This window comes from Actinomadura sp. 3N508 (assembly GCF_044326375.1).
Taxonomy (GTDB): Bacteria; Actinomycetota; Actinomycetes; order Streptosporangiales; family Streptosporangiaceae; genus Spirillospora.
On sequence record NZ_JBIRAX010000020.1, the window covers coordinates 1 to 56,763 of the forward strand.

Below are 56,763 nucleotides of genomic sequence, written 5' to 3' on the forward strand. Positions count from 1 at the left end.
CTTGCGTAGCCCGCCGGCCTTGCGTAGCCCGCCGGCCTTGCGTAGCCCGCCGGCCTTGCGTAGCCCGCCGGCCTTGCGTAGCCCGCCGGCCTTGCGTAGCCCGCCGGCCTTGCGTAGCCCGCCGGCCTTGCGCAGCCCGCTTGTCTTCTGAGGCCCGATAGGCCTGCGCGCCCCGCCTGACCTGCGTGCCCCGACCAGCATGCGCAGCGCAACCGGAATGCGGAACCCGCTCGCTTTCCAAAGCCCGTTCGGCCTGCGTGCCCCGACCGGCTTGCATGGCCCGTCAGACCTCCGTAGCGCGACCGGGCAGTGGAGGCCCGGCGGCCTGCGGAGCCCGTCCAGCCAATGGAGTCTGAGCGGACTGCGCGACCCCGCCCTGCCAGTGCAGCTCGTTCGACCGGGAGAGGCCGATCGGTCTGCGACACCCCCGTGGGCTGTGGAGCCCGTTCGGTGTGTGGAGATCCATTGGCCTGCGAAGTTGGTCCGACCGGCGTTGTCCTTCCGGCCCGTGGGGTCGTTCGGGCGGAGGGAGAAATACCGGTGCACCCGTGGGGAGTGCACCGGTATCTCATCGCGTCTCAGACATCGCTGAAGGACTTGCGTTCCGGCCTGCCGTTCGTGCTGGCGGCGAGGCGGGAGGTCTTCGCGATGGGCGGTCGTGCCGGGGTCGGGTCCGCGGCGTAGTCGGTATCGGGCACCGGGGCGGTCGGCCGTTCATCGTGCGCGGGCGGGCGCGGGTCCTCGTGGGGACGGTCTCGCAGCCGCTGCGCCGCCTGCCGGAGGGCGCGCTCGCCGACCAGCCGGGTCAGCTCCAGGCCCCAGCAGTCGAGCTTGTCTGCGTCGGTGAGGTCGTCGCGGTGGCTGAGGTCGGCGGCGAGGCCGCCGAGCCGCTGGGCCTCGGACAGGTCGAACTCGCGCATCAGGTGGCAGCACAGCTCGGTGAGGGCGGCGTGGTCGCGTTCGAACGAGAGGCCCGCCAGGTCGTTGTGGGACAGCCTGCTGAGCGCCCGCTTGCGTTCCAGCTCGCCGTCCGCGATCCGGAGGATGCCGTTGAGGAGCGCGATGGGTCCGGTGCCCGCGGTCCGGCCCTGGGCGGGGGCGAACGACATGCGCAGCACGGCCGCGGAGCCGATCCCGGCGGCGATCACCTGGACGACCAGCAGGCTCGCCGGGGGCATCGTCGCGGGCAGCCCGAACGTCAGGCCGGACGCGGTCACCGCGGTCAGCGCGACGATCGACGCGCTGGCGTTGACGAAGACGAACAGCAGCCCGCCCGGCGACAGGCACGCGGTGATCGGCCTGTCGCGGTACCGCGCGATCAGTTCGGCGAGGCCGATCGCGCCGCCGATCAGTGCGGCGAGGAACATCTCGAGGGTCATGACCTTCCTCTACGCGCTGCGGGCGGCGGGCCGGGCACCCCGGCGCTCGAACGGGAACTCCTCGGACCTGCCGCGCCGCGCCGGCACCGCCGCGGGACGCTGCCGCGCCGCGAGCTCGCCGCGTTCGACCTCCAGGAAGGCGAGCAGCCACTCCACGGGGCCTGACGCCAGTCCGGTGCGGGTGCGCAGCGCCCGCTCGCGCGCGCCGAGAAAGGCCAGCAGCCATCCGGTGGGTCCGGACGCCCTGGCCGCCTGAATTCGTGAATGCATGGGGGAGACCATTCCGCAGCCACGTCCGGAAGTCGACGTCCGCCGGGTCAAATTTTCGCGACCTGCCCCGTTCGCCGCGTCCATTTCTGATGAGCCTGCCGTTACGCCGGAAACGTCGGACGGTGTGGGTTGATCTTCTTTCCATTGCCCGCACGGTCGATGGTGTTTCAACGGACGCGGGAATTCCTTGACGAAGAATTCCGGTTCGGGTGGGCGGCGGAGATCACCGTCCACGGGCCGCTGAACGTCCAGGAGACCATTCGGGTCCGGCGCCCCCCGGGCCGGGAACGCCCGCGCGCGGCGGCTCGCGGCTCGCGGGGCGGGCGGCAGGGTCCCGGATCTGCCCGCTTGAGGAGACGCTCGGGGAATGTCAGGCGGTGGGGCAGGTGCCCCGAATTCGGGTCTGGGTTCGAGTTCGGGGGTTGTACGTCGTGCGGCGGTCGGTCGGGCTTTGAGCGCGCGCGTCCAGGCGATGAGGGTGTTGTCATTCGCGGCCGTGCGGATTTGCGGCCGGTTGAATTGTGACGGCCGGACGTTCGAGAGCGAGGGGGGTGACGCTACGGGCGGGGATTTGTGCGGCGCCCCGATCGGGCAAACGGACGGAGGGGCCACTCCCCCGAAGTGACCCCTCTCCCCCCGTTCCGCTGAGCTGGCCCGGGCGCTTACACAGGACCGGCCGCTCCCCCCGAAGCGGCTCGCACCGGCCGTTCAGCGGATGCGTCGAACGTAGCGAGCCGTGGGCTGTGCCATGGCCGCTTCGGCCTCCTCTGTCGGTGAGCGGGCGGCTGCGTGCGACGAGCGGAACACGCTCCGCGTCCGGGCAGTGGCGCTGCGCGACAGGCGATGCCCGACATGTGGCGGTCACCCTGGGTAGCCTGTTTCGCGCGGCGTGCGAAGTACGTCCGGACGTGAGGAGCGCAGGCGATGGCGGGACAGGTGCGGCCGATCACGCTGGTGGGGACACCGGTCCTGCACCAGCCGTGCAAGACCGTAGAGGGCTTCGACGGGGCCCTGAAAGACCTCGTGGACGACATGCTCGCGAGCATGTACGAGGCGGACGGGGTCGGTCTGGCCGCGAACCAGATCGGCGTGGATCTGCGCGTCTTCGTCTACGACTGTCCAGACGACGACGGCGAGCGGCATAGGGGAGCGGTCGTGAATCCCGTCCTGGAGCTGCCGGCGCTGGAGAACCGGCGTCTGGACGATGGTGACGAGGGCTGCCTTTCCGTGCCGGGTCCGCATGCGCGTCTGGCCCGTCCAGACCATGCGACCGTCCACGGCTATGACGTCACGGGCGCGGCTATCACGGTCGAAGGGACGGGCCTGCTCGCACGCTGCCTCCAGCACGAAACCGACCATCTCGAAGGCCGCCTCTACATCGACCGGCTTTCAGCACGCGCGCGGAAGAAGGTCCTCAAGGAGTACGAGTCCCTCCGCGCCGAGGCCGCAGCCGCGGCTGAGAACGCGGCCGAGACCGACTCGCTTCCCGGCTAGCTTCAGAGCACCCTCTAGGCGTCCCAGACGGGCAGGTGGACGGCCGACGGACGGGCCGCGTCGCGGAAGACCTCGACGTGGACGCGCCGGGACGCGACGGCCTGTGCGGCGGGTTCGCCGGTGCCGTGGTTGCGCGCGAAGCGGGGGAAAGCGCCGCCGGCCAGCATCACGCGGAGGCGGTGACCGCGCAGGAAGCGGTACGCGGTCGGATGCATCTCGATCTCGGCTCGCACGACACCGGGCGTCCTGATGCGCAGGATGCCGTCGGTGACGTTGCGGGAGACGCCGTCGGGGCCGACGTCGCAGAGCCGGACGAACAGGTCGCCGTGGCCGGTGCTCATCTGGACGAAGACCGTCGCCGAAACCGGCCCGATCAGATCTAGATTCCTGGTCAAGGGCGCGGAGCTGAGGACGACCACATCGGAACGACGCTCGATGCGCGTATTGTCGCGCTGCCCGCCCCTCCCAGGCGAGAGGAGGGGCCCGCCGACCGTCGGGGTGGGGTCGAGAGGGTCGTAGGTGAAGGTGGCGGGTTCGACGTCGCCGAGAGCGCCGGGGTCGCCGATGTCGCTGGGGGCGTCCCAGCTGAGTGTTCGCCCGAGGAAGAGGGGCGTTGGGCGGGTTTCGGGCGGGGGCCACTGGTCGAAGTCCAGCCAGCGGCCAGCCTTTTGCAGGTGGAGCCTTACCGGCGCCTGGCGTAGTTGGGCTTTGTCGCCGTTCAAGTGGGCGTCGAGCCACGAGATCTGGTCGTGGAGTGTGGCTCGGAGGGCTTTCGCGTCGTGTCCCCATGGGCCGATGGTGATGCGGACCTGGCGTCCGGCCGCGTGAAGGGCCGCGAAGTCGCGGAGCTGGCGGCGGAGGAAGAGGTCCCACCAGCCCGTAACCATCGTGGTGGGCGTGGTGGTCTCGGGGACGGCGGCGCTGTGGTCGGTGGCCTTCCAGAAGTCGTCGCCGGCCTCCGCATGGGCCGTGACCTCGCGGAGGAACGGTTCGGCGCGTCCAATGGCCGCCTCGTCGGCCTCGCCCACCGGCAGATGGCGCATCGCCCGACGGACGCGCCGGTCGTGGAAGGTCAGCTTTGTCCCATCCCGAGTCCCCATCGACGACGACCACACGAGCGTGTTGTGCAGGGCAAGGGCCCCGCCCGGATAGAAGGAGCTCACGAATTCGGACGCGGTGATGCCGACACCCATCGCCGCCAAGGGCGGGTCTGCATAAGGCGCGACCGCCCACTCGGTGAATCCCAGATAGCTGGCCCCGACCATGGCGACCCTGCCGTCGCACCACGGTTGGGCACGAAGCCACTTGAGCGTCGCTAGGCCGTCGTCCTTCTCGTGGTGGAAAGCGCGGAACTCGCCACCCGATCCATGGACGCCGCGCACATTCTGCACAACGACCTGGAAGCCGCGCCGTGCGAGCAGTACGGCGAACAACCGGATGACGGCCTGCTGCTTCCCGTAGGGAGTCCGCATCAGCACAACCGGCAGCGCCGGACCCGGGACCGCCCCCGTGCCGCGCGGACGGTACACGTCGGCGGTGAGCACGACGCCGTCCGGCATGGGCGCCCGCAGGTCGCGGACGACGCCGAAGGGCACCGCGGGCGTCGCGGGTAGGCGGAGGAGGCGCTCCGCGATCCGCCCGATGAGCGTCGCCCCTCCGTCAGAGGGCGGCTGTCCGGACGCGGTCATCGGACGCTCCTTCACCGTGTTCTAGATTGCAAGAATGATCGCAGTGCTCGATGCCCCGTCCAACCTCGGGCTTCGCCCGCCGCGCGCGGAGCACGAGCCCGGGGTGCGCCGCCTCGCTCGCGCGCTGCGCGGGCACGGCATCCTCGGCCGCCTGGACGCCGAGGACGCCGGCCGGGTGGACCCGCCGCCCTACGTGTTCGGCCCGGACGAGGAGACGGGCTACCTGAACGGTCCGGGCATGTCCGACTATTCGGGACGGCTCGCGTCACGCGTCGGCGAACTGCTCGACACCGGACGTTTCCCCGTCGTGCTGGGCGGCGACTGCAGCATCCTGCTCGGTCCGATGCTCGCGCTGCGCCGCCGCGGCGTGTTCGGCCTGGCGTACCTGGACGGGCACGACGACTACTCGCCGCGCCGCGATCCGCTTGCCTGGGCGGGCCGGCTGACGGCGGGCGGGATGGCGCTCGGCCTGGTCACGGGGCACGGCCCCGACGCGCTCACCGATCTCGGCGGGCTGCGTCCCTACGTCGCCGAGGAGCATGTCGCGCACATCGGCGTCCAGCGGGAGCCCGAGGACCACGAGATCGCCGACCTCGCCGCGTTCGACAATTCGCGCATACGCCGCTATCCGATCGAGTACGTCCGCGAGCACGGCGCAGGCGCCGCCGCTGAAGGGGCGCGAGCGCACCTGGAGGCCGCGCCCATCGAGGGTTTCTGGATTCACTTGGACGCCGACATCCTCGATCAGAGCGTCATGCCGGCGGTCGATTCACCCAACCCGAATGGCCTGTCGTTCGAGGAACTCACGTCCGTCCTGACGACGCTGGTGACGAGCCCGCGCGCGCTTGGCTTCCACGTAGGGATCTACGACCCCGAGCTAGACCCGGACGGCATGGCAGGCGCCGCCCTGACGGACACGATCGTCACCGCGTTCTCCGCGCGCGACGACACGCGCGACGACACCTAACCACCCAGCAGCCGCTCGTACTCATAGAGAACACTGGCGAATTCGCCTGTCGGCACCTCGCACGCATGCCCGGGAAGCCACAGATGCTCCAGCCGGACGGTCTGGACGTCCACCCGCAGATGACAGGCGTTCCCCGTGTGCTCCCAGCCAGGACGCGCACCACGGACGACTTCCAGATGGTGCCGATGACTCTGGACGTCGTGCAGCAGAAACGCCATCAGAACATGCCGCTGCCCATCCACCGACCGCGCGAACTCACTCGCACCTGACGCCGCCGCCTCCAGGTCGACACCGGAGTCACCCAGCTCTGGGAAGAACACCCGCACGTGTTGGACGACGCCACCGACCTCGATCGGCTCGCAGGGCAGACGCAGAACCGCCTCCGGGTCGACGTAGCCGTGCACCGGAACACCGGCGACGACCCCCGACCACGCTCCTGGCACGGCACTAACGAAAAGAGCCTGCGTGAGGGTCTGCCCCAGTTCGGCCATGAGCCGCTCCAGGTCGATGCCACGCGGCATGAACGTCTTGGTGCCGCCGCGTAGGCGCGTTTCTGTCTCGTCCCAGACGGCGAGGTCGGCCCAGCACGCACCGGACCCGGTCTCCAGCACGCCATGCGGGACGCAGGCGTCCGGGTGCGGGGTGAGCCCGGCCACGTCCTCCAGCACGGCGCGCGGCGTCTGGACCAGGCCCCACCCCTGCGTGCGGCGCGACACGGACCCGAGGGCCAGCGACATCGCCATCGCCGCCCCGGACGACGACGGCGGCTCGCTCAGCGCGCGTTCGAGGCTCCGGCGGCTGTGCAGCGCACCGACCTCCTGGAGGTACTCGTCGAGGCATTTGCGCAGCACGGCCGGGTCAAGGTCGCAGGACGCCCACCCGGCGACGTCCCGCACGTGGACGAACGTCCCGTCGAAGTCGAGCCGGTGGTAGCGATACAGCTCCTGCCAAGGCGCATTCGGACCGCCGGCGTGGTCGGGGCGGCCGGAATCGCTCAGCCGTCCCCGGGCGCGGGTGATCGCCGACACGTCCTCGCCCAGGTCGTTGATGAGGAAGTCGCGCAGCGGGGCGTGCAGCGGATCGGTCTCCACGGAGACCCGCACGCCGTCGCTGCGGAACCGCACCGGTAGCGATATCGCCATTCGGGTGATTATGCCGATAAGCGAAGATCATCACTTGTGTGGCGGAATGTTGGGCCCGATCAGGCCGTGCGCCCCCCTACAGCGGCTCGTCGGCCAGGTAGGGCGGGGCGGGCTCGTACTGGATGTAGCGACGAACCGTCCTCGCATGGTCGCGCCCATGGATGCGTCCGATGAGCCAGAGGGCCATGTCGATGCCCGCCGAGACCCCCTGGCTGGTGACGAGATTGCCGTCCACGACGTAGCGAGCGTCGCGCACAACAGTCACATCACCACGCGCCTCCAAGGCGTCCTCCCACGACCAGTGGGTCGCGACCCGACGCCCCTTGGCCGGACCAGCCGCATGCAACAACACGGCCCCCGTGCACACGGAGGTCACCCAATCGACCTGTTCGGCGACCTTCGCTATCCAGCCCGTGACGGCCGGGTTCTCCACCTGAGTTTCCCGTGCCCCACGCCCACCCGGCACTAGGAGAACGTCCAGCTTCGGGTGGTCGTCCAGGACGCAGTCAGGCACGACCCTCATCCCCTTGTTGCAGCGCACAGGCTCGGACCCCTCAGCGATGAGCACCGCCTTGTCGTCCAGCCCACGCACCATGGCGGACGCAGTGAACACCTCCCACGGCCCCACGAAGTCCAGTTCCTCTGCATCCTCAAAGACCAGCAGCCCATAAGTGGTCATGACCGAACTCCCTTCAAAACCCCGGTTCCTCGGAACCGCTCCCTGTAGTCGGACGGCGCGACGCCCACATGCCGATGGAACGCCCTGCGCAGCGTCTCGCCCGTCCCGAACCCGAGCCGCCGCGCCACCGTCTCGACCGGCTCGTCCCCTTCCGCCAGCGCCCGCCGCGCCGCCTCGACCCGCACCCGCTCGACGTACGCGGCCGGCGGCACGCCCAGCTCCGCGGTGAACCTGCGCTGCAGATGCCGCTCGCTGAGCCCGGACCGTCCCGCCAGGTCGGCGATCGTGTGCCGGGCCCCCGGATCGGCCTGGACGGACGACACCGCCGCACGAATCGGATCCGACGCGGGCTGCGCCGACCACAGCGGGACGCTGAACTGCGACTGGCTCCCCGGCCGCCGCAGGAACATCACCAGCTCCCGCGCCACCTCGTGCGCGAGCTCCCGCCCGTGATCGTCCTCGACGAGCGCCAGCGCCAGGTCCATCCCGGCCGTGACCCCGGCGGACGTCCACACGCGCCCGTCCCGGACGAAGATCGGATCGCAGTCGACGTCGAGGCGCGGATACTCCCTCCGCAACTGCTCCTCGCGCCCCCAGTGCGTCGTGACGCGGCGCCCGTCCAGCACCCCCGCCTCGGCGAGCAGCAACGCCCCGCTGCACACGGACGCGACCCGCCGCGCCCCAGCCGCCGCCTCCGCGACCCACCCGACCAGCGCCGCATCCTCCCGCGCCCGGTCGGCCCCCGTCCCACCGGCCACCACGAGCGTGTCGACACCACCCGGCTCAAGATCCCCAACACCGGCCCCGGCATGGACGGGCAGCCCACCAGAAGACGCGACCGCCCCCGCCTCGGGCCCCACGACCAGGCACTCGTACCGCCCGGTGATCCGGAAGACCTCATGCGGCCCGGCCAGGTCGAGCACCTGGAACCCGTCGTAGATCACGAACACAACGCGCATGCCCCCACGCTGTCGCGCCCACCCCCATGGCGTCAACGACACCCACCCCACACATCACGCCACCCGCCAGAATGAGGCCCCCGTCACAGAATTACCGGGTTGACACATTTAGGACGGATATGGCTAACTCTTAGGCATGGAGCTGTGATTCTTCCTCCGGTTGAGCCGCCCGCCTGATGAGCGGGCCCGCTCCCGCCCATCCATCGGCGCCACCACCGCACTCAAACACTGCGACCAGTCGCGCCGCCATTCCGCAAGACCCCCTTTATCGGCCCGGCGTTCTGCGCTGCCTTATGGCCGAATTCAAACGTGCCCGGAGGTGTCCTTTCCATGCGTGCCACCGCCAACCCCGAATCGAACCCGTTCGCCAAGTCCAAGAAGAAGGGCAAGCGACGGAACCCCGACATCAGGTCGGCGAATTTCGCGAACAACCGCCGCAACGCCCGGCAGATGCCCACCCGGCAGCTCAACCGGGGCCGCTGAGCGGCTCCCGGCCCCGGTCCTCGGCGACCGGGGCCGGGAACTCCGCCCACGTGACCCCGCGCCCCTCGTCCAGCCGGAACCCCCAGCCGGACGCGAGCGCCTCCACGATCCGCATCCCCCGCCCGGTCTCCGCCCCCACCTCGGCCTTGACGTGCGGTGCCCCGCCCGCGTCCCCGTCATCGACGACCTCCAGCCGGTAGACCCCGCCCCCCGCCGCCAGCACGATCGACACCCGACCCCCCTCCCGCCCCGACGCCGTGTGCCTGACCGCGTTGGCGACCGCCTCGCTCACCACCGTGATCATGTCGTCCACCCCGGGAAAGTCGGGCACCGTCTCCCGGACGAAGCTCCGCGCGAACCCCACCGACCGCCCCACCCCCGGCAGGGTGATCTCGCCGATCACCACCCGGTCCCGCGCGTCCCCCACAGCACCGCCTCCCCGACACCGGGCATGGTCGGCTCCAAGGCCCGCTTCGCCTAGGCCGGCAGCTCGCAACGCGTCCACGACGACTCCCTTCGCCTCCGGAAAGTCGCCCCCGTCACCCTCGCTGTACGCGCAGGAACCCGTCTCCCGTTCACGTCCGGCACGAACGTTTTCCCTGGCCGCGCCCGCCGTCCCCCAAGCAGGATGGCATGATCACGCTAGGAGGACGCCTCATGAACCTGCCCGACGACCTCAACCAGTTGGCACGTGCCATCATCGACAAGAACCACTACATGACCCTAGGCACGACCGAACCGGACAACCGCCCGCGCCTTTCCCCGGTCTATTTCACCCACACCGCCTACCGCACCTTCTATTGGGTCTCATCCCCCTCCGCCCAGCATTCCCGCAACATCGAAGCCAGCCCATCCGTCGCCATGGCCATCTACGACTCAACCGCAGAAATCGGCGCCGGCCGCTGCGCCTACATAGAAGCGACCGCCTCCATCGTCCCGGACGAAGAACTACCGCAACGCTGCGCCGAAGCCTTCACCCGCGTAGCCCCAGGCGCCAAAGCATTCCGCCCCGAAGAACTGACCGGTGACTCCCGCCTACGCCTCTACGTGGCCCACGCGACGAAACACGAAGTACACGTCCCGGGCCGCGACCCGTCGAACGAATCCGGCATAGACACCCGCCGCCAAGTCAACCCGTAACCCACCGAGCGAAAGCCGAACGCATCGAGGCTGGACGCGGCCACACGCTCACGTTCGCAGGCGTCGCTTGAAGACCGCTGGTGGGTAGCCTGCCGAGGTGGCCGTGACCCGGGACGAGCAGCAGCTGATCGCGGACGGTTTCGAGCCGGTGTACGTCGAGCTGGAGTGGTACGACGGGCCGCAGAAAGGGCTCGCGGTCATCAGTGGTGCCCCGCACTACTTCGAGGCTCGCGACCATCACCTCGCCGACGATGCCGACGAGTACGTCGTGTGGCCCGCGAGCGAGGCGGCGGTGGCGATGGAGCGCGAGCAGTGGGCGATCTTCGCCAGGTGGAACGAGCGGTATGAAGCCGGGCTGGTCGAGCCGGACAGCCATCCGGGGAACGGTGGGATCGACGCCCGCTACGACGAACTGGCTTCGCTCCTCGCGCCCTACCGTCGAGTGCCGGACGGCGCTCGACGACTGAGGGGTGAGGTGCGGTTCGATGCAGGTACCCGCTACCGCGTCGACGGCGTCGACTACTGGTTCCGGTGGCGCACGCACAGGTGAGGCAGCCGTCAATCAAGAGGTGTTGCGGAACGCCGACCGGACCGCCCCCGCCCCCGCATACCGCGACGTCCGGGTACCCGGAGGAGCTTTCACCTGATGGGTTGCTTGCTTTCTGACGGTGTGGGCGATCGGCCCCCTCTACGGTGATCACGTAGCTGATCCCGGAGTGTCGCGGTTTGGTGTTGGGCGGAGATGAACGTGTGATGCGGCGTGGGCGGAGCCTGGTGTTCCTGGCCGGGGGCGCGGCGCTGGTCCTTGTCGGCCTGGTCGGCGATGAGTACGGCTGGGGGTATGGCCTGGCCCCGGAATCGGGAGCGGTGGCCCTTGTGTTCATCGCCGCCTGCCACGCACTGACCGTTCGCCTGGAGGACGGGCTCGGGCGGTGGGCGGCCGCTGTCCGTCCGGGCGCGCTGGGTTGTGCCGCGGTGGCCACCGGAGTGCTGCTGTGGGTGGAGTACGGCTGGTGGTTCGCCATGGAATCGCATGTCAGGGCGACGGAGGACGTCCAGCTCTACGAGGAGGACATCGCGCAGGCCGCGACCATGGTGTTCCTGGTCTCCTACTTCACGGCCACCGCGCTGATCCCGGGGCTGTCGGCGGCGATCGGCGGGGGACAGCGGGCCGTAGTGACCGGGCTGGGTGCCGTCATCGCAGCCGCCCTGCTGCTGAAGGTCGTGGTGGCCTGGATGACCGCCATTCCGGTGCTGGGCGAGCACCAAGATCACCACCATGAGGCGTTCTTCGATGCCGTACTGCGGTCCCTTGGCTTGCAGGTCCCGCGGATGGCCGACCTGCTGCTGACGTTGGTGATCGCGGCCTTGGCGGTGGGCGTGCTGCTACAAGCGCGACGCTCGAACGAAACGGCACCGGACGGGCCGAACTCGCGGATAATGGCGGTGGATCTGCTGGTGGTGGGCGCCTGGGTGCTGGCGCCACTGTCCCTGAACGAGGTCGACTTCGACCCCGGAGCCGGGGCCGCGGGCGCCGTGGCCGTCCTCGCCGCAGCACTGGCCGCACTAGGGCGTGTCTCGAAGTAGGCGGAGCCCTTCGTTGATGGCCATCAACAACCCGCCAGGCGTGCCGGTCCGCCTCGCCAGCGGACCCCATGGATGAGCTGCCCTTTGATCCGCTCCTACGGGTCGCCCACTGCTTGTCGGTCAGGTCGAATCGCCTCGTCATCAGTGGTGCGGCCGGGAGGCATCCGGAGTCAGGGGCTTCTCGGTCATGACCCCGGCACTGCGGCCTGAGTCCCTCAGCGCTGCACATGTCGCTCAGCCACTTGAGACACCACCTCGTCAAGCACATCCGCTGGGCCTTGGCCCTGGTCGACGCCGCGTCATCCGCTCGCCGGCTTCGCGCGAACTACTGCCGTCGGTGGCGTTGCCGCCGCTCGCCCCGCACGCGTCCAGCGGAAGGAAATCCCATGAGCCGAAGAACTGTCCTCGCACCCACGACCCTCTTGGCGGCGGTGGTCCTGGCGCTCGTCGCGATGCTCGGGGCCTATGCTCCCCGGTCGGACGCGTCGGGGCCGACCGCGCGCATCGCGCAGACCACCACGGCGCAAGAAGCGACGAACCAAGCTGCGGCCGCCCCCAACTTCGACATCGAGTTCCTGAGGTGTTCGGCGAATCGCACGCAGGGCGGTGCGTGAAGATGTATCGGCCGGAGGTCGTCCCGGTCCGGACGCCGCTGCTGCGGGTCTACGGCGCCGGCCGGGCCGCGGCCACGTTCACCGTCGTGGCCGTGCCTGGTGGCGGGTGGGCGTTCCATGAGGCTCACCGTGGGCGGGGCGGGTTCCTGTGCCAGTGCGGCGGCGACATCGAGGTTGCCGCGCGGGTCATCGACCGGTTCCTGCGGGAGCGGTCGCTGTGAACGAGCGCGTCACGCTGCTGCTTCTCCTTCACCTGTTCCCAGAGTGGACGATCATGCGGGACGGCGCGGGCATCTGGCGGGGCATCGGCCGCATTCTGATCTGGGCGTCCGACCTGGACGGGCTGCTGGAGTCGCTTGCCGCCGCCGATCCCGATGCCACGCGCCGCGCCGTCTCGCTGTTGGCGGAGAGCAGGTGACTCAGGACGGGGTCAGGTGTTTCTCGGTGGGTTGTGGGGTGGGTGGAGTGGTGCGGGTTTTCAGGTGTAGGTACGTCAAGGCCGCTGCCGTTAGTGCGGCGGGCCAGATCAGGTAGCGGCCTGTCATTAGGAGTAGGGCCGCTACCGCGAATAGTGCGGCGAATGCTGAGGTGCGGGCGAGGGTGCCGCGGGGGAGAAGGCGGATGGCGGCCGCTACTCCTATTGCGTAGACGGTGACGAAAGAGCCTGTGGTCAGAAGTACCAAGGGTTCTGGGCCCACGTCGATGGCGGCTACTACTGCCAGGGCCGCGAAGGACATCGCGGACGCTACGGCCAGGCTTCGTCTGGGGACCTGGCCTGCGACGCTGCCGCGTGCCAGCCAGGACGGCAGCGCACCGTCCCGGCCTAGGGCGGCGCCTAGGTTGGCCGCGCCCGCGTAGTAGGCGTTCATCGTCCCCATGGTCAGGAGGACGGCGGCTGCGGCGGCGGGCCAGCGGACGTTGCCGCCCAGGCCCTGGGCCATCAGGGCGCCGAGCGGGGCGTCCGACGTGGAGGCGGCGGAGCCCAGGACGGCGATGATCGCGAACGCCACCAGTAGGTAGAGGACGCCGACCACGCAGACAGCGGCGGCGGTGGCGCGGGGTAGGTCGCGGGACGGGTGCCGGAACTCGGCGGCCAGGTGCGTGATCGCCTCCCAGCCCGCGAAGCTCCACACGAGCAGGGCCGCCGCTGATCCGATGGCCGTCCAGCCGTGGGGGGCGAAGGGGGTCAGGTTGTCCCAGCGGGCGTCAGGGAGGGAGAGGGCGACCGAGACCAGGAGAAGGGACACCAGGAGGGCGGCCAGGACCAACTGGAACCTTCCGGATATGCGGAGGCCCGCCATGTTGGTGGCCGTCACTATTGCCAGTAGTGCGGCGGCCGTGATGAACGTTGTCGCCTTGCCGCCGCCGGTGGCGGCTGCTACGTAGGCACCGCCGAAGAGGGCGGCGGCGGGGCCGCCCGGCGGGATCGCGAAGTAGAAGCACCAGCCGACCATGGCGGCGGCGCGGTCGCCGAATGCCAGGCGCGCGTAGGTGGAGACGCCGCCGGAGTCGGGATGGCGGGCGCCCAGGGCCGCGAAGGTGGCCGCCAGCGGGGCTGAGATGACCACCAGGGCCAGCCAGGCGAGCAGGGAGGCCGGGCCCGCGGCTTCGGCCGCCAGGGCGGGGAGGGCGATCACGCCCGTGCCCAGGACGGCGCCCACGTACATCGCGGTGCCCTGGCCGAGGGTGAGGTGGCCCTTGGAGTTCGTCACGGGATTCAGCGTCGGCGGTGCCGGAACCGATCACTAGTGGCAGAAAGGTCGAGGTCCGTAGAATTCCTGCCATGAGCGGACATGTCATCGGCCTGGCGGTGACTCCCGGCGCGCCGGTGTTCGAGCTGGCCATCCCGTGTGAGGTCTTCGGTACCGACCGGAGCGACATCGTCGACCCTTGGTACGAGTTCTGGTTGTATGCCGGGGAGCCTGGGGCGTTGCCGTCCAGTTCGGGGGTGAGCCTGCATGCGTCCCGCCGGTATGAGGATCTGCTGGACGCGGACACCGTGATCGTGGGCGGGCTGGCCCGTTATGCGCAGCTTGCGCCGCCGCCCGAGCTGGTCGCGGTCCTGCGGGAGGCGGCCCGGCGTGGCAAGCGGATCGTGTCGCTGTGCACGGGGGCATACGTGCTTGCGGCGGCCGGTCTCCTGGACGGGCGCCGCGCCACCACGCACTGGATGAACGCGACTGATTTCGCGCACCGGTTTCCGCGGGTGCGGCTCGATCCCGCTCCGCTCTATATCGACGACGGCGACATCATCACTACGGCCGGGTCCGGTGCGGCCATCGACGTCTGTCTCCATCTCGTGCGCGGTGACCATGGGGCCGCCGTGGCCAACGAGATCGCGCGGCGGATGGTCGTGCCGCCGCATCGGGACGGCGGGCAGGCGCAGTACACCAAGCCCGTCGTCACCGCAGAGAAGAGCGACGACCTGGCGACGGTGCTGGAGTGGGCGCGGGAGCGGCTGCATCGGCCGATCACCGTTCCGGAGCTGGCCCGGGTCGCGCATCTGAGTGAGCGGACGTTCGCCCGCCGGTTCCGGGACACGCTCGGCATCACGCCGCTCCAGTGGCTGCTCCAGCAGCGGGTTCGGCTGGCCCAGGAACTGCTTGAGACGACCGACAGCCCGATCGAGGAGATCGCCCGGAGTGCGGGCTTCGGGAACAGCGTGAATCTCCGGTATCACTTCGGGCGGGTCGCCGGGGTTTCTCCGCAGTCCTACCGGCACGTGTTCCGGTTCCGGGCCGCCCGGCAGCCGGTTCAGCCCGCGGGGATGTCCAGGGTCTTCGGGCGGGCGTCGGGGTAGTCGGAGAGCCAGCTGAGCATGGTCGTGTTGCGCTCGACGACCGGCTTGTACAGCTCGTGGAACGTCCGGTGCAGGATGTCGATCTCGCTCGTCAGCATCGTGGCGGTGCGCCAGCGCAGCACGCGGTAGGCGTCCGTGGCGCGGCCGGCCAGCGCGACGACGGTGATCCCGTCGCTCGGGACCCAGGTCGGCGACGCGAGCGTGATGGCGAAACCGGCCGAGACGAAACCGACCATGCTGTTGAAGTCGACCCCGGCGTAGCGGAACCGAGGGGTGAAACCGGCGGCCTCGCAGGCGGCGCGGAGCATCGCGGTGCCGCCGTCGTCGCCGCCCTGCGGCGGGATCCATGTCTCCCCGGCCAGGTCCGTCAGGCTGACGCGGCCCCGCGACGCGAGGGGGTGCGCGGACGCCAGCGCTATCCCGCACGGCTCGATGGTGATGACGCGTTCGGTGACGCCGGGCGGGCACGGCGGGGCGTGGTGGTCGGCGACGCGTCCCATGAACACCACGTCGACCTGGTCGTTGGCGAGGAGCTGGGTCAGGACGGCGCCGGAGTAGTCGAGGCTGGTGCTGACGGTGCGGTGCGGCATCTCCGCTTCGAGCTTGCGGAGCCACTCGCCCAGCAGGACGTGCGGGTGCGTGCCGAGCCGGATGCCGGTGCGGGGGCCGCCGGCGGGGACGGTCGCGAGCAGGTCGTCCATGTCGGCGAGGACGCCGCGGGCGCGGGCCAGGACGTGCCGTCCGAGCGGGGTGGGCGTGATGCCCTGCGCGTCGCGGTCGAACAGCGGACCGCCGAAGGCCTTCTCTATGCGCCGCAGCTGGTTGCTGAGCGTCGGCTGGGAGACACCGAGGCTCGCCGCGGCGCGCGTGATGCTACCTGTCTCCGCTAGCTGGCAGAGCACCCTTAAATGCCGCAGTTCCACCTGCATAGCCGCGAAGCTATGCCTAAGTGGCAGGGCCCGCAAGCGTTCCGCAGATGTCACTCTCATTTTCGCAAGGCACGACAAACCGTCCACCAGCTCCTGGCGCCCCCGCCCTCCGCAATCACCTGCCCCCTGCCCGATCTCCCCCTCTCTGCCCCCAATCCGAGTGCCGAGCAGGTAGCAGGCGTGCCCCCGCTGGCGGTGGACGGCATCGCCGTGCCTGCGGCCGCCCGTCCCCCCGCGGTGCGGTCTCCCCCCTCAGTGGAGGCATGCGGAAAGTGAAACGCAGACACGTTGTGGCGGCCTTTACGGCCGCCGCTCTCGGGATCAGCGGCCTCGTGCCGCTGGCCCTGAGAACCACCCCCAGCGCGGAAGGATCGACCCCCGATCCGAAGACCGCGGCCGTCGTATCGGCGGAACGCCTGATCAACGGACGCGTCGCCGAACTGCACCCCAGCAAGGGCGACAAGTACGTCCGGTCGCAGGTCGTCGCCACCCCGTGGAACCTCACCTACGTCGCCTACGAGCGCACCTACCGCGACCTTCCGGTCGTCGGCGGTGACTTCGTCGTCGCGACGGACGGGAAGGGCCACGTGCGCAACCTGTCGGTGGCGCAGAAGAGCTCGATCGCCATCGGCCTCACACCCAAGGTCGGCAAGGCGGCGGCAGCGCGGACGTCGAGCAAGGCGCTCACCAAGCCGGACGGCAAGACGCTCGCGCCGCGCCTGGTGGTGCACGCGCTCGCGAAGCCCCGGCTCGCGTGGGAGACGCTGGTCTCCGGCCGCGACGGCGACCACCCGAGCCAGAAGAAGGTCTACGTCGACGCCCTGACCGGCAAGCGGTTCGCCGAGCAGGAGCTCATCGTCGCGGGCACCGGCACGGGCATCTGGAGCGGGTCGAACCTGCAGATCGGAACGACCCAATCCGGCGGCCAGTACACGATGCGGGACCCGCAGCGGCCCGGTCTCAGCTGCGCCGACTACAGCAGCAAGGCCGTCTTCTCCGGTCCTGACGACGTGTGGGGCAGCACGTCCAAGACCAGCAAGGAAGCCGGCTGCGTCGACGTCATGTACGCGGGCGCCGGCATGTGGGACCTGCTGAAGCAGTTCGGCCGCACCGGCCTGAACAGCAGCGGCCAGTGGGCCCCGGCGTTCGTCGGGCTGAACGCCGTCAACGCCTACTGGCAGAACGGCCAGGCCCAGTTCGGCTACAACAACCAGAACCAGTGGATCACCGCGACGGACGTCGTGGCCCACGAGTTCGGGCACGGGCTCGACAGCTACACGCCCGGCGGCATCTCCGGCGGCAACACGCAGGAGTTCGTCGGCGACGTGTGGGGCGCGGCCGTCGAGGCGCTCCTCAACAACCCCGAGGACGTCCCCGACTACACGGTCGGCGAGGAGATCAACCTCACCGGCTCGGGCCCGATCCGCAACATGTACGAGCCGTCGCGGGTCAACAACGACCCGAACTGCTACTCCAGCTCCGTGCCGAGCATGGAGGTGCACAAGGCGGCCGGACCGGGCAACCACTGGTTCTACCTGCTCGCCGAGGGCAACAACCCGGGCGGCGGCAAGCCGACCAGCCCGACCTGCAACGGCAGCAGCATGACCGGCATCGGCATCATGAACGCGACGAAGATCTTCTACAACGCGATGATGCTGAAGACGTCCGGCACCAACTACGGCCGCTACCGGGTCCTGACGCTGCAGGCCGCGAAGAACCTCGACTCGACCTGCACCTGGTACGACAAGGTCAAGGCCGCGTGGACCGCGGTCTCGATGCCGGCGCAGTCCGGCGAGCCGACCTGCCAGCCGACCGGTGGCAACGACTTCTCGCTGTCGGTGTCGCCCGGCTCGGGCTCGGTCAAGCAGGGCTCCTCGGTGCAGGCGACGGTCGCCACGACCGTCACCCAGGGCGCCTCGGAGGCGGTCGACCTGACCGCGACCGTGTCGCCGGCCAACAGCGGCATCACCGCGAGCTTCAGCCCGGCGCGGGTCCAGTCCGGCAACACCTCGACGCTCACCCTCACGGCGAGCGCCGCGGCGCAGACCGGGCCGTTCACGGTCACCGTGACCGGCAGGGGCGGGACGAAGACCCAGACCGCGACCTACTCGCTCAACGTCCAGGACGACGGCGGGCCCGGCGGAAGCGAACCGCCGAACATCAGCCTCACGAACGTCCAGGGGCACCTGCAGCAGTTCCAGAACTTCGCCACGCAGAACGGCGGGAACCGGTACGCGGCAGGCGCCGGCTACACCGCTTCCGCCAACTACGTGACGCAGAAGCTGCAGGCCGCAGGGTTCACCGTGACCCAGCAGGCGTGCACCTCCGGCTGCACGGCGGGCTCCGGCCCCAACGTGATCGCCGAGTGGCCGGGCGGTGACGCCAACAGCGTCTACATGTTCGGCGCGCACCTCGACGGTGTCCGGGGCGGACCCGGCATCAACGACAACGCCACCGGCTCCGCCGCGCTCCTGGAGACGGCGCTGACGCTGGCGCAGACCAAGCCGACGATGCTGAACAAGGCCCGGCTCGGCTGGTGGACGGACGAGGAGCAGGGCCTCAACGGCTCCGAGTTCTACGTCGGCCGCCTCGCCCAGACCGAGCGGTCGAAGATCAAGGGTTACTTCAACTTCGACATGGTCGGCAGCCCGAACGCCGGCTACTTCATCGACAACCTCAACTCGCAGCTGTCGTCCAACCTGAAGGGGTACTTCGACTCCATCAGCGTCGGCACCGAAGAGATGGGCGAGTGCTGCAGCGACGACGGCCCGTTCCGCAACGCCGGAATCGCGACGACGTTCCTGTCCACCGGGGCGTCGGCGACGAAGTCGTCCGCCCAGGCGCAGAAGTGGGGCGGCCAGGCCGGTGTGGCCTTCGACCGCTGCTACCACGCGTCCTGCGACAGCTACCCGAGCAACATCAACACGACCGCGCTCGACCGGAGCGCGGACGCCATGGCGTGGGCGCTGTGGAAGACGTCCGTGGGTCAGTCGAACCCCTCGGACGACTTCTCAATGGCGGCGAACCCCACGTCCGCAAGCGTCCAACCAGGACAGTCGGCCACGGCCACCATCACCACCGCGGTGACCGAAGGCGCCGCCCAGCCGATCAACCTGACGGCTGCGGTGTCGCCGGGCGGGCCTAGCGTCAGCTTCAGCCCCGCCACCATCCAGGCCGGCGGAGCGTCCACGATGACCGTCGCCACCACGTCGGCAACCCCGGCGGGCGACTACGTCGTGACGGTCACCGGCACCGGGGAGTCCGCCACGCGCACCGCGAGCTTCACGCTCCGGGTGCAAGGCAGTGGAACCGACGACTTCTCGGTGTCGGTGGACCCGTCCAACGGGACCGTCCAGGCGGGCAACTCCACGCAGGCCACCGTCCGCACCGCCCTCACCCAGGGGACGGCGCAGCAGGTGGCGCTGTCGGCGACGGTGTCGCCCGGCGGCGTGACGGCCACCATCAACCCGGGTGAGGTCAAGGCGGGCGGTACCGCGACCCTGTCGCTGGCCACCACCAGTAGCACGCCTGAGGGCAGCTACACGGTGACGGTCACCGGACGGGGCTCGGTCACCCGCACGGCCACCTACACCCTGACGGTGACCAAGCCGTCCGGTGGTGACCGCACGTTCACCAGCGAGACCGACTACCCGATCCGCGACTACACCTGGACGTCCAGCCCGATCCAGGTCGCGATCGAGGGGCAGGCCGCGCCGACGGTGAGCCTGTCGATCGACGCGACGCACACCTGCTCCGAGGACCTGGGTGTGTGGCTGATCGCGCCGAGCGGCCAGCAGTTCGTGGTGAAGCGGCAGGGCACCGGTCAGTACCAGTGCACGCCGTGGAACGGCGAGCGGACCTTCCAGGTTCCGGGCGTCTCCTCGCAGGCGGCCGGTAACTGGCAGGTGTACTTCTACGACTACGGGCCCCAGGACATCGGGACCCTTAGGGGCTGGAGCATCACGCTCTAGTCGCCGGTGGTGTTAAGTGTCCGGTCCGGTCTCCTCCCCGAAAGGGGCGGAGGCCGGGCCGGACATCCACATATTCGCCCATCCCCGCCAACCCCTAACCGCCAACCCCCAACCCCCAACCCACGGATCCCGACCCCGCCGATCCCCCCAACCCGCCAAGCGCAGCTCGGCCCCCAGAGGAGGTGCGCACATGTCCAGAAAGTCACGCTTCCTGGCAGCGGCGATTCCGCTTGCCGTGACCCTGATCCTGCCCGCCGCCACGGCGTCGGCCGCTCCCGTCCGGAGCGACGACGCCGCCGCGCAGGCCCAATCCCGCCAACCCGCCACCCTCGCCCCCAAGCCGGACGCGGCCGGAGAGAAGGCGGCCGCGAACGCCGCCGTCCGGTACTCGCCTGACAGCCGGTCCACTCAGGTGACGCTCCGCTCGCCCGGCTCCAGCTACCTCAAGGTGCATTTCGCGTCCGTGCGGCTGCTCCCCGGCGACCGGATCACGGTCGCCTCGCCGTCCGGCCGCGAGGTGCACACCTACCGCGGCGACCCGACCGTCCGGAAGCAGCGCGGCGACTCCCCGTTCACCGTCCACGGCGGGACGGGTTTCGCCGCGATGTCCATCGACGGGGACACCGCCGTCGTCACCCTGCACTCCGCCAAGAAGCGCGGCAACGCCGCCGCGCTGACCAGGCAGGGTTTCGGTGCCCGGATCGACTCCTACTTCCGCGGCTTCACCCAGGCCGAGTACGCGTCGGCCAACCCCCGCACGTTCAGCGTCTGCGGCGCCGAGGACCGCCGCGACACGACGTGCTACAAGACGAGCCATCCGACCGAGTACGCCAAGTCCCGCGCGGTCGCCCGCCAGCTCCTGAACGGACTCGGGCACTGCACGTCGTGGCGCGTCGGCGACACCAACACGATGCTCACCAACCAGCACTGCATGGAGAGCGCGGCCGACCTGCGGGGCAGCGAGTTCCAGTTCGACTACGAGTGCGCCACGTGCGGCGGCCGCAACCCGGGTGCCGGCGTCAAGGTCAGCGGAGCCGAACTGCTCAAGCTGAGCCCGCTCAGCGCTCTCGACTACGCCCTGTTCTCGGTGAACAACTTCGAGAGCATCCAGCAGTTCGGGACGCTCTACCTGGAGACCCGCGAACCCACCGCCGGTGAGCGGATCTACATCCCCGGCCACGGCGACACGCTGCCGAAGCGGCTGACGATCGTCGAGGACGGCGGCGGGAACTGCGTGATCCGCACGCCGTCGTCCGGGGTCAACACCGGATACATGTGCGACACCTCGGGCGGGAACTCCGGCTCGCCGGTCCTCGCCGGGTCCTCCCACAAGGTGATCGCGCTGCACCACCTCGGCGGCTGCCCGAACTGGGGCACCCGCATCAGCCTCGTCTACAAGGAGATCTCCGCCCTGATCGACAACGAACCCGGAACCGCCGATTCCCGCGTCCTGAGCGGCTGACCCGCTCAGCGCGGCGCTGACCTCTCGTCCGGGACGTTTCTCCTCCCGTGGGTCCCGGCCGGGAGCGCTGTCCGGCGATCCCTTGGCGGGGAGGACACCGGACGCCCGCCGGTACCGCACCGGCCGTGACCTGGCCCATGAGCCGGTGCGGTACCGCGACGGGATTTTTTTGTGCCTTTGGACGGGCCTCTCTTCCCGGCCTCTCTTCCCGCCTCCCTTTCCGGTCATCGGGTCTTTCCGGTCATCGGGACAGTGCTTGGCCGCCTGCCCCCGGGCCCTCTACGATCGCCGCAGCTCAGGTCGCCCTCGCGGCGGCGCCGAACGGGCCAGGCGCGGGCCCTCACGAGTGGTCGCCCGGCCATGCCCAGCCGGTTATGGGCCCCGGCCGGCCGCGTCCGCTGGGAGGAACACATGGAGCGGACCGCTGACTACGTCGTCGTGGGCGCCGGCAGCGCGGGCTGCGTGCTGGCGCGGCGCCTGGCCGAGTCGGGCGCGGACGTCGTCCTGGTCGAGGCCGGCGGCCCGGACCGGACGCCGCTGGTGCGCAAGCCCGGCCTGATCGCCGTCTTCCACAACGTCCCGCAGCTGAAGAAGAAGCTGGACTGGGGCTTCTACAGCACCCCGCAGAAGAGCGCCCTCGACAGGAAGATCCCGCAGACGAAGGGCCGCGTGCTCGGCGGCTCCGGGTCGATCAACGGGATGCTGTTCGTGCGCGGCAACCGGAAGAACTTCGACGACTGGGCGGCCGGCGGCTGCACCGGCTGGAGCCACGACGACGTCCTTGCCAGCTTCAAGCGGATGGAGAACTGGGAGGACGGCGCGAGCGCCCTGCGCGGCGCAGGCGGCCCGATCCAGGTCACGCGGCAGCGGGACCTCACCCCCGCGTCGGAGGCGTTCATCGAGGCGCTGATCGAGACGGCGGGCGTGAAGCGCAACGACGACTACAACGGCGAGGTCCAGGACGGCGCGGGGATCTTCCAGCAGAGCGTCCACGAGGGGCTGCGGTACAGCTCGTCCGTCGGATATCTCGACGATCACGGCCTGCCGAACCTGACGGTCGTGACCGGGGCGATGGTGGAGCGGGTCGTCGTACGGGACGGGCGGGCCACCGGGATCGAGGTCGTCACGAAGAAGGTCCGCGGGACGGTGCGCGCGTCCCGCGAGGTGATCCTGGCGGCGGGAACGTTCGGCTCGCCGCAGCTGCTCCTGCTGTCGGGCGTCGGCCCGGCCGCGCACCTGCGGGAACACGGCATCGACGTGCACGCGGACCTGCCCGTCGGGGACAACCTGCACGACCACATGTTCGTCCCGATGACCTACGTCATGGACACGGCCCGCCACCGGGGCACGGCGCCGTACTTCGCGTCCGGCGTCGCCAAGGAGTGGACGAGGGGCGGGACGTGGGTCGCGCGCAGCGTGTTCGAGGCGGTCGGCTTCGTCCGCACCGGCCGGGCCGCCGGCATCCCCGACCTCCAGCTGCACGCGCTGCCGTGGTCGTACCCGTTCCCGAACCAGGACGCGCCCGTCCGGCACAAGGTGGACAAGCGCTCCGCCCTCACGATCATGCCGACGCTGATCTACCCGAAGAGCCGCGGGACGCTACGGCTGGCGTCCACGGACCCGTCCGCCGCGCCCCTCATCGACCCGGCCTACCTGACCGATCCCGACGACGCGCGCCTCCTGCTGGACGGCATCGAGCTGGTCAGAGATGTGATGGCGAACAAGACGATCGCCCGCGACGTGAAGGAAGAACTCTCCCCGGGCCCCGGCTTCCCGGACAGAGACGCACTGGCCAAGGAGCTGCCGAACCGGGCGACGACCGTCTACCACCCGGTCGGCACGTGCCGGATGGGCGCGGACGAGCGGGCCGTGGTCGACCCGGAGCTGCGCGTGCGCGGCATCGAGGGCCTGCGGGTCGCGGACGCGTCGATCATGCCGTCGATCACGGGCGGGAACACCAACGCGCCGAGCATGATGATCGGCGAGCACGCCGCGAAACTGATCCTCAGCGACTAGCGGGGAACCCGGCCACCCACCGTCGCTGCCACGGCGTCTCGACGGCCCGCGGATGGTGGTGTTCGCGCGCCCAGGCGACGGCTTCGGACGGCTCCACCCCCGACAGGACGGCCAAGCACGCGATGACCGTTCCGGTGCGTCCGACACCGCCGCCGCAGGCGACCTCGACGGCCGCACCGGAACGGGCCCGCTCGTGCAGGGCACGGATGTCCCGGACGGCCGCGTCCCGGTCACGCGGCAGGAGGAAGTCGGGCCACTCGATCCAGGCGGACGGCCAGCGGATGTCCGCTTCATGACGCCGGCGAAGCCGCCCCGACCCCAGATAGAGCCCGAAGTCGGGTGCGGGGCCGTCCGGCAGCGGGTTGCGCAGCCCGCGCCCCCGGACATAGGTCCCGTCCGGGAGCTGGATCGCAGAAGTCAGCAGCGTGGTCACGAGGTCATCTCCCGTCGGCGGGCGCGGTGGTTGGCGACGTTGAGGCGGTTCCCGCACAGGTCGGGCATGCAGTAGCGGCGCCGCCCGGCCCGGCTGACGTCGGCGAACACGCCGCGGCAGCCGGGGGCGGCGCAGGCTCGGAAACGGTCGTGCCCGAGCGCCCGCACGACACCGAGCAGTCCGACAGCAATGAAGGCGGCCAGCTCGTCCGCGAGCGGCGCGCCCGTCGCGGTCGGGACGAACCACTGCCACGGCCCGTCGGGCTCACGCCGCAGGACGGGCGGGAGCCCGGCACGCCCGAGCAGCACGCCCGCCCCCGCGACGGCCTGCTCGGCCGTCTCGGTCTCCATGATCCCGCGCACCTCCCGGCGGAGGAGCTGGACCTGGAAGACGTCCTCCTGGACCGGCGCCCGCAGCTCATGCCCCGCGATCAGCGCGGACAGCGCCCCGAGATCGGGCAGCGCCTCCGCGCCCCGGACGGTCGGCGACGTGCTGACCAGCAAGTTGGCCAGCTCGATACCGCCCGCATAGGCACCGATCGGGATGTGCAAGGGGGGAACCCTCCTGTAAGAGCTACAGAAGGAATATACCCCTTACGACAAAGGTTCGGTGGCGGTGATGTGGAACTCGAGCCCGTTGCCGCCCGCGGCGGAGACCTCCACATGGCTGCCATGCCGCAGATCGCCGGCCAGCAGCAGATCGGAGAGCCGGTCGTCCACCTGCCGCTGGATCGTGCGGCGCAGCGGCCGGGCTCCGAACTCGGGCTGGTAGCCGCGCCGCGCCAGCCAGTCCACGGCCTCGGTGGTGAAGGACACGTCGACGTCCTGCGCGTGGAGGCGGCGGCGCGTCTCGTCCAGCAGCAGATCCGTGATCTGCCGGAGCTGCCCCTCCTCCAGCCGCTGGAACACGATGATCTCGTCGATCCGGTTCAGGAACTCCGGCCGGAACGAATCGCGGAGCCGCCGCATGATCCGGTCGCTGAGGGCGGAACTCGGCCCGTCGCCGTCGCCCGGCGTGCCGAACCCGATCTCCGTCCGCCCCGTGATCAGCTCGGACCCGAGATTGCTGGTCATGATCACCACGGTGTTGCGGAAGTCGACCGTACGGCCCTGCGCGTCCGTGAGCCGCCCGTCGTCCAGCAGCTGCAACAGGACGTTGAAGACGTCCTGGTGCGCCTTCTCGATCTCGTCCAGGAGGATCACCGAGTATGGCTGCCGCCGCACCGCGTCGGTCAGCTGCCCCGCCTCCTCGTAGCCGACGTAACCGGGCGGCGCGCCCATCAGCCGGCTCACCGTGTGCCGCTCCTGGAACTCGCTCATGTCGAACCGGACCAGCCGGTCGCGGCTCCCGAACAGCGCCTCCGCCAGCGCCTTCGCCAGCTCCGTCTTCCCGACGCCGGTCGGCCCGAGGAACAGGAACCCGCCGATCGGACGGTCCGGATCGCCCATCCCCGCCCGGGACCGCCGGACGGCCCGCGCCACCGCCGCCACCGCGTCCTCCTGCCCGATCACCCGCTCGTGCAGGTGCTCTTCGAGCCGGGTCAGCCGCTCCCGCTCCGCCTGCGTGAGCTGCGTGACGGGCACGCCGGAGATCCGCGACACGACCTCCGCGATGTCCTCGGTCGTCACGCACGGGACGGCGGCCGGCGCGTCCTCGTCCCGCGTCTCCGCGAGATCCTTCTCCAGCCGCCCGATCTCGTCGCGCAGCTCGGACGCCTTCTCGTAGTCCTCGTCCGCGACGGCCTGGTCCTTCTCCCGCCGCCGCCGGTCGAGCCGCTGCTCCAGCTCGCGCCGCCCGCCGTCCCGCGTCCCCGCCCGCAGCCGGACCCGGGCCCCCGCCTGGTCGATCAGATCGATCGCCTTGTCGGGCAGGAACCGGTCGGTCAGATACCGGCTCGACAGATCAACGGCCGCAAGCAGCGCCTCATCGGTGAACCGCACCTGATGATGGGCCTCATACCGATCGCGCAGCCCCCGCAGGATCTCGATGCTGTCATCGAGGCTCGGCTCCGGCACCAGGATCGGCTGGAACCGCCGCTCCAGCGCCGCGTCCTTCTCGATGTTCCGCCGGTACTCGTCGATGGTCGTCGCCCCGACGACGTGCAGCTCCCCCCGCGACAGCGGCGGCTTCAGCATGTTCCCTGCGGACATGGCGCCCTCCGCGCCGCCCGCGCCCACGATCGTGTGGATCTCGTCGATGAACACCACCAGATCGTCGGAGTGCTCGCCGATCTCGTCCACGACCTTCTTCAGCCGCTCCTCGAAGTCGCCCCGGTACCGCGTCCCCGCGACGATCCCGCCGAGATCCAGCTGCACGATCCGCTTCCCGCGCAGCGTCTCGGGCACCGCGTCGTCCACGATCCGCTGCGCGAGCCCTTCGGCGATCGCGGTCTTCCCGACGCCCGGATCACCGATCAGCACCGGATTGTTCTTGGTCCGCCGCGACAGGACCTCGACGGTCTCCTCGATCACATCCTCGCGCCCGATCACCGGATCGATGCGCCCCTCCCGGGCCAGGGCGGTCAGATCGCGCCCGAACTCGTCCAGCGTCGGCGTCCCGGACGCCTGCCCGCCGCCGCCCGCCCCGCTGGGCGGCTGCTGCCCACCGGTAGCCGCCTGCTGCAACGAGTCAGGCGTCACATGCTCATGATCAAGAATCCGCCCCGCACTGGACCCGCGATCCAGCGCAAGCGCGAAAAGCAAATGCTCAGGCCCGATATAGGACGACCCCAGCGCCCGCGAAACCTGATGCGAATCCAGCAGCGCCCGCTTCGCCGACGGCGTCAACTCCGGCGGAACGTCCCGCGGCTCACCCCGCCGCGCATGCTCCTCGATCTCCCCTTTGATCTTGTCCGGATCGGCCCCGGCCCGCGCCATCCACTGCCGCGTCCCCTGCTGCCGCGTCGCCGCCCACAGCAGATGATCGGTGTCCAGATCGACGCTGCCCCACTCCGCCGCCTGCGCGGCCGCGTCCCGCACCAGCTCCCGCGCGGGCTCGCTCATCAGCCGCGCGAGACTGATCCGCTCCACCGGCCTGCGCTGCGCCCGCGCACCGAAGAACCGGGCGAGCATCTCCTCGAACGGGTCCATGCCGCCGGAACCGGATCCGTACCACCCCGAGGTCATCTCCGAAACCCTCCTGCCCCCGTTGAAGACGCGTTATGGCAACGGTCGGGACGTGCCCATGGCACGCTCCGGAAAACCCCAGCTCCGCGGCCCAGGCCCGAGGCTACGCACGTTCGGGCCGGCCCGCCCGGCCGTTACAAAGCCGATCTCAGCGACAGGCAGAACTCGTTCCCTTCGGGATCGGCCAAAACGACGTTGTCCGGGTACCGAGCCTGAACCGTCGCCCCAAGCGCGGTCAGGCGCCGTATCTCCGCTTCCGTGTCCGCGTCCGGCTCCGCAGCGACCAGATCCAGGTGCACGCGGTTCTTCACACGCTTGCCCTCCGGGACGAGCTGGAAGAACAGCCGAGGCCCACCGCCCACCGCCTCGACGAGCACGGTCGGATCGTCCTCGACGCTAGTGATCCCCATGGAACGCAGCCGCGCCAGCTCCGCATCGTCGTAGGGCGCGACGGCATAGCCGTCCAGAGCCGCAGCCCAGAACCGGGCCGTCGCGGCGGGCCGAGCGCAGTCGAAGACGATGTCGCGAAGCAACGCCATCCCCCCATAATCCACAGCCCCACCGACCGACGTCACACGCTTTCCGCACCCTCTATCCGCCGTCAGGAAGGGGAAGCCGACCAGTCCCGGTCGTTCGCTTCGACGTGTTCAGCCGGAATGATTCGCGGCATCGGCGTCCCGATGGAAAGCGATGCCCAGGGTCGTCTCGATCTCCATGGCGGACATAGGGGAGAAGGCCGCTCGGCTGCTCGTCCCAAACCGCTGCGTGGCGCAGCCCTCCTTCGACACCCACCAGGCCTCCCGGGGGCTGACCGTGTCAGAGCCGGCCCAATCGACCAAGGGCTGAGTCAGCACGTCCGTGCCGGCCGGACAGGTGCTCTCCGAGATCAACGGGCGGGGTCAGCGCGGACGGTCATCGGCGCCGCGTGCCCGGCGCTCCACACCACGGCGCATCGCCTCGACGAGCACCTTCGCGACGAGACCGAGAATGACGAGATCGCCGACCATCTGCACCATCGTCAGCGCCCGCGCCCCCTGGGAGAGCGGCACGATGTCACCGAAGCCGACCGACGAGAACACGGTCATGGTGAAGTACAGGGCGTCGACGTGCGTCAAGGGCTCGGAGAAGGCGCGTCCGGTCCCATTGCTCATGAGGCAGTAGCACGCGGCGAACACCAGCAGGAACAGCGGAACCAACGTCGCCAGCGCCTCGACGGCACGAAGCCTCGGCGAAGATGACCGCACAATCGCCCGGGTCTGCCGGACGACGAGCAGCCCCAGAGCCGCCAGCGCCCCAACCAGCGCCATAGCGGTCACCGGCGTGAACGACCTGTTCAGCGGCGTCGCGAAGTACACGGCCAGCAGGCACGCCGTGGTCAGTGCCGTGCGCAGCAGCAACGCGAGCATGAGGCGGCGGCCGGTACGGCGCGAGCGGATGTCCACATCCCATCCATGCCCCGAACCCGTCGCCGAGCACGCGCCCCGGCCCGGCCCGGCGCACCCCGGAGGATGGACGAGGTCACACGGTTCTGGCTTTGGCAGCGGCACCCGCACGAGCAACACCATCGACCGCCACACAGATCCCGAAGACCCGATCGTGGCTGGTCCAGCCATTGATGCGTCCCCGGTTGTTACTGATCTGCACGCGCTTCTTGGCGGCGTCCACAGCCGACACCAGATGCAGGTAAACCGTCCCGGCGACGCGGGCGAGGACGATATCCCCAACCTCCACCTTGGACGGATCGACCGGAGCGACGACCACCCGCTGCCGACTCCGAATCAACGGGACCATCGAAGAACCACTGGGCCGGAACTCCACGGTCGCCCCACCGGCGACCCGACCCGCAACCGCGTCCAACGGACCCATCTAATGATCGTCGCAGATCAGCCGGAGGCCACTCCACCGATTTACAATGCGCATTCCCATCACCACGTTCCGCCACCCGCCATGTAGCTCCTCGAACACGTCACGTAGACCTAAGCTGATGTCCGATGAATCAGAGCTGAGAGTCCTGGTGGGGATCACATAGAACCGGCGGGGAGAAGAGCGTTTCTGGCGAGTTGGCGGGCGGGCCGCTTGCGATCAGTCTCCTGCGCGGTGGCGAGCATCGGCTGGCAAGACTCTTTAGGCTTTCTGCTGCTCGGCGGAGGAGCGCTCGCTTCCGGTGCATCGCTCCTCCGCCGAGCAATTTCGCGACGAGGGCGCCAATGAACGCGTCCATGAGAACGTCGCGCTTTCGGCTACAGGTTGGGCTGCCGCCAGCCGTTGACCGAGCACCATCCGGCTTCGGCCAGAGGGGTATTGGGGCGCGGCCTTCAACATCGTTGGGGAGTTGCGGCAGTCTGACCACCAGCGAACCGGTTCCGAGAGCGACGATGGCGTCGATTCCGTTGGCTGCGAGAACGGGACGGGTACGCCGACAGCGGAATGATCGGGGTGTCGTCGTCCGGGACGATTTCTTCAAACCGTTCCAGGATCTGCGGGGGCGGGCCTGCACTCGCAGGTAGTCGAGCAGCTGGCCGACCAGTGCCACCAGTCCGGCGGATTCGAGGGCCCGGACTTGTTATGGGAGCTTGTTTCTGGTGTCGCGTTCGGCTGCGGCGTGCCACCAGCCGGGAGGGGACGGGCCGGTGATCTTTGAGGTGGGTTGATCGGGGTGAAGTCCGAGCCGTCGAAGCGCGTCAGCTCTGATCGAGACGGTGAACCAGCCTCGCCTGTGGCCACCGTCGGGATCGCGTCCGCAAGCCAGATCTATCCGGACTTCATCGCCCTGGAACGGCATCCAGTCGATGCCGCGCTCACGCAGTCAAGCTCGCGTCGCTGCCAAGGGTGTCGGGCATCCGGCGAGGTTCTCGTACGCCACGATGGCGATCCACTCGGAGCTTGCTGTCATGGCACCTATGGTGCCCTAGTCCTCGACCGAGAGCATGCCCGATGCGTTTGAGCCGGTTGACGCTGCATTCGGGGGCGTGGTGGGCACGGCAGTCGTCAGGGTCGAAGCGCACTAGATCGGGTGGATGTTTGCGAGCTGCGGACCTGAACCTGCTTGCGTCCGGCCGTGGTGATGAGATCGAGAAAGCGGCTTGTAGCGCTTATAGATCCCCGCCTAGCGCGCGTGGGCGACGGGGAGCTCCTCGGTGCGCGTGGTCATGGGTCGGCCATGCCCTTCGAGGGGCATGCGCCGCCATGGCGGGGTGGGTAAAGCCGGGCGGCCTGGTTGGCGGCGTGGGTGGAAGGCGGACGCGCCTCAGACGGCGGTCCAGCCGATCCTGCCGGTTGGCGGCGCGGCGCCTGGATACCAACCGCACTCGTTTCCGGCCGGCGGGAAGGCCCGGTGGACGTGCCGCGACCAGTCGCCCCAGAGACGGTCTGAAGTCCTGTCAGGTGGCCCACCCATTCCCGCCGGTTGGCGGTGCGGCACCTGGATACCAACCGCACACGTATTCGGCCAGTGGAAAGGCTCGGTAGACGTGCCGGGACCAATCGCCTCAGACCTGGTCTGAAGTCCCGTCAGGCGGCCCAGCCGATCCGCCGGTTGGCGGTGCCGCGCGTGGCTATCGACCGCACACGTATTCGGCCAGTGGAAAGGCTCGGAAGACGTGCCGCGATCCATCGCCCCAGGCCTGGTCTGACGTCCCGTCAGGCGGCCTGCCCAGCCGATCCCGCTGGTTGGCGGCGCGGTGCTTGGTTATCGACCGTGCGCGTTTCGGGTACCGGGAGGGGCCCGGAGAGGCGTGCCGTGACCGGCGTCCCTTAGGCCAGGCCGGATGTCCTGTCACGCGGCCCCCGCCCGAGCGCGTTGGTCGGGGGCCCGTGTGGAATCGGCTGCGTGTATCGGGTGGCGGAGAGGGGTCGGTTGGCGTGCTCCGCCTGGTCGTTCGGGACGCTGGTTTGGTGGTTGGTCAGGCGGCCCACTCGATCGGTTCGGTTGGTGGTGGTGGTGCGTGGATGTCGATCGGGTGGGTGTTGGGTGGTGGGAGGACGCGGTAGATGTGGCGTCCGGTGGTGTGGTGGGCGATGTGGATCTGGTCGGGGTTGGTGTGTTTGAAGCGGTTGTGCCATCCGCAGCACAGGGCGAGCCGGTCGATGTCGGTGGGGGTGCCGAGGGCCCAGCCGGTGACGTGGTCGACCTCGCAGAGGGTGCCGGGCACCTCACACCCCTGTACCGCGCACGTCGGGTACAGGGTTTCGAGGACTTGGCGTTGGCCGGGGGTGGCGAACCGGGCCCGCTGGCCCAGATACAGCGGCACATGGCCGCGCCCGAGGATCAGCGGTGAGACGCCCGCGCTGAGGGCGATGCGGCGGACGTGTGCGGCGGGGATGGGGGTGCCGTCGGTGAGGCGGCCGGGGGCGGCGCCGCCGGTGAGGGTGTCCAGATCGCAGATCACGGTGATTTTGGTGGCGCGGTGCCCGCCCGCCAGCACGGCGGTCAGCGCGGCGGCCATCCGCTCGGACAGATCACGCCGATCATCGGTCCCGGCCGGTTTGGCCAGCGGCCCGAGCGTGCCGTCCCAGACGGCGGCGTCCTCGGCGTTCAGCCAGCCCTTCACATAACGGCCACCGTCCAGAGAGCGGGTGGAGGTGACCCAGGACCGCGCATACCCGCGCCGCGACTCGGCATCGGGTTTGTCGGTGCCGTCACGTTCGGTGATCACGTCACGGATACGCCGCCCGAACGAGGCGACCTTCCCGGCCGAGAACCCCTGCCCGACCATGTCGAGCAACAGAGATTCGGCCTCCGCGCAGTCGCTGTCGTCCAAACGCGCGACGGCGTCGGCCACGGTCGATGCATACCCGTAGGACAGCTCCCCGGCGGCGAGCCCTGCCGTGACGCGGGGCAGGCGGTGGCGTTGCCGGGCCAGGGTGACCCGCTCTTTGGCGCGGGTGTCGCGCATGCCCAGGCGGGTGCGCAGCCAGGCTTGGGTGGAGGGCAGGCCCCAGCGGCGCATCTCACCCGAGGCGTCCACCCGCCCGATGAGTGCGGCCAGCGCGCTTTCCTGCCGGTCGCAGGCCGCCGCCAACGATTCGGCGATGTGCATGCAGGCGGCGGGCGAGTCGGGGGCGTTGCGCTGGGCGAGTTCGTGGGTGATCTGCGCGATGGCGTCGACCAGTTCCCCGGTGGACGCTGAATGAAGATCAATGGATATCGAACTCACACCTAAATATTATCGAACGTGCGTGTGCTTTCGTTGCCGAGATGGGTCTTATTATTGTGGCCGATGGGATAGTCGGAGTCTGGTGTCGGCCGGAACGGTGTTCTGGGTTTTTGTGCGTATTGCTTTGGGTTGTTGCGTATTGGTGTGGGTTGGGTGGTTGTTGTTTGTTTCTTGGTTGGAGGGTGGGGGCGGGGCGTCGGGCGGGGGCAGGCGGAGCCTGCCCGTTGAAAGCTGCACCAGGGGCCGTAGAGGCTCCGAAGTCAAGGGTGGGACGGAGTCCCATCGCGAAGCGACGCCGAAGGCGCCCTTGACTTTGGAGGGGCGGCCCCGTACGCAGCGCCGCCCCCACCCCCGAATCTGAATCCCGGTAGACGACCACCGAGATACTCGAAAGCAGGCGTCACAACACACGCTGGCTGGGGAGAGCGCGGTGGGAGGAGAGTAGGGTCTGGCGGATGGACGGGACGGCGGGGCTTCCGAACGTGGAGGGCATGGATCCCCGGCGGGTCCACGCGGCGTTGAGTCTGCTGGCGGACGGGCAGTGGTGGTCGTTGGCGGCCCTCGTCCGGGAGAGTGCGGCGCCCCGGAGGTCGGTGGAGGCGCTGCTGGCGGGGCTGTCGGTGGAGCGGGATGGTGATCGATTCCGGCTGGACGCCGAGCAGGCCCAGAAGGTCGGCGACCTGCTTGCGGGCGGGTACCGGCCGTTCGATGCGGCTGATCCGGTCGGGCATCTGCTGCCGGAGCACCAGGCCGTGGTCGAGCGTCTGGCAGACTTCATTGCGCGTGCGCCCCGCGGGCGGCATGTTCTGGATCATGTGGCCGCGACGCCGGAGACGGTGGTGCGGCGGGCGCTGCTGCTGGGGGCGCGGTTCTGGCTTGCGGACGCGCGGCTGCTCTGCGTCGGCGATCATGACCTGACCTCGCTCGCGGTCGGGATGATCCATCCGCAGGTCGAGACCATGGTGGTCGATATCGATGAGCGGATTCTCGCGTATATCGACGAGCGGGCGGCGGAGTTGGGCTTGAGTGTGCGGACGCGGTGGGCCGATCTGCGGCTGGGGCTTCCAGGCTCCGCGATGGAATTCGCTGATCTGGCTGTCACGGACCCGCCTTACACGCCGGACGGGGTCGGATTGTTCGTGTCCCGGGCCGTTCAGGGGCTGCGGGCGCAGGGTCGTGGACGAGTGCTGCTCGCGTATGGGGCGAGTGACAGGATGCCGATGCTTGCCCTGAAAGTGCAGAATGCGTTGCGGGATCTGAATCTGGTTTCCGAAGCCATTTATCCGGACTTCAATCGATACTACGGAGCCGAGGCGATCGGGTCTGCCGCTGATTTGTACGTACTGCGTCCTACGTCCAAGAGCCTTCCGGCGGCCACCGCGCGCGCGGATCGGTTCAGCGCCGCCATTTACACGCAGGGGCCGCAAGCGGTTGAGGCACGGGAGCAGGTGAAGGTGTCGGCCGCGGATCTAGGTGATATGCGGCCGGACGTGCTCGTCGGTGCCTGGCCGAAGGACGTCCTGCCGGAGGTGCCGCGTGTGCGGTTGAGCACCTGGCTGGCCAAGCCGTACGCGGCCAAGGTCCGGCAGGCCGGTGTGGCCATGCCCGCCGGGATGGAGGCGGTGCTGCCGCGCGTGCTTATGGCGACGCAGGCTGAGCGAGTGCGGGTCGTGCCGGCTGAGGCGGTCGGGCTGGGAGAACTCGCCGCGATCCTGGAGCCGGTTTTTGAACTGGTCGAGGATGGGCGTGGAATCGAGGCCGTCCGCAGGAATGAGCCTCGTGAGCAAGCGGCGTCGCGCATTCTGCGGGCGGTGATGGATCGGGCGCATGGGAAGGTGGCCAATACCTGGCGGGACGCGTTGATCGACGTCCAAGGTGATCTGACGAAGCGGCAGGCGCGCGCATTGGTCGCCGAGGCTGCGCCTTGGGCGGCAGATGTGACCTTGCTGGAGCTGCCCATGCATCGGCTGCGCGAATTGCCGGACGCCATTCGGGAGTGCCTGGCCGGAGGCAGAATGCCGGGCTGACCGAGCCAATCGAGTTCTCAGCCTGAGCGAGGCCCCTGGTGCCTGCCCGGCAGGCGTGTGCGGGCCAGCGCGCCGCGCACGCCCGAGTCGCGGACGTCGTGCCAGAACGACAGGCATGCCTCTTCGATCCGGACGCCCAGGACGAGCGGCGCCACGCGTTTCTCCAGGTCGGGGACGTCGACGAGGCGTTCCAGCATCTTCTGGAACTCCTCCAGCCGGCCCTGGTGGTAGCGGACCTGCGTCTCGGCGAGCCGTTCCGCCGTCCCCGCGTCGCCGAGCTCGCTGAAGAACAGCTTCAGCTCGGCCTCGTTGCGGACCTGGAAGACCTCGGTGGCGGGGTCCCGGAGCCATTCGCGCAGGGCCTCGCGGCCCGCGGGCGTGAGCGAGTACGTGCGGCGGCGGCGTCCCCCGGTCTCGGCGGACTCCTCCAGCAGCCCGGCCTCGGCCAGCCGCCGCGGCTCCACGTACAGCTGGCTGTGCGGGAACGGCCAGAAGTACCCGACCGACCGCTCGACGGCCCGCTTGAGCTGGTAGGACGAGCTGGGCCCGCGCAGGCCGATCAGCCCCAGCACGAGGTAGGAGCTGGACGAGAGATTGATCGCCATGCCGCGGACCGTACCGTCCATTCGGGGCGGTCGCGGAGGCATCGGCAGGGAGACGAGGCGTCAGGCAGTTCAGTCAGGCAAGAGACGAGGTGTCAGGTGGGGAGGTTGCTTGGTTCGGGGTTGGGCGGCCGGTCTACCTCCAGGGTGTCGGCGAGGAGGGCGCGGGTGTAGGGGTGTTCGGGTCCGGTTAGCACCGACTCGACCGCGCCCGACTCCACGACGTGGCCCTGGCTCAGGACGACTACGCGGTCGCCGATGCTGCGGACGACGGCGAGGTTGTGGGTAATGAAGATCATGCTCAGGCCGTCGTCCTGCAGCGTCCGGAGCAGTTCGACGACGGAGGCCTGGACGGAGACGTCGAGGCCGGAGGTGACCTCGTCGCAGATCAGCAGCGAAGGGTCGCAGACGAGCGCACGGGCGATGGCCACCCGCTGGCGCTGACCGCCTGACAGTTCGGCGGGGTAGCGGTCCGCGAGCCGCCACGGGATCTCGACGCGCTCCAGCGCCTCCTTCGCCTTGGCGCGGGCGGCCTTGCCCCGCACTCCGTAGAAGTGCTTGAGCGGCACCATCACCGAGGTCGCGACGGTCTCGCGGGGGTTCAGCGAACCGTAGGGGTTCTGGAAGACGTACTGCATCTGCTGCTTGACCGCCTTGGTCCGGTCTCGCAACCGGGGCGGAAGCGGCTTCCCGTCCATCTCGAAGGTGCCGGACTGCTCCTCGTGGAGCCCGATCAGGCAGCGGGACATGGTCGTCTTGCCGCTGCCCGATTCGCCCACGACCGCCAGGCATTCGCCGGGAGCGACGTCGAAGGACATGTCGAAGAGGACCTGGGTCCGGCCGTAGGAGGCGTTCAGGTCCCGCACGGTGAGGACGGACGCGCCGTCCTGCGTGCTCTCGACGCGCTCCAAAGGCTCCTTGACCAGGACCGTCTGGTTCTGCCGGACGTGGTCGACGCGGACGCAGCGCGCCGCGCCGCCCGCGGGCGTGGCGACGAGCGGCGGCGCGGACTCGCGGCAGCGGTCCTCGGCGAACGCGCAGCGGTCCGCGAACACGCAACCGTCGAACTCGGCTCCCGGTGCGGGTGCACGACCAGGGATCGAGACGAGCGGCAGCCGCTGGCGCGTCGACGGCACCGACTCCAGCAGCGCGATGGAGTAGGGGTGCGCGGCGGAGAGCAGGACCTCCTCGCGCGACCCGGTCTCCAGCACCTGCCCCGCGTACATCACGGTCACCAGGTCGCCGACGGCGCCGACGACCGCGAGGTCGTGCGAGACGAACACGGCGGCCATGCCGCTGTCCGCGCAGAGGCGGGCGACCATCTCCAGGACTCTCGCCTGGGTGGAGACGTCCAGACCGGTCGTGGGCTCGTCGAAGACGATCAGCTCCGGGCCCTTCGCCACGGCCATCGCGATCGCCACCCGCTGCTGCTGGCCGCCCGAGAGCTCCTGGGGGTGACGCCGCAGGAAGGCATCGTCCGAGGGCAGGCCGACGGTTTCGAGGACCTGGCGGATCCTCGGCAGGTTCTCCTTCTTGGCGCCGACCATTCCCTCGGTCAGCTGGGTGCCGATCCGCATCGCCGGGTTGAGCGCCGTCGCGGGGTCCTGCGGCACGAAGCCGATGAGCTTCTGGCGCGCCTCGCGCAGGTCGTTCGGTGCGAGCGCGAGCAGGTCGACGCCGCCCACCACGACCTTGCCGCCGGTGATGTTCGCGCCCTTCTTCGCGAAGCCGAGCAGCGCCAGCGCGACCGTGCTCTTCCCCGAGCCCGACTCGCCGACGAGGCCCATGACCTGCCCGCTCTCCAGGGTGAACGACACGTCGTCGGCGATCACGCTGCCGTCGTCGAGAGCGACGGTGAGGCCGGTGACTTCGACCGCCTTCATGAACGAGCCCCTTCGGTGCGGCCGATCACGCGCGCGGCGCCTTCGGCGAAGAGATTGCCCCCGATGGTGAAGAGGGCGACGCAGGCGGCGGGAATCACGACGGCGAGCGGCTGGATGGCGAGGCCGTCCTTGTTCTCGCTGACCATGAGCCCCCAGTCGGACGCGGGCGGCTGGACGCCGAAGCCGAGGAAGCTCAGCGAGGCGAGCCCGACGACCGACCACATGAGCCTGAGCCCGATCTCCACCATGAGCGGGGAGGTCACGCTCGGCAGCACCTCCCGCATGAGGATGTGGCGGGACGAGAGCCCGACCGTCCGCGCCCACATGACGTGCTCGCGTCTCATCACCGGACGCGCCGCGCCGCGCATCACGCGCGCCATCCCGGGCGTGAGCCCGATCGCCACCAGGACCACCAGGATCACCCGGTTCGGCCCGAGCATCGAGATGAAGAGGATCGCCATGATGATCGTCGGGAACGTCAGCAGCACGTCGACGAGCCGCATGAGCAGCGTGTCGACGACCCCGCCCGCGAAGGCCGCGACCAGCCCGATTGCGGTGCCGAGGATCACGCCGCCGGATGTGGCGACGATCGCCATCCAGGTCAGGTTGGCTCCGCCGCTGAGGATGCGGGAGACGATGTCCCTGCCCAGCGAGTCGGCGCCGAGCAGCAGGCCGTCGCCGGGCGGCGCGTACGGCTTCGCGAGGACCGCGGTCGGCGAGTGCGGCGCGAGGAAGGGGCCGACGACCGCGAAGGCGATCATGGTCAGCAGCATGATCAGGCCGAGCCGGGTCTGCCGGGAGGTCAGGACGCGGCGAGTGAGATTCGCGGGCGGAGCCTGGTCCCCCTGCTCCCTGGGTCGCGTTCGGATCATGGCCGGACGCTCCTTCGTTTGTCAGCGGGACTTGTTCAGGGTTCCGAGTACGTCGGCTAGCTGGTTGAAGCAGAAGAACGCGACCGCCATCAGCATGATGATGGCCTGGATCATCGGCAGGTCGTGGCCGGCGACGGCGTCCACGAGCGCCGAGCCGATGCCCGGATACGCGAACAGGTACTCGATCACGACCGAGCCGGCGATGGTGTAGGCGGCCATGATGCTCGCCGCCGGGATGCTGGGTGCGAGGGCGTTCGGCAGGGCGTGCCGGAACAGGATCCGCCGCATCGACAGGCCCTTGATGGTCGCGAGCTGCACGTACTCGCTCTCCAGCACGTCGATGAAGGACACGCGCACCAGGCGTGAGAGATAGGTGACCCCTACGAGCACCATGACGGCGAGCGGCATCACGAGCTGCCGCGGATGCTCCCAGGGCGCGTCCCCCGGCGGGATGATCGAGACCGGGGGGAGGACCTTGAAGACGACGGTGCCGAACAGGGCGATCACGAGGCTGCCGATGACGAAGTCCGGCGTCGCCGTGACGATGAGCGAGGTGCCCAGGTAGGACCGGTCCAGCAGCCTGTCGCGGAAGACGGCCGCGAGCAGGCCGACCAGCAGGGACAGCGGCAGGATGAGCACCATCGCGATGACGGTCAGCGTCGCGGAGTTGAAGATCCGCTCGGCGAGGAGCTCGGACACGGGCTGACCGCTCACCAGCGAGTTCCCCATGTCGCCGGTGAGGACGTTGCTCAGCCAGTCCCAGTACTGGCTGAGCAACGGCTGGTCGAGGCCCAGGTTCTGGTTCAGCTGGGCCACCTGCTCGGCGGACGCCCCGGGCCCGAGGATGATGTGCGCGACGTCGCCGGGCATCGCCTGCGTCGCCACGAAGACGATGACGGAGATGCACCACAAGGTCACCAGGCCCGTCAGCGCACGCCGCCCGATCTGCCACGCGAGGGCGGATCGCCGGGAACGGCTCGGGGCCGGGGCGTCCTTGACCGTGTTGTCGGTCGTCGTATCAATAACCGTCACCGCGACACCGCCCTACTTGCTCACTGGTCGAGGCCGACCTTGGTGAAGTCGTACAGGTTGCCCGAGGGGAATTCGGGGATGAGGCCGCTCACCTTCGAGGAGTACACGCTCACCGTGGGGTTCGTCGCGGTGAGGATGCTCGCGCCGCGCTCGTACTCGATCTTCTTCATCTGCTTCTGGATCTCGCACTGCTCCTGCGCGTCGGCGGTGGCGTAGAGCTTCTTGGCCAGGGACTTGAACTCCGAGTCGTCCCAGTGGTTGTGGTTGAGGACGGCGTCATTGCTGATCATTTCGGGGACGCCCTCCAGGTAGGGGCGCGTGTCGTAGCCGGTGTAGAACGTCCACTCGCCCCACTTCTCCAGGTAGGCGCCGAGCTCCATCTTCTGCACCTTGATGGTCACGCCGATCTTCTTGGCGTCCTCGGCCAGGATCTGGACGAGCTGGAGCATGCCCGGCTTGTTCGCGGCGGTCCGCAGGTCGATGGTGAGGTTCGACTTGCCCGCGTCCGCCAGCAGCTTCTTCGCCTGGTCGAGGTTCTGCTCCCGCTGGGGGACGGCCGGCACGCACTTGTCGAAGCCCGAGTGGTCGTTTGCGACCTCGCCGAGCCCGTCGAAGGCGTTGGTGAGCGCGAGCTTGCGGTTGACGATAAGCCGCATCGCCTGCCGGACGCGCACGTCGTTGAAGGGCGGGCTGTCGGCGCGCATGCCGATGGAGACCTTCAGGTTCACGTCGCTCTTCATGACCTTCAGGCCCGGCGTCTTCTCGATCGTCGGCAGCGAGGTCTGGAGGATGTTGGAGCTCGCGTCGATCTGCCGGCCGATCAGCGCGTTGGTGGACGCCTCCGCGGTCTTGAAGCTGATGATCTTGACCTGGTCGAGCTTCGGCTTCGGGCCCCAGTAGCCGTCGAACCTCTTGACGAGCGTCTCGCGCCCGGGGGCGAACGAGACGAGCCGGAACGGGCCCGTCCCCATCGCCTGCTCGGGCTTGGACCCCTTCTTGTAGAAGATGATGTTGCTGTTGGTGACGGCGAACTCGAACGGCCCGTACGGCTTGGGCAGCTTGAACTTCACCGTCAGGTCGTCGACCTTCTCGATGCCCTTCGGGTCGATGAAGTCGATGTAGTTGCGCTCGATGAGCGCGTTCTTCTTGTCGAGGACCCGCTGGAAGACGGCGATGACGTCGTCCGCGCTGAACGCGCTCCCGTCATGGAACTTGACGTTCGGACGGAGCTTGACCGTCCACTCGGTGTTCTCCTTGTTGTGCGTGATGCCGGTGGCGAGCGCCCACTGGTAGCCGCCGTCCTTCGTCCGGTGGGCGAGCGGCTCGAACATCGTGGCGTTGCGGACGTAGAAGTCCTGCGATCTCAGGTTCGAGTAGGCGTCGAGGGAGGAGATCGTGCTGGCGACCACGCCGACGCGGAGCATGCCCCCGGACGCGCCCTCCCCCTCCGACGAGCCCGTGGAGCATGCGGCCGCGAGGCTGACGAGCATCGCGGACGCCACTACGGGCGCGAGTGTCCGGGGGCGTCTCCTGTGCCCCTTACCGACCAATCGACTCAACATCCTTCCTCCTTGGAAGACGCTGGTGCGGGTGCGTTGGGAGCGCTTGTAGTTTGTATGACGTACGAAAGCAGACGTAGTACGGCGCGTCAATAACGCAGGTGGACCTGATCTGCGGAGAAGGCGACGGTCGAGCGGCAGGCCAGCGGTAAGAACGTACAGCCAGCATGCCGCTGCACTCGGTGAAGATTGACCGACGGTGGAACGTATGATTATCCTACGTCAGACAAAAATCGAGGAGAGGGCATGTCAGAGACCGGACCGGACCTGCGGATCGACCGCCCCGCGGAGACCGTTCCGCAGCTCGTCGTGCGCAGGGTCCGGCAGGCCATCCTCGAAGGCACGCTGTCGCCGGGACGGCGGCTCACCGAGCGCGAGCTCATGGAGCTCACCGGCGTGAGCCGGACCTCGATCCGCGAGGCGGTCCGCCACCTCCAGGCGCTGGGGCTCGTCGAGACGTCGGGCCGGAAGGGCGTGCGGGTGGCGGTGCTCGGCAGCGACGACGTCCGGCAGCTCTACGAGGTGCGCGCGGCGCTGGAGTCCGAGGCCGCGTCGCTCTTCGTCCAGCGCGCCACCGACGCCGAGGTCCTCGAACTGGTCAAGCTCACGCGACCCGGCAAGAGCGACGACGACCAGCTCTCCTCGATCTACCATTTCGACGAGCTGCTGCTGGCGGGGGCGAGGAACGCCCTGCTGACCTCCACCCTCGTGCCGCTCCACGCGCGCATCCACGCGCTGCGCCGGCTTTCGCTCACCATTCCGGGACGCCGGGAGCGGTCCGAGCAGGAGTATCGCGACCTCGTCGCGGCGATCACGGACCGGGACGCCGACCGCGCCGCCCAGCTCGCCCGGAACCACGTGGACGCCGCGAAGGAGGCGGCGCTGGCGGCCATCGCGAAGCTGGAAGAGGAACGAGCCTCCGGAGCATGATCGCCCAGGCCGGGATCGGATGAGCGCCGCCCTTCAGGAGGCCGCCGTATGAACGCGCACGCACCCTTCTCGAACAGGTTCCTGTACTGGATCGCCCTCGACTTCGCCGGCTCGGACCCGGCGGACGTCGCGCGGTTCAACCGGTTCTACGACGAGACGCACGTCCCCGAGGTCTTCGCGAGGCATCCGGGGTTCGTCGCCGCCCACCGCTACGCCCTCCAGGTGCCGGACTCGCGAGGCGACCTCGGCGCGACGTACCTGGCGGCCTACGAGGTCGAGAGCGAGGAGGCGGCCGACGCCTACCTCGCCGGAACGGACACCGGCGACGGCACCCGTCCCGCCTACACCGACGACCCGCCGCTGTGGCCCGATCTGCTCACCCATCGATGGCGGGTGGTCTACGAGAAGGTCGCGGAGACCTCGCCCTCGGCGGGCGTCCCGGACGGGATCTACATCATCGGGATCGACCCGCCCGCCGACATCGGCGACGGGCTGGCCGAGTTCGAGGAGTTCTACACCAACGTCCACGTGCCCGAGGCGGCGTCCATCGGCGGCTTCAGCCGGGCGACCAGGTACGCGCTGCGGCACGCGATCGAGCATCCGGAACCCGGCTGCCCGCGCTACCTCGCCGTCTACGAGCTGGCGGACGCCAGCGACGAGAAGGTCCTCGCGACGCTGCGCACGCTGCTGAAGGCGAAGACCTGGACCCCGGGCCCCGCCTCCTGGCCCAGGCACACGACGCCATGGCGGCTCTGGTACCGGAACATCTCGTTCACTCCACGGGAGCCGTTCACTCCAGGGGCGACGCGGCCGGACGGAGCGACCGTCCGGCGACCTTGATGAGGGGGAGTCATGTTCATCCTCGACACCCAGATCCATATGTTCCTGCCCAACACTCCGGACCGGCCCTGGCCCGACATCGGCGAGACCTACAACGGGAAACCGGAGTCCACCCCGGAACAGATCCTGCCCAGGATGGACGAGCTCGGCATCGACGCCGTGGCGATCGTCCCGGCGATCTGGGCGGGGGACGACAACGGGCCGGCGCTCGGCTGGGCCGCGGAGCACCCGGGCCGGTTCGGCGTGATGGGCAGGTTCAACCTCTGGGACCCTGACCGCGAGCGCATCGAGCGCTGGTTCGACGATCCGTGGATGCGCGGCATCCGGATGAGCTACCCGGATTTCCGCGGGCGCGACTGGATCGACGTCGACACGTTCCCGTGGTTCTGGGAGGCCGCGGAGCGGCTCGGCATCCCCCTGATGCTGCTGATCTACGGCCCCGAGGTCCGCAAGGTCGCCGGGATCGCGGAGCGGCACCCCGATCTCCGGCTGATCGTCGACCACATGGGCCTGATCATCGGCGACCCGGACACCCAGGACCTCTGGGCGCACATCGACGACATCTTCCCGCTGGTGAAGTACCCGAACGTCTACATGAAGTTCTCCGCGATCCCCGACTACACGTCCGAGCCGTACCCCTACCCGTCGCTGACCCCGACGCTGCGCCGCGTCTACGACGCGTACGGTCCGCAGCGGCTCATGTGGGCCTCGGACACGACGCGCGTACGCGGCGCGACCTGGCGGGAGAACCTCGACCACGTGCGGTACACGCTCGACTTCCTCAGCGAGGAGGACAAGGTCTGGATGCTCGGCCGGACGGCGGCCACGGTGCTGAACTGGCCCCGTCCCGAAGGCGGCTGGGAATGGGAGCGCCCCGCCCCGGACGCCATCGGTCCGGACGCCACCGGTTTGAACGGCATCGGTCCGGACGCCACCGGGGCGGCGCGCTAGCCGATCACACGAAAGGATCGTCATGACCATTGCCACGCCTTCGGGCGCCGACCTCTACGCATCCTGGATCGACGGATCGTGGCGCGAAAGCGACACGCGGTACCCGGCGATGAACCCCGCCGAAGGACGGCCGTTCACCGATCTGGCGGCGGCCTCGACGGGCGACGTGGACGCCGCCGTCGCCAGCGCCGGGGCGGCCTTCCGCAAGACCCGCGGCGCGCGGCCCGCCACCCGCGCCGAATGGTGCCGCTCGGCCGCCCGGGCGCTGCACGCCGCGCACGAGGAACTCGCCGAGGTGCTCTCCACCGAGCACGGCAAGCCGGTCGCCGAGGCCCAGGGCGAGATACTCTTCGCCGTTCGCGGGCTGGAGATGGCCGCGGAGTCCGTCCTCGCCCTGGGCGGGGAGACGCCGCACGTGCAGGACGCGAACAAGCGGGCGATCGTGCGCCGCGAGGGCCTGGGCGTGTGGGCGGTCATCACCCCGTGGAACTTCCCGGTGAACATTCCGGTCGAGTACATCGGCCCGGCCCTCGCGTCCGGCAACGCCGTCGTGTGGAAGCCGGCCCCCACCACGGCCGTCGTGGCGGCGAAGTTCCGCGAGATCCTCCTCGCGGCGGATTTCCCGCAGGAACTGCTGCAGCTGGTGATCACGAACGAGGTCGCGGTCGCGAGCCACCTCGTGACGCATCCGGGAATCGCCGCGGTCGGCTTCACCGGCGGCAGCGGGACGGGCCAGGCCATCGCCAAGGCGGCCTGGGACAAGAAGCTCCTGCTCGAACTGGGCGGTAACTCGCCCGTCGTCGTCCTCGGCGACGCCGACCTCGACATCGCCGCGGCGGCGATCTCGAACGCGGCGTTCTGGAACGCGGGCCAGGTGTGCAGCGCCGCCGGCAAGGTGCTGGTGGCGGCGTCGTGCGCGGCCGAGCTCACCCGGCTGCTCGCGAAGCAGGCGACGGACACGGTTCTCGGGTCCCCGCTGGATCCCGAGGTCACGATGGGACCGGTCCACCTGGAGTCCGGCATCGCCCGCTACGACCGGTTGATCGCGGACGCCAGGGAGCGCGGCGCGGACGTCGTGACCGGTGGCGAGCGCGTCCAGGACCAGGACGGCTTCTTCTATCCGCCCACCGTCCTCACCTCCGTCGGACGCGACGCCGCCCTCTTCTCCGAGGAGACCTTCGGCCCGATCGCCTCGCTGTCGGTCTTCGACGACGAGGACGACATGGTCGCGGCGGCCAACGCCGGTGATTTCGGGCTCGTCGGCTCGCTGTTCACGACCGACGTCTCCAAGGCGTTTCAGATCGGCGAGCGCATCGACTGCGGGCTGGTGGTGGTCAACGACACCTCCAACTACTGGGAGTACAGCCTGCCCTTCGGCGGCGCGGCCGGCCGCCGGTCCGGCCGGGGCCGGCTCGGCGGACGCTGGGTCATCGACGAGTTCAGCCAGGTCAAGACCCTCGTGATAGACGTCCGGTGACCCACCGGGCCGCACTGGGCACGTCCCCCGGATTCAGCGGGGGAGGGGGAAGGCGGGGAGCCCGGGTTCCGGCTGGACGTTGATCGTGCTGAGCATCGCGGTGACCGTCCAATAGCGGCCGATGACGGCGATCTCGAACAGTTCACTGCAAACCATACGTTTCAGACGGTGACCTGTTCCGGGATCGAGTGGACCGTGGCAAATCGCTCCGGCCAATGGGTTCTATTTGCGCAGGTCAAGAGGTATTTCGGGAGGCGTTGTCGGCAGATCTCGCCAATCGGGAACCTGACGATCAGGGGAATCTGACAATTCTTTGGAGCGGTCGAGAGTGGTTCAGTTCTCGGCCTGCGCTGGTCATGCGCGCCCGAACCGTTCGTCGTGATCGAGGTCTTGCCCGCAATCGGACGGAACGTTAACGTTCAGCTACCCGATAGGAAAGTTTCCTATCAGATGGAGTTCGCATGCCCCGCTCCCCTCCATCGCCCCGATGGACGCGGCCGTGCCGCTCAGGCAGACGCGGCTCGTCTCCCCGGCCCGTGGCCGTCTCCCCGGCCCCGGACGCCGTCGGCCCCGTCCACGCCCCGTCATGACCACCCCAAAGGCAAGGACCCCCCGCATGAAGAAGTCACACCGCAGGCTCGCCGCCGCCGCGGCGGGCGTCGGCATCGCCCCCCTCGTCGCCGTCATCCCGGCGACCTCCGCCTTCGCGCACGGCTACGTCTCCGCGCCGATGAGCCGGCAGGCGCAGTGCGCCAAGGGAATCGTCCAGTGCGGCGCGATCAAGTACGAGCCGCAGAGCGTCGAAGGCCCCAAGGGCCAGCGCACCTGTAGCGGCGGCAGCCGGTTCACCGAGCTCAACGACGACAGCAAGGGCTGGCAGGCCACCAGCGTCGGCCAGTCGGTGACCTTCACCTGGACGTTCACCGCGCGGCACCGCACGACGAACTACGAGTACTACGTCGGCGGCCGGAAGGTCGCGGACGTCAGCGGCAACAACCAGCAGCCGCCCTCCACCGTCTCCCACAACGTCAACCTCGGCGGCGTGAGCGGACGCCAGAAGATCCTGGCGATCTGGAACATCGCCGACACCGCCAACGCGTTCTACGCCTGCGTCGACGTCAACGTCCAGTAACGACCGTCCGGAGCCGCCGGAGGTTTCGCGAACTCGCGGCGGCACATCGGCGGCTGGTAATGGACGCGGCCGTGCCGCTCGGGCGGACGCGGCCCGATCTTCCGGGCCGTGGCCGTCTCCCCGGTCCCGGACGGCGTCCGGGACCGTCCGTCCGCGCCACGTCATGACCACCCCAAAGGCAAGGACCCCCCGCATGAAGAAGTCACACCGCAGGCTCGCCGCCGCCGCGGCGGGCGTCGGCATCGCCCCCTTCGTCGCAGTGATCCCGGCGACCTCGGCCTTCGCGCACGGCTATGTCTCCGCGCCGATGAGCCGGCAGGCGCAGTGCGCCAAGAGAATCGTCCAGTGCGGCGCGATCCAGTACGAGCCGCAGAGCGTCGAGGGGCCCAAGGGCCTGCGCAGCTGCAGCGGCGGCAACGCGGGATTCCGCGAGCTCGACGACGACAGCAAGGGCTGGCAGGTCAGCAGCGTCGGCCAGTCGGTGACGTTCACCTGGACGTTCACCGCCCGGCACAGCACGCGGAACTACGAGTACTACGTCGGCGGCACGAAGGTCGCGGACATCCCCGGTAACAACAAGCAGCCGCCGGCCACCCTCTCCCACAACGTCAACCTCGGCGGCGTGACCGGGCGCCAGAAGATCCTGGCGATCTGGAACATCGCCGACACCGCCAACGCGTTCTACGCCTGCATCGACGTGAACGTCCGGTAACAACGATCCCGGAGCCGCCGGAGGCTTCGACGACTCGCGGCGGCACATCGGCGGCTGGTAATGGCCGGCTCGCTCCGCACCCTGTGGCGGGCCGCACCGCGTGAATTCGCAAAGGATGTGAAGTGGTGCAACGCAAAACGACGCTGCTCGGCGCCGCGCTGCTCGCGGCGGGGGCGCTGTCGGCCATTCTGCCGATGTCGTCGGCGACCGCCGCGGACTGCGCGACGGCATGGAACGCCTCCAAGGTCTACACCGGCGGCGCGGTCGCGTCCTACAACGGGCACAACTGGGCCGCGAAATGGTGGACGCTGAACGAGTCACCGGGGAGCACGATCGTGTGGGCAGACCAGGGGATCTGCGGTGGTTCCAGCGGTCCCACCGACCCGCCCACCGACCCGCCCGGCAGCAGCGCCTTCGTGGTGACCGACGCGCAGTTCAACCAGATGTTCCCGAGCCGCAATTCCTTCTACACCTATGCCGGTCTGACCGCCGCCATCACGGCGTACCCCGCCTTCGCCAACACGGGCGGCGACACGGTGAAGAAGCAGGAGGCGGCGGCTTTCCTCGCCAACGTCAACCATGAGACCGGCGGGCTCGTCCACATCGTCGAGCAGAACAAGGACAACTACCCGCACTACTGCGACAGGAGCCAGCCCTACGGATGTCCCGCGGGGCAGGCCGCCTACTACGGCCGCGGACCCATCCAGCTGAGCTGGAACTTCAACTACAAGGCCGCGGGCGACGCGCTCGGCATCGACCTGCTGAACAACCCGTGGCAGGTGGAGCGGGACGCGGCGACGGCGTGGAAGACCGCCATCTGGTACTGGATGACGCAGAACGGCCCGGGCACCATGACCCCGCACAACGCGATGGTCAACGGCCGCGGATTCGGCGAGACGATCCGCAGCATCAACGGCGGCCTGGAATGCAATGGAGGAAACCCGTCGCAGGTGCAGAGCCGGGTGAACGCCTACAAACGGTTCACTCAGCTTCTTGGCGTTCCCACCGGAGACAACCTGACCTGTTGACGGAGTGAGTGTTTTTCGTCCGGCCGTCCGCGGGGGGCACGAACCGACCGGGGACCAAGGATGAAAGGTGCTCGACATAGATCGGGCGACATAGATCGGGCGATCGCGGATCGAACCCCTCGCGCGCGATCGTCCCCGCGTCCGACCCGCGTCCGGCCACCCACCGGGCGCGGGTCGTTCGCCTTCCTAGCCCTTGGTGGCGGGGACGTAGAGGCGGATGTCGTCGACGTGCGCCGAACCCTCGTAGTAGTTGAGGTGCGGGTCCCCGATGATGAACGAGTCGGGGTAGGCGGAGCCCTTCGGCCAGGTGTGCGCAGTCGTGAACGTCCCGGCGGGGCCGGTGTGCTTCAGCGCGCGGTCGAAACGGCCGTCGTATTCGCCCGGGGTCTGGTTGTAGTGCCAGATCGGGCGGCCGTCCTCGACGAAATCGTGGTGGACGCGCAACGTCGTCTGCCCGGTGTTGAGGAACGGGCCGCTCATTTCGAGCGTGTATCCGGTCCGGTCGCGTTCGATGGCGAACGTGTAGGACGCCTTCGGCAGCAGTTCCGGCCTCAGTTCGGCGCTGGTGAGGTGCTGGCGGAACTTGCCGCCCGGCCCGTACGGCTTGTCCATGGACACGTTCCCGCAGGCCGTCTTGATGTAGTACTCGTTGCTGATGTTGTTGTTGGACGCCTCGCGGAACTTGTCCCCGCGGACGAACAGCGCGTTGACCCCGTTGAAGGTGCCGTCGAACGTCCGGTAGATCTCGCCCGTCTTCGGGTTGCAGGTCCCGGCGCTCTTCCAGCGCTCGTCGTCGCTGTAGTAGCCGTCCATGATGACCTTGCGCCGGTAGTGGATGCCGGGGTTGCCGTGCGGCGCCGGGGTCGCGTAGTCGAGGATCGTCAGGTAGTAGAAGCCGTTCTCCCGCGTCACGTCGGGATAGTCGCAGCGTGACTTGCCGGGGAGCGCGCCCTGGAACGTCCACGGGTACCGGGTCTTGCAGGGCTCGCGGGTGTAGCCGTTGTGCTTGCCGTCGTAGTCGAAGGTGCCGCCGCGCTCGCCGCCGAAGTCGATGCCGCGCAGCGTCATCTCCACGCGGTAGCGCGGCGGGAGCGGGCGCGTGGGCCGGATCAGGACTCCGGCGTCCCAGCTCGGCTCGGAGATCCGCGCGGCCTTCTGCCCGCCCGGCAGGGACGCGGTCGACAGCCCGGGACGCGAGTCGGGACGGCCGTCGCGGTCCTTGTCGACGGCGGCGACCTCCGCGGTCAGCCAGCCGTCGCGGCCGAACGCGACGCGCTTGCGGAAGACGTTCAGGGTCGCGAGCTGCTGCGCGAACAGCGGGCCGCTGATCTTCTTCCAGGCGTCGCCGTCGTCGTCGAACGCGTCGACGTGCCACGGGCTGTCCGGCCCCTGCGGGTCGCGGCGCCACGGGGCCCCGTCGACCTTCAGCGGACGGTCGAAGCCCTCATGCTCCACCAGGACCCAGCGTCCCCCGGCCGTGCCGCCGGACGCGTCCACGCCGCCAACGGGCCAGGCCACCGCCGGGACGATCATCGCCGCCGTCGTTCCCACGGCCACCAGGGTGACCTTCCACGATCTGCTCAAGGCGAGCCCCCTCTCGCGGGGACCCTACGGCCGCCGGCGCCCGCCCCTAGTGGCACGGCGCGGGGTCTTGCCCGCCCCTTGGCCGAGTCCGGCAGCCTCTCTTGCAATAACGTTGCAATTGCGGCTTGAATGCACCCATGTGACCGGTTCGTGAAGGGGACCCATGACTGAAACGACGACGACCTGGCAGGAATGGCAGGACATCTGGGACCGCCAGCAGGAGTGGTACATGCCCGACCGCGAGGAGCGCTTCCGCGTCATGCTCGACACGGTCGAGGCCGTCGCCGGGCTGGAACCGGTCGTCCTCGACCTCGCCTGCGGGACGGGCACCATCACCGACCGGCTGCTGAAGCGCTTCCCCGGCGCCCGCGCCACGGGCGTCGACCTCGACCCGGCGCTGCTCACGATCGCGCGCGGCCATTTCGCCGGCGACGACCGGGTGGAGCTGGTGACCGCCGACCTGACCGACCCGTCCTGGACCGGCGCGCTGCCGCACCGCTCCTACGACGCCGTCCTCACCGCCACCGCCCTGCACTGGCTGGACACCGAGCCGCTCCGCGTCCTGTACGGGCAAATCCGCGGCGTGCTCCGGGACGGCGGCGTGTTCCTCAACGCCGACCACATGACCGACGAGTCCACACCCCGCCTCAACGCGGCGGCCGAGGCGTTCCACGCCGCCCGGCAGGAACGCGAGCGGGCCGCGGGCGCCCTCGACTGGCCGGACTGGTGGACGAAGCTCGTCGCCGACCCCGTCCTCGCCGAGCCGACCCGGCGCCGCTTCGAGATCTTCGGCGACCCCCGCAGCCCGGACGGCGCGCACCACGCCGACCGCCCGACGACCACGCGATGGCACCTGGACGCCCTGCGCGACCAGGGCTTCGCTGAGGCCGGCCAGGTCTGGTGCTCCCACAGCGACGCCATGGTCGCCGCCCTGCGGTAGCCGCCAGGTATCAGGTGGCGGGGCTGGGTTCCGGTACCGCGCGTCGCGGGGCGCTGACCGCGTAGTACAGCAGGACCATGCCCGCTATCTGCGCGAGGTGGTACACCGACGTCGGGTCCAGCGCGACGCGGCCGGTGACGTCCGGGTCGAGCGCCTTGGTCCCCGCCGCCGCGCCGCTGGCCGCCAGCGCGATGATCATCGGGACGGCCATCGGGTCGCGGCGGCGGGCCGCCACGCCCCACAGGATCAGGATGCTGACCATCGTCAGGCTCTCGCAGGCCAGCAGCGCGGTGACGCCCGCATGCCCGGTCGCGGCCAGGCAGGCGTAGGCCACGATCCCGATCGAGCGCAGCAGCCAGAACGTCCGGTGGTGGCGGGGCCCGAGCACCTCGGCGACGGTCCCGGCCAGCAGGTACGACACCGCGATCACGACCATGGCGCTGATGACGGCCCAGCTCGGCTCGTCCCACCGGTCCGAGAACTTCACGAAGCCGTGGTGGACGAACCCGGCCAGCGCCGCGATCCCCGCCCACCAGAAGGACGTGCGCCAGTACCGGTGGACTTCGGGGGCGTGGCCAAGCCGCATCGCGAGCAGGACCACGACCAGCCCGAGCGCGAGGTCGCTCAGGGCGGGTGCGGGTTCGGCAAGCATACGTGCACGTTACCGGTCAAATTACTAACAGTGCGTTGGTGCCGTACGTATAGCATGAACGGTGACTTCGCCAGGGGCGCGCCGCGGGGGGCGGTAGCGCCCGTCGCCCTCATGCCGCGCCATGGAGTCTCCTTCCATGAGCTCTCCCTCACACTCGCACCGGAGAGTCCACAGAGCGATCATCTGCGTCGACATCGAAAGGTTCACCCGCCCCGGCCTCAACGACCTCCAGCGGGCGGACATGCGCAGGGGTCTCTACGAATCGCTTGAACGGGCCTTCACCTGGGCCGGGATCAGCTCGGACGACCGCTACCACGAAGACCGCGGGGACGGCGCGTTCTACCTCGTCCCGACCGAGGGCCCGCAGTCGCGGCTGGTCGACCCGCTGCCCTTCCACCTGGCCGCCGAGCTCGGCCGCCACAACCGCACCGTGGCCGCCGACACCCGCATCCGGGTCCGCGTCGCGCTGCACGCCGGGTACGTCCACCACGATCCCAAGGGCGTCGTCGGGACGGCGCTCAACGAGGCGTTCCGGCTGCTCGACGCCCCCGAGGTGAAGAAGGAGCTGGAGGAGGCGTCCGGCGACCTGGCGTTCATCGCCTCGGCGCGGTTCCACCACGACGTCATCCGCACGCGCCGCGTCTTCGACTCCTCCGCCGACCGCATGGTGCGGACGACGGGCAAGGAACCGCACGCCGAGGCGTGGCTCTGCGGGTTCGCCGAGCAGCTGCACGCGGGCCGCGAGTTCTGCGCCGCGCTGGCCCGGATCCGGGACGCCCTCGCCGCCGCCAAGGCGACGGTCCAGGAGGCCCGGGAGGTCCGGGAGCAGACGGTCGAGAAGGTCGCCGCGCCCGTCCCGGACGTCTCCGACCCGGCGGACGGGCTGCCCGGCCGCCTCGCCGCGCTGGACGAGCCCCGCCCGGGGCACCGCTGGGCGCGGCTCCTCGCCACCGCGGCGGAACTCGAACGGGACGCCGCCGCGGCGCTGGAGCAGGCGGAAACGACGCGCGACGCCGTCAAGGGGCCGCTCGCCGTGCGCAGGGAGCTGCGCGGCCAGCTGGAGTCGCTGCAGGTGATGGCCCGCAACCTCGGACGCGCCGAAGACCCCCGCCTCGACGACCTGTACCGGTCGGCCCAGGAACTGCTCTGGACGGCCCCGTGCGATCTGGCGGCCGCCGAGTCGGCGGTGCAGCGCTACCTGCGGGAGATCCAGGAAGGCTAGGAAGGGAGGGCCGATGACCGGAGCGAAGCGAGGATCTTCGGGCCGACCCCCCGGGGGTCTGGGGGCCGCCCCTCAGAAAAGCAGGGCCCGATGAGTTCGATGAGCCTGTGCACCTATTGCCGCAGGGGCGTCGTCCGGTCCGGGTTCTGCGGGTTCTGCGGGATGGCGCCGCCGTCCGGGCCGCCGCCGGGAGGGGCCGGGCGGCCGGAGCGGCCGCCGACCGAGCCGTGGTCCGGGCCGACCGAGCCGTGGCAGGGGCCGGCGGGGCAGACGCCGTCCAGGCGCATCACCCCCTACGGGCTGCTGGACATGGCCGGCGTGCCGCCCGTCCCGTACCGCGATCCCGAGTCGGCCGTCCTGGCGGACGTCCCCGGCGACGAGCCCGCCCCGCAGCTGCGTCCCGGCGAGGTGGTCGGCGGCCAGTACGAGGTGCAGGGGTGCCTGACGCACGGCGGCCAGGGCCGGCTCTATCTCGCGCACGACAACAACGTCGGCCACTGGGTGGTCCTGAAGGGCCTGCTGGACACGGGCGGGGACGCCTCCGACGTGCCGGAGTCGGAACGGGCCGCGCTCGCCGCGGTGAGCCACCCCAACATCGTGAAGATCCACAACTTCGTCCGGCATCCGATGGGGGCGGCAGGGGGCACCGGCAGGGCGGGCGTCCAGCGCTACATCGTGATGGAGTACGTCGGCGGCCGCTCGCTCCAGGAGTTACTCGACGCCCGGCGCCGGGACGAAGGCCCGCACGCCGTGCTCCCCGTCGACCACGTCATCGCCTACGGCATCGAGATGCTGTGGGCGCTCGACTACCTGCACACCCGCCGCATCCTCTACTGCGATCTCAAGCCCGCCAACGTCATGCAGTGCGAGCAGCGGATCACGCTCATCGACCTCGGCGCGACCTGGCGCATCGACGGCAGCCCGCCGGGCGCGCCGCTCTACGGCACCCACGGCTTCGGGGCGCCCGAGCTGCCCGCGCGGAGCCCGTCGATCAGCTCCGACGTCTACACCGTCGGCCGGACGATGGCGGTGCTCAGCTTCGACTTCGACTACACCGGCGAGTTCGAGTCGAGCCTGCCCGACCGCGACGACGTCCCGCTGCTGCAGCGGTTCGACTCCTACGACCGGCTGCTGCGCCGCGCCACCCACCCGGACCCGGCGCGCCGGTTCGGCGGCGCGGCGGAGATGGCGGAGCAGCTGTTCGGCGTCCTGCGGGAGGTCATGTCCGCGCCGCGGAACGCCGACCCGTGGCCGGTGCCGTCCACGCTGTTCGGGCGGGAGCGGATCGCCGTCGGCACCGAGATCGCCCCGCCCGACCGGGCCGGCGCCGACCGGGAGGGGCCGGTGCTCGGCGTCCTCGCCGCGGACGCCGCCGCGGCGGCCCTACCGGTGCCGGTGATGGACGAGCCGGACGAGGTCGCCGGGCTCGCGGAGCTGACCGAGCGCGGCCCCGTCGAGATCGTCGAGACGCTGACCGCCCGCGCCGCCCGCCAGGCGCCCTCCCTGGAGGAGAAGCTCGCCCTGGTCCAGGCCCACCTGGACCTCGGCCACCAGGCCGAGGCGGCGGAGGCGCTCGCCGAGCACCTGCCGCCCGAGGGGCGGCCGCCGTCCGATGAGAACCAGCCCACGGCCGACGAGGACGTCGACTGGCGCGTCCTCTGGTACCGGGGCGTCACCGCGCTGATGGCGGAACGGTTCGCCGAGGCGCAGGGCCTGTTCGACGGCCTGTACGACCGGATGCCCGGCGAGGCCGCGCCCAAGCTGGCGCTGGGGTTCTGCTGCGAAGGGTCCGGCGACCTGGCGGCGGCCGCCCGCCGCTACGAGAGCGTCTGGCGGACCGACCGCGGCTACCTCAGCGCCGCGTTCGGGCTGGCCCGCGTCCGGCTGGCGATGGGGGACCGCGCCGGCGCGGTGGACGCCCTGGACGAGGTCCCGTCGCTGTCCAGGCACTACGGCGCCGCCCAGCTCGCCGCGATGGCCGCGACGCTGCGCGACCGCCCGTCCGGCGAGCTGTCCAGGGAGGTGCTGCAGAAGGCGGCGGCCCGGCTCGACCACGCGCGGGTCGACGGCGAGCGCCGCCGCCAGCTCGTCGCCGAACTGCTGGAGGCCGCGCTGGCGTGGGCCGATGCCACCGGCGCCGAGCATCCCGACACGACGCTGATCAACGCGCGGCTGACCCGCGAGGGGCTGCGGAAGGAGCTCGAACGGACCTACCGGGCGCTCGCCCACGTCGCCGACGACAGAGACACCCGGCACGCGCTGGTCGACAAGGCCAACGAGGTGCGCCCGAGGACGTTCTTCGGCCCCTGACCCCCCTTTCAGACCCCGACCAGACCGGCCCGGCCGGTCTGACCCGGCCAACCGACCCGGACCCCGCCCCGGCCCCAGGAAGGTGATCGATGACTGACCGCCCCGACTTCGCGGTCGAGATCCACCAGAACCCTTACCTCCCGGTGGACGCCACGCAGGTGCACGCCATCGTCCGGGTCACGGCCCGCACCGGCCGCCCGCCCCTGCCCGCTGTGTCCGCGGTGTCCGCCTCCGCGTCCGCGGCGCGGCCGTCCACGGCGGCGGAGGTCATCATCATCGACACCTCCGCGTCCATGGCGGGCGAGCGGCTCGTCGAGGCGCAGCAGGCCGCGAAGGCGGCGGTGGACGCGCTGCGCGAGGACGTCGACTTCGCCGTCGTCGCCGGGTCCCGCGACGCCGCCATGGTCTACCCGCGCGACGTGCTGCTCGCCCCCGCGACCGACCGCGGCAAGGAGGCCGCCAAGGTCGCCATCTCCAAGCTGACCGCCGCGGGCGGCACCCGGATCGGCCGCTGGCTGAGCCTGGCCGCCGAGCTGTTCGACGACTCCCGGCACGGCATCCGGCACGCCGTCCTGCTGACCGACGGCCGCAACGAGCACGAGACCGCGGAGGAGCTGGACGCGGCGCTGACCGGCTGCGCGGGCCGCTTCGTCTGCGACTGCCGCGGCGTCGGCGCCGACTGGGACCCGGCCGAGCTGCGCGAGGTCGCCACCCGCCTGCTCGGCCGGTTCGCGGTGGTGGCCGACCCGCGGCACCTCACGGCCGACTTCACCGAGATGATCGGGCGGGCCATGGGCAAGGCCGTCGCGGACGTCGCGCTCCGGGTCTGGACGCCCGACAAGGTCACGCTGCAGTTCCTCAAGCAGGTGTATCCGGCGCGGCGCGACCTGACCGGCAAGCGGATCGAGGTGGACCCGCACGGGGAGGGCCCGGCGACGGGCGACTACCCGACCGGCATCTGGGGGACGGAGAAGCGCGACTACCACCTGTGCGTCACGGTGCCCGTCGGGAAGCCGTACCAGCGGATGCAGGCGGCGCGGGTGTCGGTGGTGGTGCCGGGCCCCGACGGCGAGCCGGAGGTGACCCTCGCCGAGGCCATGGTCCTGGCCGAATGGACGGACGACAAGGCACGCTCGACGGGGCGGCACTCGTCCGTCGAGCACTACTCCAGGCAGGAGGAGCTCGCCGACTCCCTCAGCGAGGGGCTGACCGCGTACCGGCAGGGCGACGACCAGACCGCGAGCAGCAGGCTCCGGCGGGCGCACGAGCTCGCGGAGAGGACCGGCAGCAGCGGCACGTCGCAGCGGCTCGACCGGGTCGTCGCCCGGGAGACCGGCGAGGTCAGGCCACGGCAGCACGTCGACGCCGCCGACCTCATCGCCCTCGACACCGAATCGAGCGAATCGGCGCTCCGTCCGCCCGGCGAGCCCGAGGACGACGCCGAACCCGAGCCCGAGGTCAAGCCGAAGGCCGACGACGATGAGGGCGAGGGGTGAGCGTGTCCGGGAGACTGTTCCGGCTGCACAGCGTCCCGCGTCGCGTGCAGGCGCTGACGGCCGCTGTCCTGCTGGCGGTGGTCGTGCTGTTCACCGTCACCGGCGTCGCGCTGTGGGACGCCCGCGCGGCCCTGCGCGCCATCGGCTACGACGAGGGCCCGATGGTCGTCGCCACCAACGACGTCTACCTCGCGCTCAGCGACATGGACGCCCAGGTCACCAACGTCCTGCTGACGGGCGCCGAGGAGGAATGGCTCTGCGACGTCGAGATGGACGGTGGGCCGTCCTGCTCGCGGAGCCTGCCGCGCTACTTCTACGACATCCGCCGCGAGGACGCCCAGCGGGCGGCGCTGCAGGCCGCGCGCCTCGCCGAGGACGCCGAGGACGACCAGATGCGGCTGCGGACCGTCCAGTCCGTGCTGGACGGCCTGCACCTCTACGACCAGCGCGTGCAGGCCGCGATGGAGCGGGGCCGCCGCACCGACCACGCGTTCGGACGCCTCCCGGAGGACGCGGCCGTCGAGTACCGGGCCGCTACCAGGATCATGACCGAGGACCTGCTGCCGAAGGCCAACAACCTCACGCTGGCGGGGGCGGCGGACGTGGAGGCGTCCTACGGCGACCCGCTGTCCCGGATGCGGTCCGGCCGGATCTGGGTGCTGGTGCTCGGCCTGACGGTGCTCGTGGCGCTCGCCGGGCTGCAGGCCTATCTCGCCAGGCGCTTCAAGCGGGTGATCAGCCTGTTCCTGGTCGCCGCCGCGATCAGCACGACGGCCCTGACGGTGCTGGCCGCGTCTCTGCTGGCGACCGAGGCCGACCGCGTGCAGACGGCGAAGGAGGACGGCTTCGACCCCGTCCTGCGGCTGTCGCGGACGCGGGCGACCGGCAAGAGCCTGAACGCCGACCGCGTCCGCGCCCTCCTCGACCCGGCCGACGCCGACCGCTACGACCAGACCTATTTCGAGAAGTCGCAGACGATGCTGTACATCCGCCAGGCCAACGACCTGGAGTCGTACTACGCGATGCTCGACACGCGGGTCGGGCGCTACGGCGAGGACTCGCACAAGGTGGACTTCGGCGGCTTCTACGGGACCGAGGCGACCGAGGCCATGGCGCGTGGGCAGCAGACGCCCGTCGGCACGCTGCTGGACCGCTACCGCGACTACCAGCAGAACGATCGCCGCGTCCGGGAGCTCGCCCGCGCCGGGAAGCTTGAGGAC

Annotated in this window: 50 protein-coding genes (1 of these 50 only partly in view); 26 read left to right on the plus strand and 24 right to left on the minus strand. The window is 70.0% G+C overall.

Features of this window, described 5'->3' with window-relative positions; genetic code table 11:
- Nucleotides 1-578: 578 nt before the first annotated feature.
- Together ACH34S_RS40565 and ACH34S_RS40570 are read right to left on the minus strand one after the other, a co-directional pair.
- Nucleotides 579-1,379 (minus strand): hypothetical protein, encoded by an 801-nt coding sequence (locus ACH34S_RS40565; protein WP_395958252.1) that lies wholly within the window; start codon nucleotides 1,377-1,379, stop codon nucleotides 579-581.
- A 9-nt stretch (nucleotides 1,380-1,388) separates the two neighbouring features.
- Nucleotides 1,389-1,649 (minus strand): hypothetical protein, encoded by a 261-nt coding sequence (locus ACH34S_RS40570; protein ID WP_395958253.1) that lies wholly within the window; start codon nucleotides 1,647-1,649, stop codon nucleotides 1,389-1,391.
- Between the two features lie 924 nt (nucleotides 1,650-2,573).
- Here ACH34S_RS40570 and def point away from each other — a divergent pair.
- The gene (def, locus tag ACH34S_RS40575) at nucleotides 2,574-3,143 is read left to right on the plus strand and encodes a peptide deformylase (RefSeq protein WP_395958254.1); all 570 of its coding nucleotides are present in this window, start codon (nucleotides 2,574-2,576) and stop codon (nucleotides 3,141-3,143) included.
- 14 nt (nucleotides 3,144-3,157) lie between these two features.
- Here the strand turns inward: def and ACH34S_RS40580 are convergent, their stop codons facing one another.
- Nucleotides 3,158-4,831: a CocE/NonD family hydrolase gene (locus ACH34S_RS40580; RefSeq protein ID WP_395958255.1), complete on the minus strand. Its 1,674-nt coding sequence runs from the start codon at nucleotides 4,829-4,831 to the stop codon at nucleotides 3,158-3,160.
- A 34-nt stretch (nucleotides 4,832-4,865) separates the two neighbouring features.
- Here ACH34S_RS40580 and ACH34S_RS40585 point away from each other — a divergent pair, with 34 nt between their 5' ends.
- Nucleotides 4,866-5,798 (plus strand): arginase family protein, encoded by a 933-nt coding sequence (locus tag ACH34S_RS40585; RefSeq protein ID WP_395958256.1) that lies wholly within the window; start codon nucleotides 4,866-4,868, stop codon nucleotides 5,796-5,798.
- Here ACH34S_RS40585 and ACH34S_RS40590 read toward each other — a convergent pair.
- The 3 genes from ACH34S_RS40590 to ACH34S_RS40600 all read right to left on the minus strand — a co-directional run bounded on the left by ACH34S_RS40590 (nucleotide 5,795) and on the right by ACH34S_RS40600 (nucleotide 8,578).
- Nucleotides 5,795-6,940 carry a hypothetical protein gene (locus ACH34S_RS40590; RefSeq protein ID WP_395958257.1) on the minus strand — a complete coding sequence of 382 codons (1,146 nt, stop codon included), beginning with the start codon at nucleotides 6,938-6,940 and terminating at the stop codon, nucleotides 5,795-5,797. The two genes, ACH34S_RS40585 and ACH34S_RS40590, sit on opposite strands and share 4 nt — an antisense overlap.
- Nucleotides 6,941-7,016: 76 nt before the next feature.
- The gene (locus ACH34S_RS40595; RefSeq protein WP_395958258.1) at nucleotides 7,017-7,619 is read right to left on the minus strand and encodes a DJ-1/PfpI family protein; all 603 of its coding nucleotides are present in this window, start codon (nucleotides 7,617-7,619) and stop codon (nucleotides 7,017-7,019) included.
- Nucleotides 7,616-8,578 (minus strand): GlxA family transcriptional regulator, encoded by a 963-nt coding sequence (locus ACH34S_RS40600; RefSeq protein WP_395958259.1) that lies wholly within the window; start codon nucleotides 8,576-8,578, stop codon nucleotides 7,616-7,618. The genes ACH34S_RS40595 and ACH34S_RS40600 overlap by 4 nt, the downstream gene beginning before the upstream one ends.
- 330 nt (nucleotides 8,579-8,908) lie before the next feature.
- On the opposite strand from ACH34S_RS40600, the gene ACH34S_RS40605 reads away from it, so the two are divergent.
- Nucleotides 8,909-9,061, plus strand: a complete 153-nt coding sequence (locus tag ACH34S_RS40605; RefSeq protein WP_395958260.1) for a hypothetical protein — start codon at nucleotides 8,909-8,911, stop codon at nucleotides 9,059-9,061.
- On the opposite strand, the gene ACH34S_RS40610 is transcribed toward ACH34S_RS40605, so the two are convergent.
- Complete coding sequence (locus ACH34S_RS40610; protein WP_395958261.1) at nucleotides 9,045-9,488, minus strand: ATP-binding protein; 444 nt, start codon at nucleotides 9,486-9,488, stop codon at nucleotides 9,045-9,047. The two genes, ACH34S_RS40605 and ACH34S_RS40610, sit on opposite strands and share 17 nt — an antisense overlap.
- A gap of 230 nt (nucleotides 9,489-9,718) precedes the next feature.
- Between ACH34S_RS40610 and ACH34S_RS40615 the strand changes: the two genes are divergently transcribed.
- The 6 genes from ACH34S_RS40615 (at nucleotide 9,719) to ACH34S_RS40640 (ending at nucleotide 12,820) form a co-directional block, all read left to right on the plus strand.
- The gene (locus tag ACH34S_RS40615) at nucleotides 9,719-10,201 is read left to right on the plus strand and encodes a pyridoxamine 5'-phosphate oxidase family protein (RefSeq protein WP_395958262.1); all 483 of its coding nucleotides are present in this window, start codon (nucleotides 9,719-9,721) and stop codon (nucleotides 10,199-10,201) included.
- 97 nt (nucleotides 10,202-10,298) lie between these two features.
- The gene (locus ACH34S_RS40620; RefSeq protein WP_395958263.1) at nucleotides 10,299-10,751 is read left to right on the plus strand and encodes a hypothetical protein; all 453 of its coding nucleotides are present in this window, start codon (nucleotides 10,299-10,301) and stop codon (nucleotides 10,749-10,751) included.
- Between the two features lie 203 nt (nucleotides 10,752-10,954).
- Nucleotides 10,955-11,788, plus strand: a complete 834-nt coding sequence (locus ACH34S_RS40625) for a hypothetical protein (protein WP_395958264.1) — start codon at nucleotides 10,955-10,957, stop codon at nucleotides 11,786-11,788.
- A 386-nt stretch (nucleotides 11,789-12,174) separates the two neighbouring features.
- Nucleotides 12,175-12,402, plus strand: a complete 228-nt coding sequence (locus ACH34S_RS40630; RefSeq protein ID WP_395958265.1) for a hypothetical protein — start codon at nucleotides 12,175-12,177, stop codon at nucleotides 12,400-12,402.
- Nucleotides 12,399-12,623 carry a hypothetical protein gene (locus tag ACH34S_RS40635; RefSeq protein WP_395958266.1) on the plus strand — a complete coding sequence of 75 codons (225 nt, stop codon included), beginning with the start codon at nucleotides 12,399-12,401 and terminating at the stop codon, nucleotides 12,621-12,623. The genes ACH34S_RS40630 and ACH34S_RS40635 overlap by 4 nt, the downstream gene beginning before the upstream one ends.
- Complete coding sequence (locus ACH34S_RS40640) at nucleotides 12,620-12,820, plus strand: hypothetical protein (protein ID WP_395958267.1); 201 nt, start codon at nucleotides 12,620-12,622, stop codon at nucleotides 12,818-12,820. Before ACH34S_RS40635 ends, ACH34S_RS40640 begins: the two co-directional genes overlap by 4 nt.
- 1 nt (nucleotide 12,821) lies before the next feature.
- Here the strand turns inward: ACH34S_RS40640 and ACH34S_RS40645 are convergent, their stop codons facing one another.
- The gene (locus ACH34S_RS40645) at nucleotides 12,822-14,114 is read right to left on the minus strand and encodes an APC family permease (RefSeq protein ID WP_395958268.1); all 1,293 of its coding nucleotides are present in this window, start codon (nucleotides 14,112-14,114) and stop codon (nucleotides 12,822-12,824) included.
- A gap of 71 nt (nucleotides 14,115-14,185) precedes the next feature.
- Between ACH34S_RS40645 and ACH34S_RS40650 the strand changes: the two genes are divergently transcribed.
- Complete coding sequence (locus ACH34S_RS40650; RefSeq protein ID WP_395958269.1) at nucleotides 14,186-15,202, plus strand: GlxA family transcriptional regulator; 1,017 nt, start codon at nucleotides 14,186-14,188, stop codon at nucleotides 15,200-15,202.
- Here ACH34S_RS40650 and ACH34S_RS40655 read toward each other — a convergent pair.
- Nucleotides 15,157-16,131, minus strand: a complete 975-nt coding sequence (locus tag ACH34S_RS40655) for a LysR family transcriptional regulator (protein WP_395958270.1) — start codon at nucleotides 16,129-16,131, stop codon at nucleotides 15,157-15,159. The two genes, ACH34S_RS40650 and ACH34S_RS40655, sit on opposite strands and share 46 nt — an antisense overlap.
- A gap of 272 nt (nucleotides 16,132-16,403) precedes the next feature.
- On the opposite strand from ACH34S_RS40655, the gene ACH34S_RS40660 reads away from it, so the two are divergent.
- From ACH34S_RS40660 to ACH34S_RS40670, 3 genes are all read left to right on the plus strand, one after another.
- Nucleotides 16,404-20,102 (plus strand): M28 family peptidase, encoded by a 3,699-nt coding sequence (locus tag ACH34S_RS40660; RefSeq protein ID WP_395958271.1) that lies wholly within the window; start codon nucleotides 16,404-16,406, stop codon nucleotides 20,100-20,102.
- Between the two features lie 190 nt (nucleotides 20,103-20,292).
- Nucleotides 20,293-21,564, plus strand: coding sequence for a trypsin-like serine peptidase (locus ACH34S_RS40665; protein WP_395958272.1), 1,272 nt, complete (start codon nucleotides 20,293-20,295; stop codon nucleotides 21,562-21,564).
- 411 nt (nucleotides 21,565-21,975) lie between these two features.
- A complete protein-coding gene (locus tag ACH34S_RS40670) occupies nucleotides 21,976-23,580 on the plus strand; it encodes a GMC family oxidoreductase (protein ID WP_395958273.1) in 1,605 nt (534 codons plus the stop codon).
- On the opposite strand, the gene ACH34S_RS40675 is transcribed toward ACH34S_RS40670, so the two are convergent.
- From ACH34S_RS40675 to ACH34S_RS40705, 7 genes are all read right to left on the minus strand, one after another.
- Nucleotides 23,570-24,013 (minus strand): protein-tyrosine phosphatase family protein, encoded by a 444-nt coding sequence (locus ACH34S_RS40675; protein WP_395958274.1) that lies wholly within the window; start codon nucleotides 24,011-24,013, stop codon nucleotides 23,570-23,572. The two genes, ACH34S_RS40670 and ACH34S_RS40675, sit on opposite strands and share 11 nt — an antisense overlap.
- Nucleotides 24,010-24,564: a CGNR zinc finger domain-containing protein gene (locus ACH34S_RS40680; RefSeq protein WP_395958275.1), complete on the minus strand. Its 555-nt coding sequence runs from the start codon at nucleotides 24,562-24,564 to the stop codon at nucleotides 24,010-24,012. Before ACH34S_RS40680 ends, ACH34S_RS40675 begins: the two co-directional genes overlap by 4 nt.
- A 42-nt stretch (nucleotides 24,565-24,606) precedes the next feature.
- Entirely contained in the window at nucleotides 24,607-27,138 is a 2,532-nt protein-coding gene (locus ACH34S_RS40685; protein ID WP_395958276.1) for an ATP-dependent Clp protease ATP-binding subunit, read from the minus strand.
- Between the two features lie 134 nt (nucleotides 27,139-27,272).
- Nucleotides 27,273-27,677 (minus strand): VOC family protein, encoded by a 405-nt coding sequence (locus ACH34S_RS40690; protein WP_395958277.1) that lies wholly within the window; start codon nucleotides 27,675-27,677, stop codon nucleotides 27,273-27,275.
- Between the two features lie 360 nt (nucleotides 27,678-28,037).
- Complete coding sequence (locus ACH34S_RS40695) at nucleotides 28,038-28,580, minus strand: potassium channel family protein (RefSeq protein WP_395958278.1); 543 nt, start codon at nucleotides 28,578-28,580, stop codon at nucleotides 28,038-28,040.
- A 76-nt stretch (nucleotides 28,581-28,656) separates the two neighbouring features.
- On the minus strand, nucleotides 28,657-28,899 hold the full coding sequence (locus ACH34S_RS40700) for a hypothetical protein (RefSeq protein ID WP_395958279.1): 243 nt from the start codon (nucleotides 28,897-28,899) through the stop codon (nucleotides 28,657-28,659).
- Nucleotides 28,900-31,040: 2,141 nt separating this feature from the next.
- Nucleotides 31,041-32,294, minus strand: a complete 1,254-nt coding sequence (locus tag ACH34S_RS40705) for a DUF222 domain-containing protein (protein WP_395958280.1) — start codon at nucleotides 32,292-32,294, stop codon at nucleotides 31,041-31,043.
- A 455-nt stretch (nucleotides 32,295-32,749) separates the two neighbouring features.
- Between ACH34S_RS40705 and ACH34S_RS40710 the strand changes: the two genes are divergently transcribed.
- The gene (locus ACH34S_RS40710) at nucleotides 32,750-34,321 is read left to right on the plus strand and encodes a bis-aminopropyl spermidine synthase family protein (RefSeq protein ID WP_395958281.1); all 1,572 of its coding nucleotides are present in this window, start codon (nucleotides 32,750-32,752) and stop codon (nucleotides 34,319-34,321) included.
- A 17-nt stretch (nucleotides 34,322-34,338) separates the two neighbouring features.
- Here ACH34S_RS40710 and ACH34S_RS40715 read toward each other — a convergent pair whose 3' ends face one another.
- From ACH34S_RS40715 to ACH34S_RS40735, 5 genes are all read right to left on the minus strand, one after another.
- Nucleotides 34,339-34,926 carry a PadR family transcriptional regulator gene (locus ACH34S_RS40715; protein WP_395958282.1) on the minus strand — a complete coding sequence of 196 codons (588 nt, stop codon included), beginning with the start codon at nucleotides 34,924-34,926 and terminating at the stop codon, nucleotides 34,339-34,341.
- A gap of 92 nt (nucleotides 34,927-35,018) precedes the next feature.
- Nucleotides 35,019-36,806: an ABC transporter ATP-binding protein gene (locus ACH34S_RS40720; RefSeq protein ID WP_395958283.1), complete on the minus strand. Its 1,788-nt coding sequence runs from the start codon at nucleotides 36,804-36,806 to the stop codon at nucleotides 35,019-35,021.
- On the minus strand, nucleotides 36,803-37,678 hold the full coding sequence (locus ACH34S_RS40725) for an ABC transporter permease (protein ID WP_395958284.1): 876 nt from the start codon (nucleotides 37,676-37,678) through the stop codon (nucleotides 36,803-36,805). Before ACH34S_RS40725 ends, ACH34S_RS40720 begins: the two co-directional genes overlap by 4 nt.
- 21 nt (nucleotides 37,679-37,699) lie before the next feature.
- Nucleotides 37,700-38,710, minus strand: a complete 1,011-nt coding sequence (locus tag ACH34S_RS40730; protein WP_395958285.1) for an ABC transporter permease — start codon at nucleotides 38,708-38,710, stop codon at nucleotides 37,700-37,702.
- A 20-nt stretch (nucleotides 38,711-38,730) separates the two neighbouring features.
- Entirely contained in the window at nucleotides 38,731-40,272 is a 1,542-nt protein-coding gene (locus tag ACH34S_RS40735; RefSeq protein WP_395958286.1) for an ABC transporter substrate-binding protein, read from the minus strand.
- Between the two features lie 243 nt (nucleotides 40,273-40,515).
- Between ACH34S_RS40735 and ACH34S_RS40740 the strand changes: the two genes are divergently transcribed.
- From ACH34S_RS40740 to ACH34S_RS40755, 4 genes are read left to right on the plus strand one after another with little or no spacing between them, the layout of a single operon-like run.
- Nucleotides 40,516-41,199 (plus strand): GntR family transcriptional regulator, encoded by a 684-nt coding sequence (locus ACH34S_RS40740; RefSeq protein ID WP_395958287.1) that lies wholly within the window; start codon nucleotides 40,516-40,518, stop codon nucleotides 41,197-41,199.
- Nucleotides 41,200-41,247: 48 nt separating this feature from the next.
- The gene (locus ACH34S_RS40745; RefSeq protein ID WP_395958288.1) at nucleotides 41,248-42,039 is read left to right on the plus strand and encodes a hypothetical protein; all 792 of its coding nucleotides are present in this window, start codon (nucleotides 41,248-41,250) and stop codon (nucleotides 42,037-42,039) included.
- Nucleotides 42,040-42,051: 12 nt separating this feature from the next.
- Nucleotides 42,052-42,990: an amidohydrolase family protein gene (locus tag ACH34S_RS40750; protein WP_395958289.1), complete on the plus strand. Its 939-nt coding sequence runs from the start codon at nucleotides 42,052-42,054 to the stop codon at nucleotides 42,988-42,990.
- 22 nt (nucleotides 42,991-43,012) lie between these two features.
- Nucleotides 43,013-44,467, plus strand: a complete 1,455-nt coding sequence (locus tag ACH34S_RS40755; protein ID WP_395958290.1) for an aldehyde dehydrogenase family protein — start codon at nucleotides 43,013-43,015, stop codon at nucleotides 44,465-44,467.
- A gap of 33 nt (nucleotides 44,468-44,500) precedes the next feature.
- Here ACH34S_RS40755 and ACH34S_RS40760 read toward each other — a convergent pair whose 3' ends face one another.
- Nucleotides 44,501-44,623: a hypothetical protein gene (locus tag ACH34S_RS40760; RefSeq protein ID WP_395958291.1), complete on the minus strand. Its 123-nt coding sequence runs from the start codon at nucleotides 44,621-44,623 to the stop codon at nucleotides 44,501-44,503.
- Between the two features lie 460 nt (nucleotides 44,624-45,083).
- On the opposite strand from ACH34S_RS40760, the gene ACH34S_RS40765 reads away from it, so the two are divergent.
- From ACH34S_RS40765 to ACH34S_RS40775, 3 genes are all read left to right on the plus strand, one after another.
- The gene (locus ACH34S_RS40765) at nucleotides 45,084-45,599 is read left to right on the plus strand and encodes a lytic polysaccharide monooxygenase auxiliary activity family 9 protein (RefSeq protein ID WP_395958292.1); all 516 of its coding nucleotides are present in this window, start codon (nucleotides 45,084-45,086) and stop codon (nucleotides 45,597-45,599) included.
- A gap of 193 nt (nucleotides 45,600-45,792) precedes the next feature.
- Nucleotides 45,793-46,311: a lytic polysaccharide monooxygenase auxiliary activity family 9 protein gene (locus ACH34S_RS40770; protein WP_395958293.1), complete on the plus strand. Its 519-nt coding sequence runs from the start codon at nucleotides 45,793-45,795 to the stop codon at nucleotides 46,309-46,311.
- A gap of 122 nt (nucleotides 46,312-46,433) precedes the next feature.
- A complete protein-coding gene (locus ACH34S_RS40775; protein ID WP_395958294.1) occupies nucleotides 46,434-47,339 on the plus strand; it encodes a glycoside hydrolase family 19 protein in 906 nt (301 codons plus the stop codon).
- A 186-nt stretch (nucleotides 47,340-47,525) separates the two neighbouring features.
- On the opposite strand, the gene ACH34S_RS40780 is transcribed toward ACH34S_RS40775, so the two are convergent.
- Nucleotides 47,526-48,923, minus strand: coding sequence for a hypothetical protein (locus tag ACH34S_RS40780; protein WP_395958295.1), 1,398 nt, complete (start codon nucleotides 48,921-48,923; stop codon nucleotides 47,526-47,528).
- Nucleotides 48,924-49,086: 163 nt separating this feature from the next.
- On the opposite strand from ACH34S_RS40780, the gene ACH34S_RS40785 reads away from it, so the two are divergent.
- Entirely contained in the window at nucleotides 49,087-49,863 is a 777-nt protein-coding gene (locus ACH34S_RS40785; protein ID WP_395958296.1) for a class I SAM-dependent methyltransferase, read from the plus strand.
- A gap of 10 nt (nucleotides 49,864-49,873) precedes the next feature.
- Here ACH34S_RS40785 and ACH34S_RS40790 read toward each other — a convergent pair whose 3' ends face one another.
- Entirely contained in the window at nucleotides 49,874-50,515 is a 642-nt protein-coding gene (locus ACH34S_RS40790; protein WP_395958297.1) for a DUF6962 family protein, read from the minus strand.
- A 136-nt stretch (nucleotides 50,516-50,651) separates the two neighbouring features.
- Here ACH34S_RS40790 and ACH34S_RS40795 point away from each other — a divergent pair, with 136 nt between their 5' ends.
- The 4 genes from ACH34S_RS40795 to ACH34S_RS40810 all read left to right on the plus strand — a co-directional run.
- Entirely contained in the window at nucleotides 50,652-51,737 is a 1,086-nt protein-coding gene (locus tag ACH34S_RS40795; protein WP_395958298.1) for a hypothetical protein, read from the plus strand.
- Between the two features lie 90 nt (nucleotides 51,738-51,827).
- Nucleotides 51,828-54,047: a tetratricopeptide repeat protein gene (locus tag ACH34S_RS40800; protein ID WP_395958299.1), complete on the plus strand. Its 2,220-nt coding sequence runs from the start codon at nucleotides 51,828-51,830 to the stop codon at nucleotides 54,045-54,047.
- 89 nt (nucleotides 54,048-54,136) lie between these two features.
- On the plus strand, nucleotides 54,137-55,543 hold the full coding sequence (locus ACH34S_RS40805) for a VWA domain-containing protein (RefSeq protein WP_395958300.1): 1,407 nt from the start codon (nucleotides 54,137-54,139) through the stop codon (nucleotides 55,541-55,543).
- Between the two features lie 2 nt (nucleotides 55,544-55,545).
- Nucleotides 55,546-56,763, plus strand: partial view of a hypothetical protein gene (locus ACH34S_RS40810; RefSeq protein WP_395958301.1) — the 5' portion only. Its footprint extends 234 nt past the window's final position; only the first 1,218 of its 1,452 coding nucleotides appear in the window; it begins with the start codon at nucleotides 55,546-55,548; its stop codon lies off the right edge, out of view.

Excerpts from the sequence above, each read along its gene's own strand:
- ACH34S_RS40565 (WP_395958252.1), bottom strand. The coding sequence starts at position 1,379 with ATGACCCTCGAGATGTTCCTCGCCGCACTGATCGGCGGCGCGATCGGC.
- ACH34S_RS40570 (WP_395958253.1), bottom strand. The coding sequence starts at position 1,649 with ATGCATTCACGAATTCAGGCGGCCAGGGCGTCCGGACCCACCGGATGG.
- def (WP_395958254.1), top strand. The coding sequence starts at position 2,574 with ATGGCGGGACAGGTGCGGCCGATCACGCTGGTGGGGACACCGGTCCTG.
- ACH34S_RS40580 (WP_395958255.1), bottom strand. The coding sequence starts at position 4,831 with ATGACCGCGTCCGGACAGCCGCCCTCTGACGGAGGGGCGACGCTCATC.
- ACH34S_RS40585 (WP_395958256.1), top strand. The coding sequence starts at position 4,866 with ATGATCGCAGTGCTCGATGCCCCGTCCAACCTCGGGCTTCGCCCGCCG.
- ACH34S_RS40590 (WP_395958257.1), bottom strand. The coding sequence starts at position 6,940 with ATGGCGATATCGCTACCGGTGCGGTTCCGCAGCGACGGCGTGCGGGTC.
- ACH34S_RS40595 (WP_395958258.1), bottom strand. The coding sequence starts at position 7,619 with ATGACCACTTATGGGCTGCTGGTCTTTGAGGATGCAGAGGAACTGGAC.
- ACH34S_RS40600 (WP_395958259.1), bottom strand. The coding sequence starts at position 8,578 with ATGCGCGTTGTGTTCGTGATCTACGACGGGTTCCAGGTGCTCGACCTG.
- ACH34S_RS40605 (WP_395958260.1), top strand. The coding sequence starts at position 8,909 with ATGCGTGCCACCGCCAACCCCGAATCGAACCCGTTCGCCAAGTCCAAG.
- ACH34S_RS40615 (WP_395958262.1), top strand. The coding sequence starts at position 9,719 with ATGAACCTGCCCGACGACCTCAACCAGTTGGCACGTGCCATCATCGAC.
- ACH34S_RS40625 (WP_395958264.1), top strand. The coding sequence starts at position 10,955 with ATGCGGCGTGGGCGGAGCCTGGTGTTCCTGGCCGGGGGCGCGGCGCTG.
- ACH34S_RS40630 (WP_395958265.1), top strand. The coding sequence starts at position 12,175 with ATGAGCCGAAGAACTGTCCTCGCACCCACGACCCTCTTGGCGGCGGTG.
- ACH34S_RS40650 (WP_395958269.1), top strand. The coding sequence starts at position 14,186 with ATGAGCGGACATGTCATCGGCCTGGCGGTGACTCCCGGCGCGCCGGTG.
- ACH34S_RS40655 (WP_395958270.1), bottom strand. The coding sequence starts at position 16,131 with ATGCAGGTGGAACTGCGGCATTTAAGGGTGCTCTGCCAGCTAGCGGAG.
- ACH34S_RS40665 (WP_395958272.1), top strand. The coding sequence starts at position 20,293 with ATGTCCAGAAAGTCACGCTTCCTGGCAGCGGCGATTCCGCTTGCCGTG.
- ACH34S_RS40670 (WP_395958273.1), top strand. The coding sequence starts at position 21,976 with ATGGAGCGGACCGCTGACTACGTCGTCGTGGGCGCCGGCAGCGCGGGC.
- ACH34S_RS40685 (WP_395958276.1), bottom strand. The coding sequence starts at position 27,138 with ATGACCTCGGGGTGGTACGGATCCGGTTCCGGCGGCATGGACCCGTTC.
- ACH34S_RS40690 (WP_395958277.1), bottom strand. The coding sequence starts at position 27,677 with ATGGCGTTGCTTCGCGACATCGTCTTCGACTGCGCTCGGCCCGCCGCG.
- ACH34S_RS40710 (WP_395958281.1), top strand. The coding sequence starts at position 32,750 with ATGGACGGGACGGCGGGGCTTCCGAACGTGGAGGGCATGGATCCCCGG.
- ACH34S_RS40715 (WP_395958282.1), bottom strand. The coding sequence starts at position 34,926 with ATGGCGATCAATCTCTCGTCCAGCTCCTACCTCGTGCTGGGGCTGATC.
- ACH34S_RS40720 (WP_395958283.1), bottom strand. The coding sequence starts at position 36,806 with ATGAAGGCGGTCGAAGTCACCGGCCTCACCGTCGCTCTCGACGACGGC.
- ACH34S_RS40725 (WP_395958284.1), bottom strand. The coding sequence starts at position 37,678 with ATGATCCGAACGCGACCCAGGGAGCAGGGGGACCAGGCTCCGCCCGCG.
- ACH34S_RS40735 (WP_395958286.1), bottom strand. The coding sequence starts at position 40,272 with ATGTTGAGTCGATTGGTCGGTAAGGGGCACAGGAGACGCCCCCGGACA.
- ACH34S_RS40740 (WP_395958287.1), top strand. The coding sequence starts at position 40,516 with ATGTCAGAGACCGGACCGGACCTGCGGATCGACCGCCCCGCGGAGACC.
- ACH34S_RS40745 (WP_395958288.1), top strand. The coding sequence starts at position 41,248 with ATGAACGCGCACGCACCCTTCTCGAACAGGTTCCTGTACTGGATCGCC.
- ACH34S_RS40750 (WP_395958289.1), top strand. The coding sequence starts at position 42,052 with ATGTTCATCCTCGACACCCAGATCCATATGTTCCTGCCCAACACTCCG.
- ACH34S_RS40755 (WP_395958290.1), top strand. The coding sequence starts at position 43,013 with ATGACCATTGCCACGCCTTCGGGCGCCGACCTCTACGCATCCTGGATC.
- ACH34S_RS40760 (WP_395958291.1), bottom strand. The coding sequence starts at position 44,623 with ATGGTTTGCAGTGAACTGTTCGAGATCGCCGTCATCGGCCGCTATTGG.
- ACH34S_RS40765 (WP_395958292.1), top strand. The coding sequence starts at position 45,084 with ATGAAGAAGTCACACCGCAGGCTCGCCGCCGCCGCGGCGGGCGTCGGC.
- ACH34S_RS40770 (WP_395958293.1), top strand. The coding sequence starts at position 45,793 with ATGAAGAAGTCACACCGCAGGCTCGCCGCCGCCGCGGCGGGCGTCGGC.
- ACH34S_RS40785 (WP_395958296.1), top strand. The coding sequence starts at position 49,087 with ATGACTGAAACGACGACGACCTGGCAGGAATGGCAGGACATCTGGGAC.
- ACH34S_RS40790 (WP_395958297.1), bottom strand. The coding sequence starts at position 50,515 with ATGCTTGCCGAACCCGCACCCGCCCTGAGCGACCTCGCGCTCGGGCTG.
- ACH34S_RS40795 (WP_395958298.1), top strand. The coding sequence starts at position 50,652 with ATGAGCTCTCCCTCACACTCGCACCGGAGAGTCCACAGAGCGATCATC.
- ACH34S_RS40800 (WP_395958299.1), top strand. The coding sequence starts at position 51,828 with ATGAGTTCGATGAGCCTGTGCACCTATTGCCGCAGGGGCGTCGTCCGG.
- ACH34S_RS40805 (WP_395958300.1), top strand. The coding sequence starts at position 54,137 with ATGACTGACCGCCCCGACTTCGCGGTCGAGATCCACCAGAACCCTTAC.